Consider the following 57,399-nt stretch of genomic DNA (forward strand, 5'->3'; position numbering starts at 1 on the left):
GGTGGGGATGGTATCTACAATCGCCATTAAATCCAAATTCGCAAGTTGGGTTTGCTCCGCTTAATTCAAAATTTCATTCCTGTGCCAAAGCCCGCGCCCACGCCACCATCTGCGCAACGTGTTCGTCAAAATCGCTGATTCTGTGGTCGCCGCCTGCCAAAGCACACACGCACGCACCTTTTTCGCTATAAAATTCTTGGGTGGCGAATGCGTCCAAAAGCTCATCGCCAAGTCGTAAAAAGGTCTTGATTTTATTTGGGTTTTTTACTTGCAAGCGGTGCTTTTCTAGCCACGCCAAATCCCCAAAACGAATCTGCCAGCCGCCTGTGGTGGTATAAATCACCGCATCGTCCGCCAGTGTACCAGCGGCAAATTGCTTGGCGAAATTCTCATTCAAAAACCTACGAAAACTTAAATCAGGGCGAATGCTTGGATTTAAAAGCACGGCTGGCACGCCTGTGTCATCGCTGAGCAAATTGGCAAAATAGCCACCCAAAGACGACCCCATCAGCACGGTGTCGGCAGGATTTTCGCCAATAAGCGTACACAGCAGCGCCACCACATCATCAGGCGCACGGTTTAAATCAGGGCGAATGACTTCAATGTGTGGCGCATGATTTGCGCAATATTCACTGACGATTTGCGCCTTGATGGCGTTGCTGTCGCTGTCGAGTCCATGTAAATAAATCAATCGCACGGCTTATTCCTGTTTTTTATGCTATTTTTAAAGCACTATTTTAAAATGACGTTTTTTAAAATTACTGGTTTTGTTGGCAATCGTCTTATCTTTTATTGACAATCCTTACCGCCAACGCAAGCAAATTTATCGTAAAACTTGCCAAACGCCCAAAAACTCGCTACATTATGGCGTGTTTAGCATTGCTAATCTTAGTTTTTTAAGATTGGCGTGATTTTGGATTGGTGTCGTGTCGCAATTTGAGCTGTTTGATATTGACAACCCCTGCATTGGCGTGTGTCAAACCAACAAAAAAGGCTACTGCATTGGCTGCCTGCGCAAGCGGGACGAACGCCAACGCTGGCATTCGCTCAGCGACAACGAAAAACACAAAATCCTAACGCTCATCGCCCGCCGAAAACGCCGCCTGCAAGAATTACGTCATGAAAAACGTCAAATCTTGCTGTCATTACATATCCAGCCAGAACTACTGCCAGACGACTAGCATACCTAACAACAGCCAAAAATCCACCCAGCGTTATTAGCCGTCTCGTGTTTTTACGTCCAAAAGTTCAATTTCAAACAGCAAATCACTTTCTTTAGTTTTTGTCGTTCGCCAGTGCTTTAGCCTGCTCAACAGCAAAAGCATTCATGCGTGAACAAACTCGCTCATAAGACGCAATAAAATACTCTTTAAACGCACTATAATCCACAGGATTACTTTCATAATAAGAAATGACAGCTCGTGCATATTCTTCAGTGCTGCGTTCAGTAAACATCACTGGCATTTTATTGCCAGTCATCAAAGTGTATGCACACATATTGCGTGCGGTGCGCTTGTTGTGGTCATAAAAATATTGCAAGTATGCTAAATTTTGATGAATATAAACCGCTCTTTCAAAGACATTTTCAATACTATTATATTCTCTTTCGATCATCTGCAAGCCATCTTCAAGCTGCTGAGGAATGTCAGACGGCACATAATTCGTTGCTGTAATCAACACAGGTTCATTGCGCACTACACCACAATACGCTTTATCCATCATGCCTTCAGATGCCATTGTGTGCGCATTTTTAATGATGTAGGATAAAGGGCGTTGAGCATCGGTTTTACTGTACTGTGATTCACTCACAATATAATTAAAAGAACTTTGCATATTTTTTAGCATTAAGGCTTCGTTCAATTGTTTGTGCGCACCAGTTTGACCCAGCGTCAAAAGCAGCTCGGCTTCAACAGCACTGTAAGTGTTACCCTCCAACACCGCTGAAGTATGCGCAAAACTGATCGAAAAAGCTTCAATGTTTCTAGGCGACAGCAAATATTCGCTTTTTGATACACTGTTCAATGCTTCAAGGTAGATCAGTTCATCTTTTGTAAAGATGGGCTGGTATTTCAATTTATCTTGATTGTACGGTATTGGGCGACCATTCATATTCTACCCCCTGTTATGCACACTTTGCAATTGTAGCGCATATATGCAGGCACCGCCTGCATGAGCTGCACCACGAAAACCGCCAATCGCCCCTAGCGCACATTCAGCCAGAGCTGTCATTGGGCGATTGACACGTTGAAAAACGCATTGAAAAACGCCTTTTAAAATCAGTCGTCTCGTGTTTTTACGTCCAAAAGCTCAATTTCAAACAGCAAATCACTGTTTGGCGCAATCTTGCCCAACGTACGCTCGCCATAAGCCAAAGCCGCCGGCACAACAAGCCGTCTTTTACCGCCAACTTTCATCGGCGCAAATTCAGGCAACTCAAGCGACACGCCCCATTTTTCGCACAGTTTTGCGCCAATCTCACTGCCCAGCACGCCCAAATCCCAGCCCTTAATCACACGCCCTGTGCCAATCACGCACTCGAACGGCTGCCCACGGCTGTGCGATGAGTCAAACTCCGTGCCGTCCGTGAGCGTGCCGATGTAATGAGCGGTGATGAGCGCGCCACGTTCAGCCGCTTTGCCTGTGCCGATGGTGATGTCAATGATTTGAAAATCAGCCACAATGTTTCTCCGATGAACTCAAATCCGCAAATTCGCACGATTTGTTTAATCTGTCCAGCAAGCGCCGCTTCACGTCTTGCCATTCGTCCGCAGTGATGCTGTACATGACAGTATCAGCGATTGTGCCGTCTTGATACACACGATGCCCACGAATCACGCCGTCCTTTTTTGCGCCAAGTCGTTCGATGGCTCGTTGTGAGCGAATATTGGCTGGACTGGCACGAAAACCCACCGTCCGAAAGCCCAGCGTCTCAAAAGCAAGACGCAGCAGCAAAAACTTACAAGTGGTATTGACGTGCGTGCGCCAATAACTCTGTGCGTACCAAGTATAACCAATCTCAAGCCGCTGGCACGCAGGCAAAATGTCATGAAAACTGCTCGTGCCAATCGCGCGTCCTGTGCGCTCGTCAATCACCGCAAAGCCAAGCCTGTCAGCATGACAATTCTTGCACCAGCGCAAATCGTGGCACGTCCGCACCGTCTATTTGCACGGTTTCACAAAACATCGCCAAAGGACGCACCCACACGCCATACTCGCCATACAGCGCACGGTACACCACAAGCCATTCTTCGGTTTCTGAATGGCGTGCGGTGTGTAGCACTTGATACAGATTGCCTTTATAATGGCGGTAAATGCCTGATTTTATGGACATTTTTATATCCTAGTAAGCCTGTTTGTGTTGGCTCGGTTGGTGTAAATTATGTACGCCAGATTGGCACAAATCTTACAAATTAGACTGACAAAAGCAACCCAACAATTTTCAAGACAACCGACTGAATTTGTTGGGTTTTTCTTGCCCAATCTACGATTTTATCAATCTTATGCTTATACCACACTCACCCTTGCATACGCCTTTTTGCCCGCTTGAATCACCACGGTTTGTCCTTTTTCTAGGGCAAAACTTGCGTCCACCACGGCATTATCCACTTTTACCGCACCACGGCTGAGCATATCTTTGGCTTGGGCGCTGTTTTTGGCAAGGTTTGCTTGGTTTAGCACCTGCGTGATGAACAGCTTGTCCGCATCGCCAAGCGTCAGCGTTACTTCTGGCAAATCAATCGGCAGCTCGCCATCAGCAAGCACATTGCCTGCCGAGCGGTGCGCATTGGCGGCAGCTTCTTCGCCGTGGAAACGCTCAATCAGCTCATGAGCTAAGATTTTCTTTAATTCTTGTGGATTGCGTCCGTTTGCCATCTCATCAAGCAAAGCATTGACTTCGCTCATCGGCTTAAAGCTTAGCAGCTCAAAATAACGCGCAATCAGCGTATCAGGCATGGATAAAATCTTTTGATACATCACGCCAGCAGGCTCATCAATGCCGATGTAATTGCCCAAAGATTTGCTCATTTTATTCACGCCATCAAGCCCTTCTAGCAGCGGCATGGTGATGCACACTTGCGATTCTTTGCCGTAGCGAGATTGCAGCGTGCGCCCCATCAGCACGTTAAAGGTCTGGTCGGTGCCGCCAATTTCCACGTCTGCCTCCATCGCAATACTGTCATAGCCTTGCACCAAAGGATACAAAAATTCGTGAATGGCAATCGGCGTTTGGCTGGCATAACGCTTGGCAAAATCATCACGCTCAAGCATACGCGACACCGTCAGCTGGCTTGCCAAGGCGATCATATCGCCTGCGCTCATCTTAGAAAACCACTCAGAGTTAAAAACGATTTTTGTCTTGGCGGGGTCTAGGATTTTAAAAACTTGCTTGGCATACGTCTCGGCATTTGCCTTGACTTGCTCTTCAGACAGCGGCGGACGTGTGGCGTTTTTGCCCGATGGGTCGCCAATGCGCGCGGTATAATCGCCAATCAAAAACAGCACTTCATGCCCAAGCTCTTGGAACATACGCATTTTATTTAGCACCACCGTATGCCCAAAATGCAAATCTGGCGCAGTCGGATCCATGCCCAGCTTAATGCGCAAAGGGCGACCTAATGCCAATTTTTTTAGCAAATCTTCTTCAGAATACATCTCAACCACGCCACGTTTTAGTAGCTCTAGTTGCTCAGCTGGCGGTAAAAAATTTGACATAACAACCCCTAAAATGCTTGTTTTGAAAATTTATCGTAAAAACTTGTCATGAATTTGCTATAAAACGCACGCCAAACGCCCAAAACGGCAGCAGGCGGCATCAAGTAAGCACAGTCTAAACCCATTATTGTAGCAAAGTTTTGTACATTTTTGGCAATTTTCTCATGCTTTGTGCTAGGCGATGATTTTGCCAATGAACAAGCACAGCAATCACCCAAAACTTGCGCCAATGTGATAAAATCATCAATCAAACGTCATAGCGCAAATCGCCATTGACAAACCACAACCATATTTACAATTTGCAACCCACAATTTACCGACAATCCATCAAACCAACATGAACCACGCATGGCTACAAATTCTTGAACACATTGACTGGCTGGGCATTGGTGCGCTGATTCACCTTGCGCTGGCGATTGGCGTGGTGCTGCGCGTGCTGCAGTCGCAGCGTAATGCCAGCGTGGCGATTGCATGGCTGGCGATTTTGTTTGCGCTGCCATTCATTGGCATTTTGTTGTATCTTTTGCTGGGCGAGACCACGCTTGGGCGCAAATACCAATCACGCAACCAACAAATCCGTGCGTTATTGGGCGCGGTGGATTTCGCCCATGCCGACACGCCTTTGCCAAGCGCTTATCAAGGCGTGAGCCGTATTGGCACGGCTTGGACAGGATTTCACGCCTTTTATGCCGATAAAGCACGGCTGATTGACACGCCAGATGATATTTTTGATGCACTGATTGACGACATCAATAACGCCAACACCATGATTTTAATGGAGTTTTATATCATTCATGCCAAAGGTCGTGTGCTGGAAGTTTTAACGGCTTTAGAAAACGCCGCCCAGCGTGGCGTAGAGTGTCATATCCTAGCAGATGGTGTCGGCAGCGTGGAATTTTTCCAAAAACACGCCAAAACCCTAGCAAATACAGGCATTTATGTGCATGAATCCTTGCCTGTGGGTTTATTTAAAACGCTGTTTAAACGGGTGGATTTGCGCAATCATCGCAAGATTGTCGCCATTGATGATAAGGTGGGCTATACAGGCAGTTTTAACTTGGTTGATCCACGCTATTTCAAGCAGGACAAGGGTTTTGGGCAGTGGATTGATATGATGATGCGCTTAGAAGATCATCGCACCAATGGCGTGATTGCGGCGCTTTCGGCAATCGTGGCGACCGACATCGGCGCAGAAAACGATAAAAATCTGACCGTACTCACCGAAAGATTTCACGATTACACCAAAAAACTCTACCGCCTAGGCGAGATTGGCGCAGACGGCAAATTGACTGGTACGCCCAGCAAAACCGTACCCATCATGCGCATCGCCAGCAGTCTGCCTGCGGTGCGTGATGTGGTGGTGCAGCCGATTCCATCTGCGCCGCAGATGACCGCGCACGTCATTCACAGCACGCTCGTTAGCGTGATTCACCGCGCCAATCAGTCGGTATGGATTACCACGCCTTATTTTGTGCCTGATGATGCGCTGCTTTCTGCCTTGACTTGTGCTGCCAAGCGTGGCGTGGAAGTGGTGCTGATTGTGCCAAAAGTGGTGGATTCGTTTTTGGTGCGCCATGCGTCTTATGCGTTTTTTGAAGAATTGATTGAAGCGGGCGTGGTGATTGCGCAGTTTGGCGATGGGCTTTTGCACACCAAATCGGTGGTCATTGACGAAGAATACTGCCTGTTTGGCACGGTCAATATGGACATGCGCAGTTTTTATCTGAACATGGAATTTAGCCTTGCCATCTACACCAAGCCTTTGGTCATGCAGGTTTTGGGCTGCCAAAAAGCGTATTTTGAGCGCGCGGACGTGGTGGGTTTGGCAACATGGCAATCACGCAGCTGGGGGCAAAAACTTCTGGATAACAGCATTCGTTTGTTCGGGGCGTTGTTGTGATTTTGCGCCATTGGCTTTGTGGTAAATTGTGCGGACAAGCAGTTTTATCAGCCAAAAACTTGACAGCCACAATTTGTAAGTCAAAACGTACAAATAAAGACGCTTTTTGCGACTGGTGTGATGTGGTGTGGTTTGGCATAATACACTCACACAGCAAGGATAGGTAGATGGATTGACCGATAGGGATAGATGCTGTGCTAGCTCAAGATGAGCCAACTTCATGGATTGAAAATAAAAGGACGTATTCAAGGAACGACTAGAACTAAAAACCACAAATCGCAAGGTTTGTGGTTTTTGCTTTATTTAAAGAGAGTAAATGTGGTTGTAAATTGAACGGATAGCCGTAAGTTGGGTTGGGCTGGGTTAGCTAAGCGCAACCCAACGTTTAGAATAAGATTTGTCATTTCAAATGTTGGGTTTTCACTTCGTTCAACCCAACTTACATATCTTTTTAAAGTTAGTTTGTATAGAATTTACAAGCTAGCCGTTAAGTTGGGTTAGCTAAGCACAACCCAACATCTTAACACCAAACTTTAAAACCACTCACTCCACACAAGACATTCGCCATCACCGCACAAATTGGCTATAATAAGCCTTTTATCCCAATCAATCTTGCCAAGCCATGACTCACCCAAACCCAATCCACTGGTTTCGCCATTCTGCGCCTTATATCAACACCCACCGCGGTAAAATTTTCGTCATCATGTTTGGCGGTGAAGCGGTGGCGCACGCCAATTTTGAATCGCTGATTCATGATTTTGCGCTGCTGCACAGCTTGGGCATTCGGCTGGTTTTGGTGCATGGCGCGCGTCCGCAGATTGATGCCGCCTTACGCACCGCAGGCATTGACACCGCACCGATGGCAACGCACGGCACGCAGCACGTCCGTGTTACGCCAACTGCCGCCATGCCGCACATCTTGGCAGCGGTGGGTGCAATCCGCCTGCAGATTGAAGCGCACCTATCCACAGGGCTTGCCAATTCGCCCATGTTTGGCTCGCGCATCAGCGTGGTGAGTGGCAATTTCATCACCGCCAAGCCCTACGGCATTCATGACGGCATTGATTATCAGATGACAGGGCAAGTGCGCCGAGTGGACGCCGCCGCCATGCGCCACAATCTTGAGCGTGGGCATATCATCACGCTTGGCACGATGGGCGTGTCAGCCACAGGCGAAGCGTTTAATTTGCTTGCCGAAGATGTCGCCTTACAAGCCGCCATCGCCTTACAAGCCGACAAGCTGATTTTGCTGGGCGGCAGTGAGCTAAACGACACAGGCACGCTGATCAGAGAACTCACCACCGACAGCGCAAACCAACTACTACAGCGCACGCCTGCCGCCTTGACGGACGAGTTGGCACGATTTGTGCGCACCGCCATCAAAGCAAGCACCCATGTGGAGCGCACGCACCTTTTGCCTTACACCAAAGACGGCGCGCTGATTACCGAGCTTTTCACCTTAGATGGCGCAGGGACGATGATTACCAAAACCGCCTTTGACCAAATCCGCCCTGCCACCACTGATGACGTGGTGGGCTTGCTTGCCTTGCTAAAACCACTACAAGAACAAGGCATTCTCATTTGGCGCAGTCAAGCCCGCCTAGAAGAAGACATCGAGCATTACAGCGTGATTGAGCGAGACGGCGCCATCATCGGCTGCGTGGCACTGCACCCTTTGGACAGCACGGCGGCGGAGCTTGCCAGCCTTGCCATTCACCCTGCGTATCGCAGCGGCAGCCGTGGCGAAGATTTGCTGCGCTTTGTGCAAATGCGTGCCAAACAGCTGGGCGTGAGCAGACTTTTTGCACTGACCACACACACCGCGCATTGGTTTTTGGAGCATGGCTTTGCTGAAGTAGACTTCACCGCCTTGCCAGACACACGCCAAGAACGCTACCACAACGGCAGAAAGTCTAAGGTTTTGCTCAAGTATTTATAACTTTCACGACCGCTCATTTCATCGCCCTTCATCATCACAAACGCCTGATGGGTGCGTTTGTCTTGATGGGCGGTTTTGTCAAGCGCACCCAAACGAATTTGACAAACCTTCCAAGCCAAATAAAAACCACTTTTTTTCTGTAAAACTCTACCCCCCCCCCCGAAAATTTGTGATAAAATTAGACAAGATTTTGTAATCTGTTGTAACCAAAGCTAAACGTTTCTTATTTAGCCCGCTGGATTTGGCTGTCAAGACGGCAACGCAAACGCCCCAAGCCAAATTCCAAATTTCAACCCTTCATTTAAAGGATTAAACCATGAACCATATTTATCGTGTTGTGTTTAACCACTCGCTAGGCGTGTGGCAATCGGTGTCAGAATTTGCACGCGCCAAAGGAAAAAGCAAAAGCGTCAAGGCGGCTGTGGTGGTTGCAAGCGCACTGACGGCAGCTTCGGCAGGTGCTGCGACATATGATGACGGACAAGCGCATACGGTGAATGCCGCAATTACAGACAGTGAGCTTGTAATAAGCAATGGCAGCGCAGTAACCGTAAATCCGCCACACCCCATCGTCATCGGCAACAATCAAAACGGGAAAGCAACTGTAGATACCCAAAGTAAATTAACCGCCTACGAAATTAACATTGGCAATAAAGCCACGGGCAAAGGCAGCCTAACCATAAATAATGCAAGTGCTGAAGTAGAGAAAATCGTCATCGGTCAAGACGGTGCTGGCACGCTCAAGATTATCAACGATGCCTCGTTAGATATTGGTGAAATTGAACGTGGCGTAAATGCTAAGCAATCTGACGTACTGCTAGATGGCGGCTTTTTAAACGCTGCCAAAGATGGCGCAGTATGGTTTAAAAACTTCACCGCCAACGAGCCAATTAAAATTGGCAAACAAGGTGTAGGCATCGGCATAGAAGATATGTATCTTGATGGCAAATGGAATCCAATCAACGTTTCTATTGACCCAAATGCCGTAATCACAGGCAACGTCGGCACGATGAACTTACGCCTGCTTGGTGCGTTTAAAGATTCTGATGAATATGATCCAGCCTTGACCATGACTGGCGGCTTTATCAAATACGGAGGTACGCTAACTCTAGCAGGGGCCACTAAGCAGTGGAATGGCGATACGGTGATTTTGGACGGTACGCTAAAAGTGAATGGCGACTTTGTGCTCAATGACGGCGACAAGCTGGGCATTGGCTTGGGCTTTTCAGAAGACAATGAAACTGAAAAATACCTGCCTGACAGCTACGGCAAACTACACACCACAGGCAAAGCCGACATCGCCAAAGGCGGTCTAAAAGTCTATGCGCATGACGTGATAAACGCACTCATCACTGGCAATACCGACAAAGAATGGAAAAATGTCGTGCGTGCTGATGGCGGCCGTGTGGGCGAGTTTAAGTCTTTGACCGTGTACGATTTGGACGGCAATGTGGTACAAAATTCTCGCATTACCGCGGATTATACCGACAGCAATGCCGTGCATTTGGCATTGGGCAGCAAGTCTGCGCCGCAGCCAGAGCCAGCTCCACAACCTGAGCCGACACCTGAACCTGCGCCTGAGCCGACGCCTGAGCCTACTCCAATTCCTGCACCACAACCAGAGCCTGCTCCAGCTCCACAGCCTGAGCCGCAGCCAGCTCCACAGCCGCAGCCAGCTCCACCAGTGGAAACCAGCGTGCCAACGGACGCTCCTACTCACGAAGCTCCAGCATTTGAAGGTGGCGTTGTACCGGCAGATGCTCCTACGCATGAAGTGCCAGAATACAATACTTACGTCAATGCAGCAACTGCCCACGCAGCTGTCGCGCTGGGCGTGGCGGCAGCCTTGGACAGCGTACTTGGCAATGACGATAGCGATTTGGCAGAAGCATTGAAACTTGGTGGCAACGAGCGCAAAGCCGCTATTGGCGTACAGTCGCTGCCGCTGTTCAATGGCGAGATGGCACGCCTAATCGTTGATGGCAATGAGCGCGCCACCGCAGCGATTTATGACAAAGAAATCGAGCGCAAACGTGGCATTTGGGCGAAAATCCTAGGCGGTGAGCGCACGCTTGATGGCAATGCCGACCGTCTTGGCTTTAAGGCGAACGATTATGGCGTGATTGTCGGTGCGGACACCGTGCTTGGCAATGGCAACGTTGGCGTGGCGCTGGGACATACACGCACAGACGTGGACTCAAAAGGCTTGGCAAACCACACCGCCAAAGCAAACACCACCACCGCGCTGATTTATGGCGACTATGACACTGGCAGCACCACCGCCAGCGGACACATCGGTGCGTCCTTTGGTAATGTAGAAGGCGAGCGCCATATCACATGGACAGGCGCAAACACAGTCGCCAAGAGCGATTATGACACCAAAGGCATTTTGGCAGGCTTTGGGCTGTCGCACCGCATTGGCAGCACCGACAAGCACATCGCACCTTATGCCAAAGTCAGCTACCAAAAACTGACAAGCGATGCTTATCGTGAATCAGACGCTAGCTTGTTCAGCCTTGATGTCGCCAAGCAAGACTTTGAAAGCCTGAAATTTAGCGCAGGTGTGGCGGGCAAATTACCACTGACCGACAAACTTGGACTCACCGCCAAAATCGGTGGCGGCTATGACGCTGGCGATAACTTTGGCTACATCAGCGGCAGCTTTGTTGGCACGGACGGCTCAAATTTCACCACAGGACAGAAAGTCAGCCGTGAATTTGCCGAAGCGGGCGTGGGACTTGCCTACAAGCCAAGCCAAAATAGCCAGCTAAGTCTTGGCTATCAAGGCGGCTGGCGCAGCGGCTACCAAGAACATGGCGGCGCTGTGGTGTGGCAGATGAAGTTCTAACACCGCCAACACCCTAAAGCAAAACCCCAATCGTTGCGATTTTTATGATTGCTATGCGATTGGGGTTTTTACAGCCTTTGCATAACCCTTCCAATTTTCCGAACTTTTTCAGCCTTTCCAACTTTCCCACAAAAACAAAACCCAGCCGCACAGACTGGGTTTTGGACTGGATTTTGGACTGGGTTTTATGCCAGATTTTAGGCTTAAAAAGCGGCTTAAAAAGCGATTGTCAAATCACTTAATCTTTTGTACTTGACCGCCAGATTCGCCAGTTTCTAGGGCTTTTTTCATGTCTTCAGCCATTTGCGCTTGCGCTTTTTCGCTGGCGGCTTTCACTTGCTCTGGCGTCAATAGCTCTACGGTGAAAATCAGCACGCTGTTTGGCTCAATGGCTGGGTTGCCCGCTTCGCCATACGCCAAATCGCTCGGTACGAAAAATTCATACTTGCCGCCTTCTTTCATCAGCTGCAAACCTTCCGTCCAGCCCGGAATCACTTGATTTAGCGGGAATTGCGCTGGCATACCACGCTCATAAGACGAATCAAACACCGTGCCGTCAATGAGCTTGCCTTCATAATGCACAGTTACTGTGTCGGTGGCTTTTGGTGATTTGCCGCTGCCTTCGGTGATGACTTTATATTGCAAGCCTGAAGCGGTGGTTTTCACGCCTTCTTTTTTGGCGTTTTCAGCTAGGAATTTTTCGCCAGCGGCTTTGTTATTCGCTGCCTTTTCTTCCACTTCTTTCACCATTTCTTGCTCTTTGCGCTGCTGGTAAGTGTGCGCAATTTGCGTTTTTTCTTCGTCTGTCAAGGCGCTTTCTACGCCGTTAAAGCCGTCTGCCAAAGCCTTGGCGATGATGTCGGTGTTTAGCTCACCGTCCATCTCTTTTAGGTTTTTGCCAGCGTCATAGCCCAGCACATAGCTCACCTTGTCCATTTCGCTGCTTTTGTCGGTTACAACGGTAGATTTGGCAGGGGTTGCGTCTGCTTTGTTGGCGTTGCTGCACGCACTTAGTGCCAATGCCGCCGCCAATGCTGAAATGATGAGTGGAGATTTTTTCATAAGATACTCTTTTGATGGCGCAATCGGCAAACTCACCAAATCACGCCTTTGTTTAAGGTTACATCTGTTTAGGTTCAATCGCCAATTTCTTAGCCTTGCTTTATGGATTGCTTGGCTAAGTTAAAATTTGGCTAGAAAAACCCTATTATCATACCAAAAATTGCCCAATTTCGCCACGCATAAGCCGAAAATTTACTTGCTGTCTGTATAATTATTGTTAAGATTGTCAAGATATTTTAACGAGCGGTGCGCTTGTAGGCGTTTTAATGTTACAATTAGGGCAATAATCTTTGAAATGTTGCGCCATTGCCAATTTGTAGCCAACTTGCACGGTGCGCATTTCGCAAATTTTTAAACACACAAATTCACACACAAAATCGGAGAAATCCCGTGGATTCTACCTTCGCCTTTTTTAATCAAAGCCTTCAAGGGCCAGTCGGCTCTGTCATCGGCGCCATTTTAATTCTTATCGTGGGCTGGTTCATCGCCCTAATCTTGGCTTCATTGACTCGTAAAGGCTTAACAAAAGTAGGCTTGAACGAGCGCATGAACCAATCAACTGGCAAAAACTACAACCTAAGCGACTTGCTTGCCAAAATCGTTTTTTGGTTTGTGTTTGCCATCGGTCTTTCTGGCGCGCTAAACCAACTTCGTCTTGACTCTATTTCAGTACCATTTGCTAACATGATTAACCAAGTTTTATCATTCCTGCCAAATCTTTTGGCGGCGGTGGCTGTGGGCGTAATCGGCTGGGTGATTGCCACGGTGGCACGCACAGCGACTACCGCTGCCCTTGGCAAAACCACTTTGGACGAAAAGCTGGCAAATGACGCTGGCGTAAAACCAATGAGCGGCACGATTGCTGATGTGGTGTACTGGTTCATCTTGCTTGTGGTACTTACCATGGTGGTGGGTCGCCTAGGTCTTGATGGCTTGTTCACACCGCTGACTAACATGATTGACAAGACTTTTGCATTCTTGCCAAACATCGTGATGGCGGGTTTTGTGTTCTTTGTCGGCTTTGTGGTGGCAAAAGTGGTGCGCGGCATCGTTACTGGCGTGGTGTCTGGACTAAACGTTCAAGCCATCGCCCAAAAAGCGGGTCTAAGCGAGAAAAACAGCCTGCCGGGCATTGCTGGCTCTTTGGCGTTCTTGTTTGTCATCGTGCCTTTCACCATCGCAGCATTGGACGCTTTGAAAGTTGAGACCATCTCACGCCCAGCGACCAATATGCTAAACACCGTGATGGAAGCTGTGCCAAGCGTATTCACCGCGGCAGCGATTCTTATCATCACTTATTATGTGGTGCGCATGCTGTCAAACATCGTGGTAAGCCTACTAAACAACACCCAAATCAACGCCCTACCTGCCAAACTAGGCGTACAAAGCGCACTTGGCGAGAAAAGCATCTCAGAATTGGTGGGCTGTGCGATTGTATTTTTCGCCATGCTATTTGCCAGCATCGCTGCGGCAGACTTGCTGGGCTTTGAGCAAATCAGCGAAATCATCACCATGTTTGTAGAATTTGGCGGTCAAATCATTCTAGGCGCTGTGATTCTAACCATCGGTTTTTGGTTGGCAAACATCATCGCTGGTGTGGTTGAGCGTTCAGAACAAGGCAGCAAATTGCTGGCGAACATCGTACGTGTGCTAATCATGGGTTTGGTGCTGGCAATGGGTCTAAAAGCGATGGGCATCGCTGACAGCATCGTAAACCTAGCCTTCGGTCTGACGCTAGGCGCAGTAGCGGTAGCGGTAGCGTTGGCATTTGGTCTTGGCGGCCGTGAAGCAGCAGCTCGCTTGCTAAAACGCATTCAGGACAAAGCCGAAAGCGAAGCGGACGCAAAAGCTGCCCAAAACGCAGTAAACCGTCTGACGCACGACGAATAAATCGTCATTTAAGACACCAAAAAGCAGCTCTGATGGGCTGCTTTTTTGGTGGGTGGGTTTATGGGCTTGGATTAAAAAAACGATATGCAGGTTAAATTAAAGGACAGATTGTAAGTTGGATTGAGCAAAGCGAAAACCCAATAAATTCAAGAAGCGGTCTTTAAAAAAACGTTAGGTTAGGTTGGTTTAAGTTGCACTACCGCCAACCCAACTTACGACCGCTCCACCAACCAGCCCACGATTTACCACTAAACAAACCAATAAAAAACACCCAAGCCGTACAACTTGGGTGTTTTGTTTTGCGTTGATTATCTCAACACTTCAGCAATCGCATTTGCCACATATTCCACGTTTTTGTTATTCAAACCTGCGATACACATACGGCCGTTTTCCACCATATACACCGCAAATTCATCACGCAGACGCACCACTTGCTCCGCTGTCAAACCTGTAAAGCTAAACATACCACGCTGCTTGGTGAAATAGCTAAAATCACGCTCTGGCAGCTTAGCGCTTAGGGTGTCTTGCAGTTTTTGGCGCATATCACGAATGCGATCACGCATTTCATACACTTCGCCCACCCATTGCTCAAACAAAGCAGCGTCATTCATCACGGTGTCTACCACCGCATTGCCGTGCGCTGGTGGGCTTGAGTAAATGCGGCGTACAGTGAATTTTAGCTGACCATGCACACGCTCGGCTTCTTCTTTGGTTGGCGCAACCACTGACAAACCGCCCACACGCTCGCCATACAATGACAAGTTTTTAGAGAATGAATTTGACACAAATACCGACAAGCCCATCTCCACCGCGCGGCGAATGGCGTACGCATCACCGTCCATATCATCGCCAAAGCCTTGATAAGCAATGTCCATGAATGGAATCAGTTTTTTATCCTTGATGATGGTAAGCACGGTGTCCCACTGCTCGTTGCTTAGATCCACGCCTGTTGGGTTGTGGCAGCATGGGTGCAGCAGCACCACGTCGTTTTCGTTCAAGCCTTTGAAAAACTCGCACATTTCGTCAAATTTTACGCCAATAGTCGCAGCGTCATAGTACGGATACTTGCCCACTTCAATGCCAGCACCTTCAAAAATGCTGATGTGGTTGCCCCACGTTGGGTTTGACACATAGCATTTGGCATTTGGATACCATTCATGGATAAAATCTGCGCCCACTTTTAGCGCGCCTGAGCCGCCAAGCGTTGCGATGGTTGCCACACGTCCTGCTTTCACCGCTTCGTTGTCTTTGCCAAACAGCAAATCTTGGCAAGCCTTACGATACCCCGGCAAGCCGTCCATCGGCAAATAACCACGCGGACGTGGCGGATTGGCGATTTGGCTTTCGGCGCTCTTGACGCACTCAAGCACAGGCAGCTTGCCATCTTCGGTGTAGTACACGCCCACGCCCAAATTCACCTTAATGTCGGTGCGTGGGTCATTGGCAAATTTATCCATCAAACCCAAAATCGGGTCGCCAGCATAAGGGGTAACGTGTTCAAACATAGCAGTTCCTTAAAATTTCCCCAAAACAAGGGGTGAATGAAACGAAAGGTAAAAACAAGGGAAAGCTGTGAATGCAATTTGCAAACAATCGCTTTAGTATAACGCAATTTTATGCGTTTTTGTGGGGAAAATTTGGACAATTTGCACAAATTTTCGCACCAAATTTCATCGCCAATCAGCCATCAGACAAGATTTTGGCTGTCTTTTGGCTCACTGACCAAAAATTCGTGGGCGTTATTGATTAAAAATTCCTTGAACGCCAAGGCAGCAGGCGACAAAGAGCGGTTTTTATGCGTGTACAGTAAAAATTTACGCTCCACCACAGGATTGGCGATGGGTCGCATGGCAAGCCCGTACAAAGACACCCATTCGGCAGCGTACAAAAGACACAGCGTAACGCCAAGCCCCATGCGTGTCATGCCAAGCGCGGTGGATAAAAAGTTAATCTCAAAATCAGGATTAAAAATGCGGCTGGAAATGTGGCTTGGCAGCTCGTTTTGCAGGCTTTTGATAAAAGGCCCGTTCAGCGTAATCAGCCGCTCATCAAGCAAATCCGTCCAGTCAATCTCGGTCTTGCTGGCAAATGGGTGCGATGTCGGCAGCACCAAATAAAATGGCGAACTAAACAACACATCGGCACGCAAATCATCAGAATACGGACGCTCTGGCGCAATGCCAAGGTCAGCTTCTAGGTTTTCAATATGCTCCACGACATCGTCCACCGAGCAATCGGCAAGCGTAACTTGAATGTTCGGATGGATTTCACAAAATTTGGCGATGAACTTTGGCATGGTGGATGCCGACAGCTGCTGGCTCACCGCCAAGCGGACGTGGCCTTGGTGCAGTGATTTTAGGCTGCTCACCTTTTCGTTGAGCACCGCCATTTCATTCAGCACACGCCTTGCTTGTGGCAAAAGGCGCATACCAGCGTCCGACAAATGCAGCTTGCGCGTGGTGCGGTCAAACAACTTGACATCTAAATTCTGCTCCAGCTCTTTAATCAAGCCGCTGAGTGCCGACTGGGTCAAAAACAACGTTTCTGCCGCCTTGGTAAAGCTGTTTTGCTCGGCAACCAGCACAAAAGCTCGCAACTGGCGCAGCGTGGTGGTACTCACAATTATCAGTCCTAGTTATTACTCTATCAGATAATATTATATATCTTTCATCACCAATGCGCAATGTGCTTAAAAGCGGATTTGATGGATAAATTGGCGGATAAATTTGGCTGCCAAAACAGTGCGATTTTCGTTGATTTGTGGTGATTTGGTGGATTTTGACGTGCTAACAAAAAGCGAAGACAGTCCAGATGCCGCATACAATGACTTGGATAATTTTGTTATCATTTATCCATTACCAGCCCAGATGATTTTGAGAGTATTATTTGGATAGACGCGCAAATGTCTCTTATCAAAAAAGGTCGCAGCCTTGTAGATTTTTATTTTAAAGACTTTGACGTTAATGGCGAAGAAACCAATATTCGTTTTATTGAAAAATTAGAAAGTATTTTTGATGAAAATCTTGCGAGCTGGGACGAAAATAACCCAACATTCCCAATTTACAAATCATAATTTAGCCAAGCGATGACTGCATTACGCCCACAAAAAAGCCCTGCCATCGCAGAGCTTTTTAACCACCACGCCGCCTTATGGCGAAATGATGGTAAAGATGTACGCCGCCAAGTTCACAAGCAGCACGATGCCGTACAAGATATTCGTGCGCCCTTGATTCAATGACAGCATGACAATGAACGTGGACAGACCCAAAAGCACCATAGATTTGCCGTCCAAGCCCAGCACCAGCGGAATGTCGTACATCAAGCACACAATCACCACCGCAGGAATCGTCAAGCCGATACTGGCAAGTGCCGAACCCAGCGCAAGGTTTAGGCTGGTCTGAAAGCGGTTTTTCTTAGCGGCATTGAGTGCTGCCAAACCTTCAGGCAAGAGTACCACCGCCGCAATAATCACACCGACCAAGCTCTTTGGCGCGCCCATCGCAGCCACCGCCGCTTCAATGCTTGGTGATAACGCCTTGGCAAGCAGCACCACAATGCCTAGGCACAGCACCAAAAATAAAAAGCTTGCCGTGGTAACTTTTGCGCTCGGCGGCTCGGCATGGTGTTCCAAATCGTCATCAACCGCCAAAAAATAATCACGATGGCGCACCGTCTGTACCATGATGAATGAGCCGTACAGCACCAAAGACGCCAGTGCCACAAAAATCATCTGCGCTACACTATAAGTACCCGCTTCGGTAGATGTGGTGAAATTCGGCAAAATCAGCGTCATCACAAGGATGGAAACCAGCGTAATCAGTGCCGTAGAAGCCGACTTTTGCCCAAAAAACTGCTCACGGTGCTTCAGTCCGCCAATCATCAGCGAAATACCCAAAATACCGTTTAAAATCAGCATGATGGCAGCAAATACCGTATCTCTAGGCAAATAAGCGGCATTATCACCGCCTGCCACCATCAAAGAGATGATCAGCGCCACTTCAATGATGGTAATCGCCAATGCCAAGATGATCGTACCAAACGGCTCGCCCACCTTATGCGCCACCACTTCGGCATGATATACCGCCGACAGCACGCTGCCAATCAAAAACGCACCGCCTGCGATTTGTAGCAGCAGACTGCCTTTGATTCCCACAAAATACAACGCCCACGCAATCACTGGCAACGCCATTGACCACCACGGCAACCCAAAACGTGCATTACTCGCCATCTACACCCCTTATTTCATCAATCATTGCTCTGCCATCGCCAAAAACCCTTTAAAAACAATGCGTTAAAAGGAATTTTTGGCAAATCACAGAGCCAAAATCTACAAATTAAACTATCAAATTAAATAAAATTCATCAATTTTTAAGATTATATCAAAATTTTTAATGGTTGGGGGACGGATTTTGTAGGTATTTTATTACCAAGTCTTTGCTGGGGGGGTGTGCGCTGTTTTGTGCAAGTTTTTCATGCCGTCAAATTACCCTTTGTCAAGTAAGTCTGCTCAAAAAACCACGCCAAAATTCCACCAAAAACGCCCCAAATTCTCACCCAATTCGCCCAAAACAAAACCGCCACAAACGGGCGGTCTTGGATTTATCAGCAGACAATCAGCCTTTGTAGGCGTATTTTGGGTCTGCCGCAGCGGTGAACAGCACGTCCGTTGATGAGTTCAGTGCCGTTTCGGCAGAATCTTGCACCACGCCAATGATAAAGCCGATGGCAACCACTTGCATGGCGATGTCGTTTGGAATGTTAAACAAGCTACACGCCAGCGGAATCAGCAGCAGCGAGCCGCCTGCCACGCCAGACGCACCGCACGCCGACAAACTGCCCACAATCGCAAGCAACAACGCCGAACCAAAGCTGACATCAATGCCCAGCGTGTGCGCCGCCGCTAGGGTCAGCACGTTGATGGTGATTGCCGCGCCTGCCATGTTAATCGTTGCACCCAAAGGAATGGTAACCGAATACGTCTCTTCGTTCAGCCCAAGTTTGCGTGCTAGGTTCATGTTTACAGGAATGTTTGCCGCACTTGAACGGGTGAAAAATGCCGTTACGCCAGATTCACGCAAGCACGCCATCACCAACGGGTACGGATTTTTGCGTGTGATGGCAAAAACCAGTAGTGGATTGAACACCAATGCGATGAACAGCATTGCGCCCACCAGCACCAAAAGCAGCTTGCCGTAGCCTAGCAGCGCGCCAAAGCCCGTTTCTGCCACTGTAGACGCCACAAGTCCAAAAATACCAAATGGCGCAACCATAATCACCCATTTCACCACGCTGGTGATGGCATCGCTTAAATCACTCACCACTTGGCGTGTGGTCTCACCCACATGACGCAGCGCAAGGCCAATCAGCACCGCCCACGTCAAAATACCCATGTAGTTAGCGTTCACCAGCGACTGCACTGGGTTTGCCACCAAATTCATCAAAAGATTGGTCAAAACTTCACGCAAGCTCTGCGGCGCGCTCTGCTCCACACTTTCCACCGCAGACAAAGCCAGCTCCACAGGGAACAAAAAACTTGCCGCCACTGCCGTCAATGCCGCAGCAAACGTACCGAACAAATACAGCATCATCACAGGCTTAATGCGCAAGTCGCTGTTGCCTTTATAAGACGTAACCGCCGCCATCACCAGCACAAACACCAAAATCGGTGCTACCGCCTTTAGCGCGCCCACAAACAGCGAACCCAAAATGCCCACGCTCAAGCCTACAGACGGCGCAATGCCGCCCACCAGCGCGCCCAAAATCAGCGCAACAACAATCATCGGCACAAGCCCTGCTTTTAAATAAGCATTCACCAACGCACGCATGATAACTCCTAAATCTAAATTACAATAGCATTCAATGAATCGTTGAAAATTGCTGTACTATACCACTTTTTAGCAAGAAAGGCAGTAATTTGTTGCACTTTTATATCTGATTTCTTAAAAGTTATGAAAAATAAAACCCAAAGTTATCAATTAATTAGCAAAAATTGTGGGAAATTGGCGCAATTTGGCAAAATTTGGCTAAAACTTAACGAAATTTGGCAAAATTTTCCTAAATTTACTCAAACTTTCCCTAAATTTCAGCCAACATTTCACCAAAATTGTAATTCTTACGCACAAATTTAAAAATAAAATCTTAATAAAATCAAAACTTTATAAAATAATTGCGCTTAAATTTGCCTTCCTAAGTTTCAGCTAAGTTTTGGTGCGCATAATACACACCATCAAGGATATGCACTACCAAAAGCAATCTTTGACGATAACAACCTAAAATTTTGGAGCAATACCATGAAATTCTTAAAAGTTTTGGCACTCACTGCTGCCATCAGCACCGCCGCCTTTGGCAGCACCAGCGCCCTAGCCGCAGGTAACATCACCGCCAAACAAGCCGCAAGCATTGCCGCCAAGCACGTTGGCGGACGCACCACAGACGTGGATTTTGAGCGCAAACGCTCTGGCAACTACTACGAAGTGGAAGTCAAAAAAGCAAACGGTCAAGAGTATGACGTGCGCATTGACGCAAAAACTGGCAAAGTATTAAGCGTTCATCTAGACGATGATGACGATGACGACTGGGACGACTAATTTTACTTAAAAATCAAGCAATTAAATTCAATTTCACAAACCAATCATAAAAAGAGAACACTCATGAAACTACTAAAAACTTTGACCCTAACTGCCGCCCTAGCCGCTGCCAGCACCAGCACCCTAGCCGCAAGCCAAATCAGCGCAAGCCAAGCTGCGAGCATTGCCGCAAAACACATCGGTGGTCAAGCGACAGACGTGGATTTTGAGCGCAAACGCTCAGGCAACTACTACGAAGTGGAAGTGAAAAAGACAAACGGTCAAGAGTATGACGTACGCATTGACGCTACGACTGGCAAAGTGTTGCGCGCCCACGCAGACGATGACAACGCCAAGCGCAGCCACTTTAAAAGCGACAACGCTGAAAAACACGCCAAAGCCGACAAGCAAGGCAAATCAGCAAAAGCCGCCATCAGTGCTGAGCAAGCTGCTGACATCGCTGCCAAGCACGTTGGTGGTCGGGCAACGGACGTAGAGTTTGAGCGCAAACGTACTGGCAATTTTTATGACGTAGAAGTCAAAAAAGCAGACGGCACAGAATATAAAGTGCGTGTTCACGCCAAGACTGGCAAAGTGTTGCGCGCACAGCTGGACGACTGATTAGCCACTCATAAAAAAAGACCGCACAATAAAATAATCATAAAAACCGCACAATAATAAAGGGCGGTCTTTTTTTATCCAGCTTTTTGTCAAATTCTTATCTGCAAATTTACGTCCGCCAAGTTTATATCCGCCAAACTTACGTCCGTGAATTTACACATGAATTTACAAAAGCGGCTGCGGCGACACCAAAATGCCGTTATTATCCGCATAGACGTACGCACCATCGGCAATGCTCACACCGCCAAATTTTAGCGTAACGCCTGTCTCGCCTGCGCCTTTGCGTGTGGATTTTTGGGGAATGGCAGCCAGTGCCTGCACACCCAAATCAAGCGCAGCAATCGCGTCCACATCACGCACGCAGCCGTAAATAATCACGCCTGCCCAGCCGTTTTTCACCGCTGATTCGGCAATCATATCGCCCATCAAAGCGCAGCGCATACTCGCGCCGCCGTCCACCACCAGCACTTTGCCTGCGCCATCGGTGGCAAGCAGCTCTTTGACGCGTGAGTTGTCTTCAAAGCATTTGACCGTTACCGCTTGTCCGCCAAATGCCGCACGTCCGCCAAAACTGCGAAAAAACTTGCCGTCCAAACTTGGCGACATCACCTGAATGCCGCTGTTTTCGTTCGCATCAAGCAAATCACACGTTACAAAATCCACCATCACCGCCCCTTGTCAAATAATAAATAAAATCAATAACTTGAGCTAAATTTTACAATCAATCGTACAATCATCAATGCAAATCGGCAATTTCAATCAACCATTTAAACCGCCACAGCCGCAAGTCTTTGCCAAAATACCACGCCACAACTCGCTTGTCAAATGCACGTTTAGCCATGCGCCAGCCTTATACCCAAATCTTGCGCCCAAATCTTAGGCTTGCATTGACATATCTATAAATTTAGATACAATAAACGCATGACAACGATTGATATTTGTAAAACGCTGGGCAACGACTACCGCTACCAAATTTTGCTGTGGCTTAAAGACCCTGCCGCCCATTTTGGCGATGCACACCTAAAATGTGCCGAAACTGGCTTTGTCGGCGGCATTTGTGTGGGCTTGATTGCCGAAAAATCAGGGCTTGCGCAGTCGGTGGCGTCCAATTATTTGGCAAGCCTGAAGGCGGCTGGCTTGGCAGAAAGCAGGCGCATTGGCAAATGGACGTATTATCGCTATCACAAAGCAGGCGTTGAGCGGTTTTTGGCGAGCCTGCAAAGCGAATTGGGCGAAAATTGACAGCAAACTTCCCAAAACCGCCAAATCGCAAGCCATGCTAGAGCACAAATTTGGCGTGGATTTATGCAAATTGCCCAATTTTCAAGCTCAAGATTTGTGCTTTTGATTTGCGCCTTTATAGTTTCGCCCTAAAATTTAACGCTTCAAATTTCGCCTTGGTAATGCAAGTTAAACCAAATTTTAAAAATCCAACCTAAAATCCAACATTAAAATTTAACTTTAAAACACAATTCACCCTTGAAATTTTACCTTATCAAATCTATATTTTTAGATATATAAATACTTAAAAAGAGAGAACAACCATGACCGATGTATCCATTTTAAACCTAGCGCCGCTGCGTGAAGGCGAGAGCTTTCTTCAGGCGATTGATGATATGGTGGCGTTGGCGCAATTTGCCGAAACGCACGGCTACACACGCTATTGGATTGCCGAACACCACAATATGCCGTATGTGGCAAGCTCGGCGACCAGCCTTTTGATTCAAAAAGTGCTGGACAACACACGCACGATTCGTGTGGGCGCAGGCGGTGTCATGCTGCCCAATCATTCGCCTTTTGTCGTGGCGGAGCAGTACGGCACGCTGGCGACGCTGCACCCAAACCGTGTGGATCTTGGGCTGGGACGTGCGCCCGGCACTGACCCTGCCACCGCGCGCGCCATTCGCCGCCATCAAGACGATTTTGCGATGAGTTTTCCAAATGACATCAAAGACTTGCAGTTTTATTTTGGCGATGGCGATGACGACAAAGTGCGTGCCTATCCCGCCAAGGGGCTAAACGTACCGCTGTATATTCTAGGCTCTAGCACCGAAAGCGCTTATTTGGCGGCAGAACTTGGCTTGCCTTATGCTTTCGCTTCGCATTTTGCGCCGCGGTTTTTGACCCAAGCGGTAAAAATTTACCGACAAAATTTTCGCCCTTCTGCCGTGCTGGATAAGCCAAAAGTGATTGTCGGCATCAATGCCATCATCGCCGATACCGATGACGAAGCGAAGCTGCTTGCCAGCACCAGCGTACAGTTTTTCACCAATGTGGTAACAGGCGAGCGCTCTGGCATGAAGCCGCCTGTCGCAGACATTGAAAGCCGTATGCCGCCATACGTCATTGACATGGCAAAAAGCATGATGGCGGTGTCGCTCATCGGCTCGCCCAACACCGCCAAGGCGCAGCTTGCCGATTTGCAAGCCAAAGTACAAGCGGACGAGCTGATGGCGGTGAGCTACATTTATGACAAAGCGGCGCAAAGACACTCGTATCAGCTGCTTGCCGATGTGGTGAATGGCGATTGACGCACCGCCAGCCATAAAATGCAGCCGTAACATCGCAACGACAACCATCACAAAAGCCGCCCAAACGTAAATTTGGACGGCTTTTTTGGGAAATTTGATAAAGTTTTGGTGAATTTGAATAAGTTTTAATGAAAAGTTTGGTGTGATTTTTGATAAAACGGTGGCGAAATTTTGCCAAATTTTTATCAAAATTCCAGCCAAAACCCCGCCAAAAATCTCACCAAACCGCACATTTAAGCTCTTTCGCGTCTAAACGCCCCTTTGCCCTGTGCGACAAGCATCGCAAAGAAAATCCCCCACGCCGATTTGTTCGGATTGGGCTGTCTGCCTTGGCTGATCAGTTTCATTTGGTGCATATACCAATTCATCTCAACCATTGAGCCGAGCATTTTATCCAGTTTTGCCACGCCCAGTCTTGGTTGCGGTGTGGTTAGAGTTTGGTATGTGCCGCCAAAAATGCGGTTCGGTAAATCAGGCAACAAGGCAAAAGGTTTGGCAAGCCCGACCATATCCAAATCACCGCTTGCCACCGCCTCGCTCATTGCCGTCTGCGAACGAAAACCGCCTGTAATCACCAATGGCACGGTGCAAACCGACCGCACTTTTTGGGCATAATCCAAGAAATACGCCTCGCGTTTTTTGGTGCTTTCTTTCACGCCGTCCAGCATCGCAGGCGCTTCGTAGTTGCCGCCTGAAATTTCCACCAAATCAATGCCTTCTTTGACCAAACACTCCACCACCTGCACGCTTTCTTCTTCTGAAAAACCGCCTTTTTGGAAGTCTGCCGAATTGAGTTTGACGGCGATAATAAAATCAGACGAAGTTGCCGCACGCATCGCACGGTAAACTTCCACCAAAAACCGCATACGGTTTTCAAGGCTGCCGCCCCATTTGTCGTCCCGCACGTTGTGGATTGGCGATAAAAACTGGCTGATGAGATAGCCGTGTGCCGCGTGGATTTGCACGCCACTAAAGCCAGCTTTTTCAGCAACGTGTGCCGCTTTCGCAAAACGCTTGATTAAATCCAAAATCTCATTTTCGCTGAGCGCACGCGGTTTGTTGAAAAATCCCGCAACCGCACCGCCCAACGCCACGCTGCTCGGGGCAACCGGCACAGGCGACAAATCTTTTGGCGACTGCTTGCCGGGGTGGTTGATTTGCATTAGCAGCACAGTGTCGTTTGCCGTGCCTGCCTTCGCCCACGCTTTGAGCAAGTCCAAATCACGCTCGTCTTCAATCACCACATCGTCCGCCGAACCCAACGCGGTGTAATCCACCATCACATTGCCCGTTACCAGCACGCCCGCACCACCGTTTGCCCACGCACCGTAAAGCTCGGCATACGCCAAATCAGGGCGGTTGCCTTTGGTGATTTGCTCGCTCATCGCCCCTTTAAAAATACGGTTTTTAATGACTTTGCCGTTTTTTAGGCTAAGCGGTTGGTTAAGATTGTTCATTGTGTTACCTCATGTTAATAAGTTTAAAAATATAAACTTGTTTTGCGGTTAAAAATCCCGATTGCTCGGGATAGCCTTGTTTTAAACATCAGCAGGTAAAGCACTGTCCAAACAGCCGTCTGCAATAAACGCCGCCATCAAATGCTGAAAGTGCCTGCCTGCATTTTCCAGTGTTACCAAATAATAACGCTCCTTGCCGACCTGCTCCACACCGACCAAACCCGCCGCCAGCATCAGTTTTAAATGGTGCGACACCGCGGGGCGTGAAAGGTGGAGCTTTTCAGTTAAAGCATTGACATTAAGCCTGCCTTCGTCTTTGAGTATTTTTAAAATCAGCAGTCGGTTATCGTCCGCCAACGCACTAAATACAGGAACGGCTTCTTGCAACAGCTCAATGGTGGTTTTAGGCATTATCTGATTATATGTTTAAAAATTTAGACGTATTTTAGCGTGTAAGGAAAGGGAAGTCAAGAGGCGGAGCATAAATTTGAAATGCGTATGAGAGAGCGGTCAGATTTGGCGGAGTTTTTGCAAGGTTTGCCTAAAAACCGACCGCTTGTGAGTTGATGAAATGAAGAAATGCCGTCTGAAAAATATCAACGTTTTCAGACGGCATTGCTACTCTGCCTTCAACAAATCCACAATCTGCTCCCAGCTCTGCACAAGCTCGCTTTCGCTGATGTCCTGATTTTTTTGCAAAAAATACATCGCACCGTGCAAAAACAGTGTGGCGTAACTGTCGGCGTGATAATCCCAATTTTGATGGGGTGATTTTTGGCTGGCGTAGGCTAAAAAGTGGCTTTTGGTGAGTGTGTGCATTTCTTGATAAAAATCGTGTTTGGGTGTACGAACTTTAAATAACGCAAGCAGCAACCTGCGTTCTTGGTGGGTTAAATCCGCCGTTGAGCCGACAATCCTATCTTGTTCGGCATTAAACCGATTTTTTAATGCCGAACGATAAGTTTGCCTTACTTCTTCTATCATTTTTCCAAGCAAGTCATCTTTACTAAAATAGTAACGATAAAAAGTAGAACGGTTGATCATTGCCGTCTGCACAATATCTTGTGCTGTGATTTTTTCGTAAGGTTTTTGATAAAGCAATTCAATCAATGCATCTTGAATGGCTTTTTGTGTACGCTTGGCACGCAAATCATCAATTTGTATGGTCATTATTATGAAACACTTATAATAAATTTGTCTCATTTTAAGACAAATTTATAAATATGTATAGATTTCAATATATTAAAATAAAAATTGATGTTTGAAACATACGGAACATTTCACTAGAATAAAATCAAATCATTTATCGTTAAGGAATTATTTATGCTAAAACTCTATTCATTCGCAGGTTCAAAGGATTTACGCTCGTTTTCACCTTTTGCCTACAAAGCCGAAGCCTTGCTTGCTTTGTCTGGCGTGGCGTACGAACGTGAAGATGTGGGCGACTTTGCCACAATGCCCAAAGGAAAAGTACCAGTATTGCAAGCTGATGACCACCAAATCGCCGACAGTGAGCTGATTAAACAATATCTGTGCGAACATCACGGCTTGGCAGCGGACGACACGCTCACCGCCGAACAACAAGCCATTGCCCACGCATTGAGAGTAATGTTGGAAGAACGCACCTATTGGGCATTGGTATACAGCCGTTTTTGCGACCCTGAGGGCAAAGGCTTTGTGTTTGAAACAATGTTGGCAGGCGCACCGACAGAAGCCAAAGCGACTATCTATGAGCAGTTGCAGGAAAAAATCCGCAAGCAAACCTTTGAACACGGTATCGGACGACACGACACCGCACAAATCTATGCTTTTGCCATTGCCGATATTCAGGCAGTACTGACCTTTTTAGGCGACAAAGCATTTTTATTTGGCGACACACCAACCACCACAGATGCCACCTGTGTTGCCATTTTTGCCAACTTGCTTGCCAATCGTTTTGATTGTCCGTTGTCGCAATTTGTCCAAAACGAACCTAAAATTGCCCAATACGTCAAACGCTTTGAGCAAAAAGTATTTGGCGAATAACAACAAGCGGTCGGATTTGGCGAAGTTTTTGCAAAATCTGCTAAAAATCCGACCGCTTGTGAGCCGCTAAAATAAACAAAATGCCGTCTGAAAACTGGGTTAAAGGCTTTCAGACGGCAATACAGGCACTTTTGATTATCAAGCCAGAGCGTTTGCCAAACGCCTAAGTGAGCTTGACGTATCGCATCAGTACATCAGTTTTCCAAAATCAGTTGCCTTGCTGGGGCATGGTTTTGAAGCCTTTCCAACACCGCAAGCTGATGAAGCATGGACAACTTGCCAACGTTTTTTGCAAAAGCTGACGGATTGACAATCCCCAATTAAACCAGCACTGAAAACCCGCTAAGTAGCAGACTTTCGGCTTTCCATGCAAAGGCGGACGAGCTGCGGACGTTGCCCCATTGAGTCGGCAAACCTGTTGCAGTGTAGAGTTTCATTACTTCTCCCCAAATAAACCAAATGAGTTTTATTAAAAAAAGCAAGACCACAAGCCTTGCTTTTTATTATATAGATGGTGCTGATTACACCTGTTTTGAGTGGTTTGTACAGCTCACTTCCAATAATTATTCGCTTGAGCAACGGTTTGGTAGTGGATTGCCACCACTTGCGAAGCCAGCGTCAGGCTGTCGGCATTTTGCTCGTACACAGGGCGCAGTTTACTTCTGATGTCGGCATCAGGCTGGGTGTATTTCACGCCCATGCGCGCCAGTTTAATCGCCAGCTCAAAGCCTTCTTGTGGTGTGGCGGTAATCAATGAGTCAAGCCATTTTTCCATGATATTCTCCTTGTAATTGGCTGTTTTGTTGCGCTCTTGTGAGCATAAATGGCCGTTTGGCTTGCGGTTTGTGCTGTATGATTTGGACGCACAAACGCTGGCGCAAACTTAAGATGTATTTTATTTACATCTTAAAAGCCATTATAGAAGTTTGTTGAGTGATTTGCAATGATTTTATAAGTAATTGAAATTGAAAGATTAAACTAAGAAATCCACTTTTGGCAAGTCATCTTTTGCACGCCACCCAAACGCAACAAAGCCACAACCTTTGGGCTGTGGCTTGGGTGGGGGTGTGTCCCGCAGACTGTGGCTTTGTTGCTTCCCTATCCATTCCTTGAGTATCGTCCTTGATTGCAGCAAACTTCCCTAGGGTGTCTCCGTTCACCAATCCTTGCTGCTTGGGTGTATTATGTCAAAATCCACCATCTAAGAAAATTGGCAAATTTCGCCAATGCGTGTAAGCATTTTCTTACAATGTGGCACACGTTTTTGGTAAATTCCAATCGCCAGACGCTTATAAATATTCCAAAAGCTCATCGGCATTGCTGATGACGTCAGCGAGCGTGTAGCCGTCCAGCACTTTGATGAATGCCAGCATGGCTTCGCTGAACACGCCTTTAAGCTGGCAAACAGGCGAAATCACGCAGCTTTGGGCGATGACATCGTCTGCGGTGATGTCCACGCTTGGGATTGTGCTTGAGTTGCCAAGTTTGCTGGCAAGCGTTGGCGAGCCGTCTGGCGTGGGATCGGTGAGGCAATCTAAGATGTTAAAATCGCTTTCAGTGTGGCGGATCAGCTCGCCGATGTTGATGTTGCGTGGGTGCATGGACAGCCTGATGCCGCCGCCTTTGCCGCGCACGCTTTCAATGTAGCCAAGTTTGCCAAGCTGGTGCACGATTTTGGTAAGATGACTTTTGGAAATTTGGTAGCTGTCGGCGATGTCATTGATGTTGGCAAGCGCATTTGGGCTTGGCTTGACCGCCAAATAAATCAAGGTGCGCAAAGCGTAGTCGCTGTAGTTGGTAAGTCGCATGGTTTGTTGAGCTGACCTAAATAAAAAGATAAGTGTTCGCAATTATAGCAAACCGTTCTAAAAACGCAATGCCGTGCTTGTGTGAGTTTTGTATAGACATATTTCAAAGCGGTGTGCTAGGTTATGCTTTTGGGCAAGGCGGTGAAAATGGCGGTTTGAGTGCGTTTGCCGCCATTTTCTTGCTGTTTTTACCGCCAAAATATCACGGTTTCAAGCTAAAAACTGCAAATATAAAAAACCTTAAATATCAAGCGGTTGCCATTCTTTGCCTTTTAGCGGTGGCAAATATGCCAAGCCTTTTTGTTGGTATTGCCACAAAAGCGCAGGAATGCGGTAAATGTCGTTGCGCTCAGGGTCAATGCTGGTGGAGATTTGCTCGTATTTGCCTTGCTTTAGCAGCGTGGCGAAATTTGGGTTGATCATCACCGCTTTGCCCACCGCAACAAACTCTGCCCAGCCTGTCTGATAAGCCTTCGCCACATCATCAGCCGACAGCAGGCAGCCCACACCAATCAAAGGCAGCTTGCCTGCGATGCGCTCGTGAATCAGCGCCATACGTGTGCGCTCGGTGTCTGCGCCGCGGCGTGCTTTTTTGTAAAAATCCCACAAAGAAACGTGCAGATATTGCAAGTTTTGCACGCTCAATGCGTCCAATAAATCAAAAGTATCAGCCATCGTCAAGCCGTTTTCGCCTGCTTCTTCTGGGCTAAAACGATAGCCAACGATGAAGTCTGATTTTGCGTGTTTGTCTTTGATTTCATTGACTTTTTTGATGATTGACAAAGGAAAACGCAAGCGATTTTCTAAGCTGCCACCCCAATCGTCCGTGCGGCGGTTGGCTTGTGGTGAGAAAAATTGCTGAATCAGATAATTGTTTGCACCATGGATTTCCACACCGTCAAAACCAGCACGAATGGCAAGGTCAGTTGCTACGCCAAAGCCGTCAATCACCGCCAAAATCTCGTCCACGCTCATGGCGCGCGCTTTGTGTTTGCCGTCGTCCACGTCTGATGGCGCGATGACTTCGCCCACCAAGTCAGGCAAGGACTGATAGCCGCCGTGATGGATTTGCAAGATGGCTTTGGCGCCGCCTTGTTTAATGATGTTTGCGGTCTCGGTCAGGCTTGGCAAGTGCGCTTCGTCATAGGCGGCAGGCTGTCCGTGAAAGGCTTTGCCACTTGGGTGAACGAGCGTGGCGGCACTGATAAACATACCAAAATCTGCGCTGCGCCCTGCCAAAAAGGTGCACTCTTCGTCCGACAGCGTGCCGTCTGGATTAGAAGCGTAATGCGTCATCGGCGCGACCACCAGACGATTTGGCACGGATACACCATTATTTAGGGTCAGGGGGCTGAAAATGGGAGAAAGATTTGTCATGGATTGCTCTTTTGGTTTGTCAAGAAATGTGGCTATTGTACAAAAAATTGGTGTGTGTGGGCGTAGCTTTTGGTGGTAGAAATATTACACTTTTGTGCGTGGCGTTCAGATAAAGTGTGATTTACCACGATGCGGCTTGCCACAATGCAATCGCAATAAAACCACAGCAAAAACCGCCTGAAAAATCAGACGGCTTGCTTGGGTTTGACTTTTGCTTAACATTTGCAATACTTGATTTGTCAAATTGCACTAAGCGAAGTTGTGCCAATCAAGTTGATATTACAAATCAAACTAATTAACCACTTTCACGTGCAGCCTTACGTCTACATTGCCGCGGGTAGCGTTAGAATAAGGGCAGACTTCGTGGGCTTTTTGGATTAAGGTTTTCGCTTCGCTCTCGCTCAAGCCTTCCACCGTGATGGCAATGTCCACGTCCAGACCGAACGCACCGTCTGGTTTTTGACCGATGCCGACCGCCACGTTGGTAGATGATTTGGTAGGTTTTAAATTCAAACTTGGGGCGACGTGGTTCATCGCGCTGTCAAAGCAGGCGGCATAACCCATTGCAAAAAGTTGTTCTGGATTGGTACCGACTTTACCGCTGTTGTTCTGAAAGCCGACCAAGTCAAAGCCGATAGAGCCGTCATCAACCTGTGTGCGTCCGTCACGTCCGCCTGTGGCTGTTGCTGATGTGTGGTAAAAGATTTTCAAAAGATACTCCGATGAGTTGGTTAAGATGAGTTTTATTATAGTGTAAAATTAAATTGTGTACAATACATTTAGGCGGATTTTTTAGCGATTTATTTTCAACCTACTGTTTCTTCGACAATTTTTGAAACAAATCTTTAATAGCTTTCACTTCAGTTTGTCCAATCTCACCCAGTTCATCGGCAAGTTTGCTCGGAATATGGTAGGCTTCTTCTTGCAGGGCTTTGCCTGATTCGGTGAGCGAAATCAACACCGTGCGTTCGTCCGTCTGACTGCGTTCGCGTGTAATCATACCTTTGGCTTCAAGGCGTTTGAGCAGAGGCGTGAGCGTACCGCTGTCCAAAAGCAGCTTTTCACCGATACCGCCAACACTCATCTGACCGTGCTCCCACAACACCAGCAAAACCAAATACTGCGGATAAGTCAAATCCAATTCATCAAGCAAAGGGCGATAGGCGCTCGTGATGATTCGGGACAGGCTGTATAAAGGAAAACAAAGTTGATTGGAGAGTTTGAGATTGTCTTGCATAGGTTTTTGCCTGATAAAATAAAACAATATTTTAGTGAAAAATTGTATTGCAGGCAATTTAAAATGCCGTCTGTAAATTGACTGCGGATTTTACAGACGGCATTTTCACACCTATATCTCCCAATATGCCGTGTGCCCGTAAATCTCGGACAAAAAGTCTAGCACCGCGCGGACGTTGGTCGGGGTGTGACGGTGGTTGGGATAGACGGCGAGTATGTATTGGCGGTCGATGCGTTCGTTCAGCGTGTGCCCGCTCAAAAGCGGAACAAGGCTGCCTGTCTGTATGTCTTGATAAATCATCCAGTTGGGCAAAAGTGCGATGCCCAAGCCGTCACGGGCGGATTGCAGCAGGGTTTCGGCGTTGTTGGCGGTCAGTTTGACGGGCAGGTTCAGCTGCTGCCAATCGTCTTGCTGTTTGGCAAACCAATGGACGATGCCGTTTGTGCCTTTGTAAAACAGGCATTGGTGGCGGGCGAGTTCGGCAAGGTTGGCAGGCTTGCCGTAGCGGTCGGCGTATGCGGGCGAGCAGACGCAGTAGGTGCGGTGTTCGCCGATGATTTTGGTACGCAGGTTGTTGTCGTTCAACGGGCCGATGCGGAATGTGAGGTCAAACTGCTGCGGGTCGGCAAGGCTGTCGGTTTGGACAAGCTCGATTTGCAGCTTGGGATAACGCTCGTTTAGGGCGGCAAGGTAAGGGGCAATGTGTTTTTGGGCGAAAATGACGGCACTGTTGATACGCACCACTCCGCCGACTTCGCCTTTGAGCGACTGCATTTGCGTTTGCATTTCTTTTAGGGTGTGCAGGGTTTCTTGGGCGTAGCGGGCAAACAGTTGTCCGCTTTCGGTGGGCGAAATCGAGCGTGTGCTGCGGTAAAAAAGGGCTTGTCCGACGGCTTCCTCCAGCTGGTAAACGGTGCGTGAAATCAATGACGGCGAGACGTTTTGGCGGCGTGCGACGGCGGAGAAGCTGCCTTGTTCGTAAACCTGCAAAAACAGTTCGAGATTTTTGGCGTTGATGTGTTCGGATAAAGTCATTTGTGCAATATTTGAAAAAATGTTTTTCATATTATGTCATTTTTTGCAATAAAAATCCTGCATATAATATAAACCGATGAAAACATTGGGGGGAAAATGCAGTTTGTTTTAATTTTATTGGTGGTTTTGGGCGGTGCCGGCTTGTCGGTGGAAGCAGGTATTCTCGGCCCGTTGGGACAGGAAGTCGGCAAATTGTGGGCGACTTTCAGCATTTTCGGCGTGGGTGCGGCATTGACGTTTTTGCTGATGTTGTTTTTCGGTGCGCGTAATGCACCGTCTTTTTTCGACCAGCCTGCGTGGACGCTGACGGGCGGTATGCTGGGTGTGGCGTATGTGGTGGTGCTGGCACTTGCCGTGCCGATTATCGGGATTGCGGTGACGATGATTGGGATTTTGGCAGGACAGCTGCTTTCCAGTATGCTGATTGACCACTTTGGCTGGCTGGGTGTCGCACGCCGCAAGATTGACCGCCGCCGCGTGTCGGCATTGTGTTTTGCGTTGGCGGCTTTGGGCTTGATTTCGCTGGATATGGGGGCGGTGTGATGCTGGCTGTGATGATTTTGCTGTCGCTTTTGGGCGGTGCGGCGTTGAGCGTCCAATCGGCGGTAAACAGCGAATTGGGGCGTAATGTCGGCGTGTTCAAAAGTGCGTTTTTAACCTTTTCGCTCGGCGCGCTCGTCACCGCATTACTGATTGTGTATTTTGAACCCAATCACGGCAAAACCCTGCTGGACGTACCCAAATGGCAGCTGCTCGGTGCAATGCTGGGTGTGCCGTACATCGTGATTATGGTGCTGGCGGTGTGGCGTATCGGCTCAGCGGTGGCAACGGTGGCGGTGATTTTCGGGCAGCTTTTGATGGGAATGCTCATCGACCACTTCGGCTGGCTGGGCAATGCCGCCATCACGTTCTCTCCCTACCGCATTCTTGCCGTCGCCTGCTTGGGCGTGGCATTGTATTTTATTTATTCGGGGAGTGGGGATGGGTGAAGGGGATGCCGTCTGCAATGGATAAAGATTTTGCAGACGGCATTTTTATTTATTTGGCTTAAAAGAGCGGTCAAGTTTTGGGGAAACCTTGCAAAAACTCCGCCAAATCCGACCGCTTGAAATTTTTAAAAATCCCCCAACAGCTCCCCCAAAAAATCTGCCACCGCACGCACCCGCTCCAACTGGCGCACGTCTTCGTGCATCACCAAATAAAGCGGTATGGCATAATCAGGCAGGCTCTCCACCACTTTAAGCTCATCATGATTCAGACAGCAGTCAGGCAAAAACCCCACGCCAAGCTCTTGCATGATGGCGGATTTCATTACTGAAAAATCGTTGCACAAAAAACGTATCGGCTTATCGCCCAGTTTCTCCATCAGCCATGTCTGCTCGGTGTTGTTAAAATTTAAGCCTAAAAACTGCCAATCTTGTTCGGCGGTTTGGGTGAGATAATTTTTGTGGGCAACCCAATGGTAGGTTAGGTTCGTCAGCCGTCTTGCCACCAGATCGTCTTGTTTCGGTTCGCCCATACGCAGGGCAATGTCGGCTTGGCGGTGGTGCAGCTTGGAGACGCTGACATCACTCATCAGCACCAGACGGATATGGGCAAAACGGCGGTAAAACCCGTTAAGCCGTGGAGCGATGAAGCGTTGTGCCACAAGGGGCGGAGCGGACACCACCACCTCGCTCACCGCTTGGCGTTTGTCTTTGGCGAATTGGGCAAATTCACGGATACCAACCTGCAATTTTTTGGCTTCTCCGTATAAATCCCGCCCGTCATCGGTCAAAAGATAGCGTTTATTCATGCGGTTAAACAAGCGCAGCCCCAGCGTTTTTTCCAGCCGTTCAATCCGCCGTGCCACCGTAGCGTGTTCTACATTCAGCCGGTTGGCGGTAGCGGTCAGCGTTTCGTACTCCACCAATGACACAAAATAGCGCAAGTCGTTCCAGTCTAAATTCATCTTTTATTGGGAAAAAATTCACATTATTGTGAATTTTAACGCTGTTTTTGTGAAAAAACAACTGATAAAATGCGCCTATTCATTCATCAATCAGGAGTAAATTATGCCAGTATTTAACGCCCACATTGCCAAAGGGCAATTATCCAAAGACCAAAAACAAGCGTTGGCAGATGCATTTGTGCTTGCCATTCACGATGCCTTAAACGCCCCGATGGACGACCAGTTTGTCATCATTAACGAGCATTCTGACGATAATCTGTTTATCCATCCCACCTTTCCCAACATGAACCGCACCGACAAGCGGATGATTGTTACGGTTGATGTCAGCACCACCCGCACGCTGGACGAAAAGCGCAAATTGACCGATCTGGTTACCAAATATGCGGTGGAAAAAGCGGGTATCGGACAAGACGACATCGCTCTGCTGATTTACGCCTTACCACTTGAAAACATGAGCTTTGGCGGCGGCAAACTCATGCCTGACGATATGGAAGCGATGGCAAAAAGAACGCGTTAATTTATCAATATCAAATTTAGGACATGGTTTAAAAAGTGCGCTGACAAGAAAACCGTTCGTGGTGAGCCTGTCGAACCATGATGGTTTTCCGCCAGACCCCTCGACAAGCTCAGGGCGAACGGAACACCCAACCGGCTATTTTTAAACCGTTCTCAAAACTTCATTGGAGAAAATCATGAAAAAATTACTTTTAACCGCTTTATTAGGCATGGCATTGACAACAAGCGTTCACGCCCATTCACATCCAACGCCAACTTACACGCCGACCAAAAACGCCGTCCCCATGCAAAAAACGCAGGTGCCGGGGTATTACCGTGTGATGGTGGGCGACATTGAAGTTACCGCCCTGTATGACGGCTGGGGCAGTATGAAGAAGGCGATGTTTGCCAATTATTCCAAGTTTTCCGAGAGCGAGCTTGAAGCGATACTAAACCATGAATTTTCGCCACGCACCCCAAACGGCGGTATTGAAGGAGCGATCATTGCGTTTTTGATTAACACAGGCGACAACCTGATTTTGATAGACGCGGGCAAAGGCGAAACGCAAATTCCTGAATTTATTGAAAAAGGACTATTGGTTACAAGTCTTGAAGCGGCAGGTTACAAACCCGAACAAATTGACATCATCTTGCCGACACATATGCACGCCGACCATTTTGGCGGTGTCAGCAAAAACGGCAAAATGGTGTTTCCAAACGCCACCATTTACCTGCCAATTCAAGAAAAAGCCTTTTGGCTGGATACGCCGATGGCAAAAGTGCCTGATGCCGCCAAGCCCTTTGTGCAATGGGCGAGAGAAGCTGCCAAGCCGTATCAAAACAAAGGACGGATAAAATTTTACAACGCAGGCGATGAAGTCTTTCCCAACGTCAAATCCATTCCATTGTTTGGGCATACACTGGGACATAGCGGTTTTGAATTTGACTCCAAAGGCGAGCAGTTGTTGGTGTGGGGCGATTTAATGCACAATCACGCCATTCAGATGAGCCATCCGGAAGTGGCGGTGGAGTTTGATTTGAATGCCGATTCCGCCCGCCAAACCCGTTTGACAATGCTGCCAAAAATCGCCGAGCGTAAATTGCTGGTGGCAGGAGCGCATCTGCCCTTTCCGGGAATCGGGCATATCCGAGCCGAAAAAGACGGCGGTTATCGCTGGATACCCGTAGAATATCGGTTGATCGAGAAGTGATAAAAGCGGTTGGGTTTGGAAATTATAAAAACTCAACCGATTATTTTTTAAAATAAAAAGCCGTCTGAAAACTTAACTTTTAGACGGTATTTATTTTTCAGACAGCCTGAAATTTAAAAATAAAAGCGGTCGGATTTTGCAAAAATTTTGCATTTTCCGACCGCTTATCTTTTAAAACACTATTCTGCCCCCAAACCTTCTGCTGCCAGTTTTCTAAACCAATCCAAGCATTTATCTGTCTGTTTACGCTCGTGCCATAACATCAGATAATCCACGCTTGGCAACTTAGCAGGCGGGAAAAAGGTTGCCAACGTCGGATAAGCGGTCAAATCGTCCACCATACGCGACGATACCGCCAGCACCAAATCGCTGTCCGCCAACAATGACAACGCCGACCCCCAATGCGGTAAGGCAATCACGCTATGCCAATCCAAACCAAACTTATGCAGGTAATGGGCAATTTCTTCTCGGCTGTCAGCTTGCAAAGAAAGCGAAATATGGGGCAATTTTGCCCAATCTTTCAAATCAAGCGATTGATATTTCATCAGATTTTTCTTGTCCGTAACGCACACGAAACGCTCAACAAACAACACTTGCCGACACATCTGGGCGGGCACATTGCCAAACACGCCAAATGCCACATCAATCTCGCCATTTGCCAATTGTGCCAGCAAATGTTCACGGCTGGACGGCTGATTAATCACAAGGCGGATATTAGGGGCGGTATGGCGGAGCTTATGCACGATTGGGGGCAAAATGACACGGCTGGCGTAATCACTCATGGCAAGGCGAATATTTTGCTTGTGGGTACTCGGGTCAAAATCGGCACCACCAAGCAGATTATCCAAACCGTCCAGCAGTTCGCCCAGCGGTATGTACAGGCTCTGGGCGGTTGCAGTCAGCGTCATACGCCCGTTTTGCCGAAACAGCAAAGGGTCGTCAAAAAAAACACGCAGCTGGTTTAGAGCGTGGCTGATGGCAGGCTGGCTTTTGTGCAGCCGTTGGGCGGTGCGTGAGACGTGTTTTTCTTGCAATAACACATACAACACCAGCAATAGGTTTAAATCTAATTGGCGAAGTTTATTCATATTACGAATAACCTATATATTAATAAAAGATTAGTATTATTATAATAAATAACTTAAACTACTTCCATATCGTGATTTGGAGAAAAAAATGCAGACAAATTTTATTTTTGCCCTTTTGGTGGGCATGATTGTGCCACTGCAAGCCCCGCTAAATGCATTTGTGGCACGTTCGCTCGGTTCGCCATTATGGGCGACTTTGGTGTCTTTGTCGGTGAGCGTGATGGCGACCGTGCCACTGCTTATGCTGTTTCGAGTTTCCGCTCCCGAATTTGGCAATTTGGGTCATGTGCCTTGGTATGGTTGGCTTGGCGGGTTGTGCGGCGTGGTGTTTGTGGCAAGCTCGGTCATTCTTGCTCCAAAAATCGGCATTGCCAATTTTGCGGTTTTGGCGATTGCCGGACAGATAATCGGGGCGTTGGTGCTTGACCATTTCGGCTTCTTCGGCTTGACTGTAAAACCGATTAACTTATTTAAGGTGCTTGGTGTAGCCGTGATGGTAGGCGGAATTTTATTGGTTCAATATGGGAATAAGGCATCGTCATGAATTTATATGTGCTAAGTGCGTGTCCGTTTTGTCATCGTGTGCTGCTGGCTATGCTGTGGGCGGGGTGTAATGATATTGATGTAATATATGTTGATGATTTAAAAGATGAACAAGGTCGGTTGGTCTTGTCGGACGAACCGCTTTTTGGGGCAAAAACCATGCCTGAGCTATATCAAAAAGTCGGGCAAGTAGGGTCAAGCGTGCCTTTGTTGGTAGGTAAGGACGGTCGGTTTATCAGCAATTCATCAAAAGATATGGTGTTTGAATTTCTTCGCGGTCGGCGTGAATTTTGGGCGGGATTGTCTGATGATGAGATGAATGCCGTGCTGGACGACATCCACAACCAACTCAACCGTGCGGTGTATGGCGTGATACAGGCAGGCAGTCAAAACGAATACGAGCATCAAGTTAATGCGATTTTTGCTTATTTGGACGCGCTAGACAGTCGGCTTGCCCGACAAAGTTTTGTGCTGGGCGAAACATTAAGCCTTGCCGACTGGTTTGTTGTGCCGACACTTATGCGGTTTGATGCGGTGTATTATCGGGTGTTTGATTGTGCCAAAAAACGCCTTGCCGATTATCGGCATTTATCCGCCTATCTCAACAAAATACAGAATATGACAGGTGTGGCAAAGACGTTTGACTTAACCAAAACGATGACACATTATTATTTAAGCACCTTTGCCGTTCACGGTGTACAAACCCGTTTGCACCCCTTACCGTTTGTACCAGTGCTGGACTAGGTTGCGGCACGGTTAAGTGGCTAATGCCGTCTGTAAATTGATTAAAATGCAGACGGCATTTGTTCGTTTTAAGACTTGCAAGCAGCCACTTTGAACAAAAAAACACCGAAACGACTGCGCTCGGCTTAATGCCCCGCCATCACGCCGCCATCCACAGGCAATACCGTACCCGTGATGAATGACGCATCATCGCTTGCCAAAAACAGCATGGCTTCGGCAACGTCTTTTGGCTGACCATTACGACCAATCGGGTGGAAGTTGTTAAAAGTCGGCAAGGTTTCTTTGACCTGCTCTTCGCTCATAAACGTGCCGTAAATCGGCGTTTCAATCACCGCAGGGGCAACAGCATTGACGCGGATGTTTTCGCCTGCCAGCTCAATCGCCAAGTTTTTGGTCAAAGCGTGTACGCCTGCATTGGCGGCAGAATATGCCGAGCTTGGCGTAGCGGCAATCGCTTGCAACGCCCACAAAGAGCCGGTCTGCACAATCGCGCCGCCGCCGCGTTTTTGCATGGCTTTGGCGGCTTCTTGTGCCATAAAAAACTTGCCTTTTAAGATGATATCCACAAAATTGTCGTATTCGGCTTCGGTGAGTTCCAAAAACGGTTTCGGATTAAAAATCCCTGCGTTATTGATGAGAATGTCCACGCCGCCGAAGTTTTCAGTCGCTGCCAAAACCAAATCTTTAGCGGTCTCAGGTTTGGAAATGTCGCCTGCCACGGTGCGGACTTTTGCGCCTGTCGGGTCAATCACTTTGGCGGCATCCGCCAATTTACCCGCACTGCGACCGCCAATCACCACGCTCGCACCTTCTTGTACAAAACGACGTGCTGCCTCCAAGCCCATGCCTGACGCACCACCTGTAATGATGACGACTTTATTTTCAAAACGTTTGTTCATTGTTTGTACCTTCATTGTTAGTTGCTGGAAAACAGTACCGTACCGTTTTCGATGTGTATATTATGAAGGCATTGAAATCATTAAACAAATGAGATAAACTTACCAACACAAAAAGAAAATCTTTATCGGATTTGAGGTATTTCATGTTCATAGATAATGAAGAAATCAGGCGGGTACACGGTTTGACAGAAGAACAAACCAAATTGGCAAAGTCCTTTATCAAAGGAGCAGTTTACTGCTGGCTTAAAAACAGAACCGATGAGCCTTTTTCGGTTCGTGATTTGTTCGGCGGTGTCAATACCGATTGGCAAGATACGCCTTTGCATGATGTATGGCATAAACACATTAAAGAAGGTAAAAGCAATGACGAAGCCCATGATTTGGCAAGAACGGATGTCGGATGGCTGCTTAAAACGGTTTTAGATGAAGACAAATATCGGCAATTTTCTTCTCAAAAACGCGAATTAACAAAATTCTATACTTGGGAAAATCGGCAAGATTTTGAAGAATGAAACCCCTCTCCCCCTACCTAAAAGCCCTAAAAGCCTTTGAAAGTGCGGCGCGGCTGGGCAGTTTTAGTGAAGCAGGCAAAGAGCTGTTTGTAACGTCGGCTGCAGTCGGACAACTGGTCAAGCAACTGGAAACCCAGCTTGGCACGCCGCTGTTTCACCGCCATCAGCACGGCAAAACCCGCCTTGCGCTCACCGAACCTGCCAAGCAAGCCCTGCCAGACATTCAGGCAGGCTTTGCCCGTTTGGGAAAAGGACTGGATAAACTCATCACCACCGATGACGTTTTGACCGTTGCCACAAGTCCTGCCTTCGCTTCTAAATGGCTACTGCCACGCATTCACGAGTTTTATCAAGCCCACCCAAACATCGATGTGCGCCTAGACACCAACACAAAGCCGCTGGATTTTGATCGCCACGGCATTGATGTGGCGGTGCGTTATGGCGTGGGCGATTGGGCGGATTTGACGGCAACTCGGCTGTTTGATGAGACGGTATTTGCGGTCTGCTCGCCTGCATTTTTGGCAAAATATGAGCCGAAAACACTTGCTGATTTGGCGCGTGTGCCGATGATTTACGACACATCACTCGCCTTACACCCTAAATTTATGACGTGGGAAAAATGGCTGGCGGCATTGGAAGCGGACGTTGCCCTGCCGATGGGACTGCAAATCAACAACTCCGCCCAAGTGCTGCAAATGGCGATGGACGGACATGGCGTGGCGTTGGCAAGAAGCGCACTTGCCGATGACGACATCAAATCAGGGCGACTGGTGCCGCTGTTTGATGTGCGTATACCGTCTTTGATGAGCTATTATCTGCTGCACCGCCCCACGCCTGCTCCGAAAGTAGAGCATTTTGCCAACTGGCTGTGCCAAATCATCGCACAAAGCCACTGAAAAACAGAAAAAACCGAAAAACTGAAAAAACCGCCAAACGCTTTATCAAAGCCACAAAAAAGCCGAACCATTTACCAGTTCGGCTTTTTATTTGCGTAAAGATTGGTCAAATTGACGAAATTTAGCGAAAATCGGTGAAAATTGCTAAAATTTAGTAACCACCCCTAAATTCACACTTTCTAAATTCACACTCCCAAATTCACGCTCAATGCAGCGCAATAAAACGCCAATCCACGTTCAATTTAGCACAAATATCAGCGTCCAATCGCCTTACGATATGCCGCCACCGCCTCTTCATGCTCGGCAAGCGTGCGACTAAACGTATGTCCGCCCTTGCCTGTCGCCACAAAAAAGATGACATCGGTGTCTTCTGGGTGCAGCGCCGCTTCAATGGCAGCCTTAGACGGCAGCGCAATCGGCGTAGGCGGCAAGCCATCAATTTGATAAGTGTTATACTCGGTTTTTTCGCGGATATTTGAGCGGTAAATTTTGCCATTATAACGGTCAAACAGCCCGTAAATGATGGTCGGGTCAGTTTGTAGGCGCATGCCTTGATTTAGCCGATTGACAAACACCGCCGACACCGTGCCACGCTCATCGGCAAGCCCTGTTTCTTTTTCAATGATGCTTGCCATAATCAAGGCTTCATAAGGCGTTTTGTACGGCAAATTTTCACTGCGCGCCTCCCACGCCGCTTCAAGCACCGCTTGCTGGTCGTCATACAGCTTTTGTAAAATCTGACGATCGCTCACACCATGATGGAAAAAGTAAGTATTTGGCGCAAATAAGCCTTCCAAATTGCCATTTGGCGAGCTGATTCCCAAAGCCTTGCTCACCGCTTCGTTGTCCTTGGCGGTGTCCACCCAGCTGTAGCCGTCATTTTCGTCCGTCTGCGGCGACAGCACTTCTAGCACCACACCATCGGTATTTTTTAGCATACGGTACAAATCACGCACCGTCTTACCTTCAATAATACGCACCGAAATCATCTCGGCATCTGAACCTTGCGACAAAATCTCCACCATCTCACGCAAGCTGGCGTTGGCTGGGATTTCATACGCCCCTGCTTGTAAATCGTCCTTTGCCGCCCATTTTAAGTACGCTTTGGTGAGCGTCTCGGAGCTAAATACAGACGTTTGCCAAGGCTTTTTCACCAGCAGCCCATAAAAAGTGTCGCCCTTATGCACGGTGATGGTCTGCTCATCGTGCTTGGTCGGCGCAAAAATCGTGGTATACACCACAAATAAGCCAGCCGCAATCACCAAAAGCGCACTCAGCGACAAAAAGCCCAGCCATTTTTTGCCAGATGAAGGCTTTTGCTTGGGCGCACGTCCGCTGTTTCTTGGCGTGGCGCTGGGTTTTTTGCGCTTGGCGGGCGTGGAATTAGAAGATTTTGGGGATTTTGTCATAAAAACAATCTATTAAAACAATCTAAAATGTAAATTAACAAAACGCCAAACCGCAGTCAAATCAATTCACCGCACGGCAAGTAAATTGCACAGTAAATCAAGCGACCAAAGTTTGCACTAAAACTTATAAAGCAGTATTGTAGCAAAGTATCGTAAAAATTAAGTAAGTTTTCAGATGGTATTTTGTAACTTGCCGATTTTTTGCCAGTTTTGCGCTGGGTTTTGCCAAGTTAAGCCAGCTTGAACCAATTTAAGCCAATGACCAGCCTAATTTTTCGCCCCATTGCCAAAAACGCACCGCTTGGCTGTGTTTTGATGGCAAGCTGGGCAAAATTTTTGTACAATAACGCCAAACAAAACGCCAACACTGGACACACCATGACCACACCAAAAACTCGCACACTGCGCTACATCTCACTTGGCGTGCTGATTGCGCTTGGCATTGCGCTGTTTGCCACCTTTCGCCCTGCCACGCACGAGACCGTCGTCCAAGACGATGGCGAGCCGCCGCAATTCACGCCTGTGGTGTACGACACCCAAAACTGGACGATGAGCAAGCCTGCGCCAAACGATTACACCGCCGCCAAAAGCGTGCTGGGCGCAAATGCCGTGCAAGAATCTGCGCTGGATTTTGCGGGCAATTTGGCGCAAAAATACCGCTACAACGCAGCGTCCGAGCCGCCTTTGTATGTGATTGAATCGGACAGCTTGTTTGAGCTGGTGTGGTATTTTGCCGCCGCCACCGACCAAGACCACGACAAAAACGCAAGCATCACCGCCGCCAAAAAAGCCTACCAAGCCGCAAGCATCTTACTGGGCGAGCGTGGCGCGGCACTGGTGGCACAAATGCTTGATGGCAAACCTTCTCAAGGCGCAATCATTCAAGGCACGGCTGTCCAAAGTGCAACGTGCGAAAACTACACTTGCCGTTTGGTGATTGAAAAATAAGTGCGTGATTTTTTCATCTTATCATTAAGCCAAACCAGTAGGTTGGGTTGAGCTAGCGAAAACCCAACATGATTTAAAATCGGTTTTTAAACGTTGGGTTACGCTTTGCCCACCCAACTTACGAACCTAATCCAACCTACGAGCTTTACCAGCCCACGGTTCAAATCACAAAAACCCAACTCACAAACAACCCACCACCAACTCAACCAAACCATCATGACCACACATTGCGCCCCACCAACTTCGCCAAGCTACTATCATTTCAGCGATGGCAAACTTACGTCCAGCACCGCCAATCCTGCGCCGATGGATCTGCGTGCGTTTGCCTATGGCGATGGCTTTTTTAGCACGCTTGGCGTGGTAAATGGGCGCATTTTGTGGCGTGAATTGCATCTTGAGCGGCTTTTGGTGGGCGTGGCACGTTTTGAATTTACCTTTGATTGTGCGGCTGTCATGCGCACGCTTGACACACTGGCGGCGCAAACTCAAGAAGGTATGCTCAAAATCATCATCGCAAGAAATCCCCAAGCGGTGCGTGGCTACGGTTTTATTGATGGGCAAGCCTGCGCATGGATTAAAGCTGTGCCTGCGCCTTTGTACGCGCCTGACAGCGTGGCTTGGCTAAATATGGCATGGGAAAATTTAGGCGAGCAAAACTGCGCCATTCCTGTGCAAATCACCAATACCAAATTCACCGCTCAATCCGCTGATAATTTGACAACCATTTGTCAAAATCCACCAAAGCACACCCAACTTGATAAACACACACCCATCACCACCACAAACCAAGCCATCTGCCTAAGCGAGCCTGTAGGTCTGCGCACGCCACGCTTGGCAGGGGTAAAACTCATCGGCTGCGCTGAGCAAGTTTTTTTACACCAAACACTGCTCCGCCAGCAGCAAACCACGCCAAATTTAGCAGAAGGCTTGGTGAAAAATTTGGCTGGCGAATGGGTGAGCGGCACGTCCGCCAACGTCTTTTATCAGCTACACTCAGGCAAATGGCACACACCGCCCACCGACCGCTCTGGCGTGGACGGCACACTGCGCCGCTTGCTTTTGGCACAAAACAAAGTGAGCGAACGCACGCTTTTTGATGATGATTTGGCGCATTTGACAGGGCTGTTTTTCACCAATGCGGTCAAGGGCATCGTACCGATTGGCACGCTGATTTTGGCGGACAATCAAGGCACAATCACCCTGCCGCCACTGGATTTGTCTTGGCTGTAAGGCTTATAGCGCACATAAATTTGACTGACGGATATTTTGTCAATATTTTGTAACTTATCATGCCGTTAAAATGGTTTTTTGATATAATAACATTTGAATCAATTTGGCTGTAAAACAAAACAGCAAGCCGCAGATGGTATAAATAGCACCGACAAGGCAAGCCAGCGATGTATCGGGCTAAATTGACATTATCTCAAATCACCATACCCAAAACTTTTTATTGACACAGGACGGACATTATGTGCGGTATCGTAGGTGCAATTCGTACCAATAATAACGTAGTGGATTTTTTGACCGATGGCTTGCAGCGTCTAGAATATCGCGGCTATGATTCAGCAGGGATTGCAGTGCAGACAGGCAGCGAAATCACCCGTGTGCGCCGTGTGGGACGTGTGGCATTGATGGCACAAGCCGCCAAAGACGAAGGCGTGTTTGGACACATCGGCATCGGTCATACTCGCTGGGCAACCCACGGCGGCGTTACCGAACCAAACGCTCACCCACACATCTCGGGTGGCTTAATTGCGGTGGTGCATAACGGCATCATTGAAAACTTTGAAAGCGAACGCACCCGCTTAGAAGAGCTGGGCTACACCTTTGATTCGCAAACCGACACCGAAGTCATCGCCCACAGCGTCCATCACGAATACACCCAAGGCAAAAGCCTATACCAAGCCGTACAAGCCGCTTGCGCACGCTTTCATGGTGCGTATGCCATCGCTGTGATTGCCAATGACGACCCAACGCAAATGGTCGTGGCACGCATGGGCTGTCCGCTGCTTGTGGCGTTTGGCGATGACGAAACTTTCATCGCATCAGACGTATCGGCAGTCATCGCTTTTACTCGTAAAGTTACTTACCTAGAAGATGGCGACATTGCGCTATTGACCAGCGCTGGCATTCAGACATTGCTTGACAAAGACGGCAACGAAGCCAAGCGTGCCGTGCACACATCAGAGCTGTCTTTGGCATCGCTTGAGCTTGGGCTGCACAGCCATTTCATGCAAAAAGAAATTTACGAGCAGCCAAAAGCCATCGCTGACACGGCTGAGATTTTCCTTGATGGCGGCTTTATTGCCGAGAACTTCGGCGATGACGCACCTGCCATTTTTAAAACCATCAACAGCATTAAAATCCTAGCCTGCGGTACGTCTTATTATGCCGCCTTGACGGGCAAATACTGGCTAGAATCCATCGCCAAAATCCGCTGTGATGTAGAAATCGCCAGCGAATACCGCTACCGCGATGTGATTGCCGATGACAAAGAGCTTGTCATCACCATCAGCCAATCAGGCGAAACCCTAGACACCATGGAAGCGCTTAAATATGCCGTGGCGCAAGGACACACGCACAGCCTATCCATCTGTAACGTGATGGAATCTGCGCTGCCACGCTCAAGCAGTCTTGCCATTTACACGCGCGCAGGGGCGGAAATTGGCGTTGCCAGCACCAAAGCGTTCACCACACAGCTTGTGATTTTGTTTGGCTTGGCGGTTACGCTTGGGCGTGTGCGTGGACACGTCAGCGAAGCGGATTTGGAGCGTTATGCCGATGATTTGCGCCAGCTTCCGGGCAGCATTCAGCACGCACTAAACCTAGAGCCGCAGCTTGGCGTGTGGGCGCAAAAATTCGCCGCCAAGCCATCAGCGCTGTTCTTGGGGCGTGGCATTCACTACCCAATCGCCCTAGAAGGCGCGCTCAAACTCAAAGAGCTGACTTACATTCACGCTGAAGCCTATCCAGCAGGTGAGCTAAAGCACGGGCCTTTGGCGCTGGTAGATGAAAATATGCCTGTGGTGGTCATCGCACCAAACGACAGCCTGCTTGACAAGGTCAAAGCCAATATGCAAGAAGTGGGGGCGCGTGGTGGTGAGCTGTTTGTACTGACCGACCTTGACAGCGACTTCACCGACACCGAAGGCGTACACGTCATTCGCACGCCACGCCACATCGGTGTGCTGTCGCCCATCGTACACACCATCGCCGTGCAGCTGCTAAGCTACCATGTGGCGCTGGTGCGTGGCACAGACGTGGATAAACCACGCAACCTAGCAAAATCTGTTACTGTGGAATGATGACTGTCAGGCGTGATTGGCGCACGCAAGCCGCTTACTAGCACTTGGTCTAGCGGCTTATTCTAGCAGCTTATTCTAGCGGCTTAGCCACTTAGCAACTTGACAAAAACACACTCAAACCAACAAACGCCTGTCTGTGATGGGCGTTTTGTCTGTATGCGGTTTACTGTAAATGCGTGGCTGCCGTATTGTGTCGTTTAATTTAAAAAGTGTGCAAAGCCACACCGACCATGCCCTTGTGCCGCCCTTATGCCAAGATTTACGCCCCTTTATGCCAAAGTATCACAATAAGTTGCATGATTTTCTTTGCCATTGGCGCGTGTTGTCTTTATAATACAGCATAAGACACCAATTAAACATATATTTATAATGAATGTTTTGGCAGCTGCGTAACTATTAAGATTTGCTAAGATTTACGAAATTGCCAAAGCCAACCACACACCAATCAAAGAGTTTTTATTATGACAACCGCTTCTTTCACCACGCCTGCTTGGTTCCGTGCCGATTTGGTGGCAGGTATGCAGCGCGGCATTGAAAAAGAAGGCTTGCGTATGCAGCCAGACGGACATTTTGCCAAGACTTTTCACCCTGCCAAACTTGGCTCAAAACTTACGCACCCTTATATCACCACCGATTATTCTGAAAATCTTTTGGAGCTGATTACCGAGCCGAAAGACACCATCAAAGATGCGCTGGATATGCTGCGCCAACTGCACGTTTTGGTGCATCGTGGGCTTGAAAATGGCGAGATGATGTGGCCGCTGTCCATGCCTTGTATGCTGTCGGATTCGGACGAAGACATTCCGCTGGCAGACTACGGCACGTCTAATGTTGGACGACTAAAAACCTTGTACCGCTCTGGGCTTGGCGTGCGTTATGGACGCAAAATGCAGACCATCGCAGGCTTGCATTATAATTTATCCATCGGTGATGATTTGTTCGCCGCATGGGCAAAAGCCGAAAATCGCAGCGATTTTGCCAATTTTAAAAACGAAAAATACCTAGGGCTGATTCGCAATTTTAAACGCCTAACCCCTTTGGTTTTGTACCTTTTGGGCGCAAGTCCGAGCGTGTGTGGCTGTTTTTTGACGGGGCGTACGCACTCGCTTGTGCCGCTGATTGAAGGCGACTGCAAAACGCTGCACCAGCCTTACAGCACTAGCCTACGCATGGGCAAACTTGGCTACACCAACAGCGTCCAAGAAGACCTTGACATTCGTTATAACGATTTAAACGAATACATCAAAGGCTTGCGCCGCGCGATTGGCACGCCATTTGCCGATTTTACCGCCATCGGTGTGGATGATGAAAACGGCAATCCTGTGCAAATCAACGACCACATTTTGCAAATTGAAAACGAATTTTATAGCCCAATTCGCCCAAAACAAGTTACCAAAGCAGGCGAAACACCGACCGAAGCCCTAGAAAAACGTGGCATTGCTTATGTGGAGTTTCGTGCGATTGACCTAGACCCGTACAGCGACATCGGCATCACCACCGCCACAGCGTGCTTCTTAGAAGTGCTGGCGTTGTATTGCTTGCTGTCGGATTCGCCAGATTTATTGCCCCAAGAAGATAAACTTTTGGCAGCGAACACCGAAATCGTGGTCAATCATGGGCGCAAAAACGACACCACCATCACCACACTGCAAGGCGAAAAACCGCTGGGTGCGTGGATTGTTGAGAAGCTGGACGAAATGCAAGCGATTGCCGATGCCTTTGATGAGCATCACGGCGGCAACGAATACCGCACCGCCCTAAGCGCCATGCAAGGCAAGGCAACCAACCCAAATTTCACGCTGTCAGCGCAAATTGAAGCGGACAGCCGCCGCCTAGGTGGCACTTGGAAACTGGGGCAGCTGCTTGCCAAAAAACATCAAAGCGAGCTGCTCACCCACGCCATCAGCAACGAAGACGCAGCACGTTTTCAGGATTTGGCGGTGCAATCTTTCGCCGACCAACAAAAGCTTGAGCGAGAAGACAGTGAAAGTTTTTATGATTATGTGCAGCAATACCGCTAAGTTTAGGTAAAACCATGAAATCTCTGAATTTTCGTGCGCTGTGCGCCCTACTGGTGGTGATTTGCGTGGTGGCAAGCGCCGTGGCGATTTTATATTTTCAAAAGCATTTGGGGCTTGCGCCTTGTCCTTTGTGCATTTTTCAGCGCATTGGCGTGTGGACGATGGGGGCGTTTGCCCTGCTTGGCACACTCATCAACCCCAAAAAAGCGTGGGCAAAAATCACGCTGTGGTTTGGCATGATGGCAGGGGTTTTGTGGGGCGGCGGCGTGGCGGCACGCCATGTTTGGCTGCAGCATTTACCGCCAGATCAAGTGCCTGCGTGCGGCCCGGGGCTAAATTATTGGGTGGAGACGCTGCCTGTCATGCAGGTTTTTCAAGAAGTACTCAAAGGCTCTGGTGAATGTGCGGTGATTGATTGGCAGATGTTTGGGTTGAGCATTCCTGCGCTGACGCTGATCATGTTTTTGGTGTGCTTTGCACTGCTGGTTGTTGGTGTGAAGTGGTTGAAATCTGATGTTTGATAAACTCACCATCAAAAACCGATTTTAAAAAGTTTAGCGCATTAACCATCAAGCCGTCAAACCGTAAGTTGGGCTGAGTGAAACAAAAACCCAACATAATTTAAAATCCGTGTTTGGGCGTTGGCTGCGCTTCATCGGTTAGACTTACAAGTCTAACAAACCTTTTGACTGACCCAAACCAACCTTCTTTAGCAAATCCTTTTTCAAAAAACACGCACCATCAATGCGTGTTTTTTATTGGCAAAAACGAACAATGTGCTGTCGGTGCGCTTAGCGCAAGCACAGACGCACGCCATCAAATCGGCTGCGTGCGTGCCACAAGCCACGCTTTTGCTGCACCACTCACCAAATCAATGAGCGCATCATGCACTTTTTGATGATAAGCGTTTAGCCAGTGTTTTTCAGTATCGGTCAGCAGCTCAAAACTCAATAAACGTGTGTCAATCGGACATAAAGTCAAATCTTCAAATTTTAAAAACTCGCCAAATTCGCTGCTCGCTGCTGGCACGCACGCCAGCAAATTTTCAATGCGCACACCCCACTTGCCCGTACGATACAGCCCCGGCTCATTGCTGGTAATCATGCCAGCGTACATCTGAGTGTCGGTGGTGGTAGCGGCAGAGTGCATGATACGCTGCGGGCCTTCATGCACGTTCATAAAATAGCCCACGCCATGCCCCGTGCCATGCCCATAATCCAGCCCGTATTGCCACATGGCGGCGCGCGCCAGCACATCAAGCTTGGGCGAGGCAAAACCCACAGGAAAATGCGCCATGGCAAGGGCGATGTGCGCTTTTAGCACGCAGGTTACATCACGCTTTTGTGCTTCGCTCACCTGCCCTATGCCTGCCATGCGTGTGATGTCGGTCGTGCCGTTTTCATACTGCGCACCAGAATCAATGAGCAGCAAGCCATCGCCGTCCAAATACCCAAAACGCTCAGGCGTGGCACGATAATGGATAATCGCCCCATGCGCATTAAAGCCTGCGATGGTGTCAAAACTTGCGCTGACGTAATGCGGCTGGCGGCTTCGTGCCAAGGTGAGCATGGCGTCAATGTCCAGCTCAGAAATGCGCTCGCCTGCGGCAAGTTTGGCTTCAAGCTCGGCAAAAAACTCACACAAAGCCGCTCCGTCTTGGCGCATGGCAGCACGCACGCAGTCCAAATCTTTATCTGATTTTACACCTTTTAGCAGCGTGCTTGGGTTGGTTTGGCGAATCTCAACAGCATCTTTTGCGTGCTGCACCACGCCTTGCGCCACTTTGGCAGCGTCAATCAAGAGTCGCCCACGCACGCACGCCATCGCCTGATGAATGTCGTCATAATCCGCCACGCCAATGCCATGATTTGTCAGATATTTGGTGGTGGTGTCGTCCAGTTTGTCCAAATCCACAAATAAAGTCGCCTGCTGTGCGTCAATCAACAAATGCGCCAAAAACACAGGATTAAACGGCACGTCCGAGCCACGCAAATTGGTCAGCCAGCCGATGTCATCAAGACTTGAAATCAAGTGAAATTCTGCGCCTGCCTGCGCCATTGCCGCGCGGACTTTGGCAAGTTTACTGGCGGTGCTTTCATTGACAAACTGCGGATTGTGCGGATAAATGGCGTTTTTGGGCAGACTTGGTCTGTCTTGCCACGCCAAAGCTGTGATGTCCTGATCCAGCACCAGCTTGGCGTTATTCTCGGCAAGTTGTTGCGCCAACTTCTCACACTCCGCCACACTTGCCACCATGCCATCAACCGCCACCGTCATACCGTCTGCGGCGTGCTTGGCAAGATAAGCGATGTGATTGTGATTAGCGGTGAGTTTTTGCAGCTCAATGCCTGTGCCGCCAAGCTCAATATCCGCCTGCTCCCAATAGCGCGAATCCGCCCACAAATGCGCAAAATCCGCCCCCACCACAAGCGTCCCCATTGAGCCTGTAAAGCCTGAAAAATACTCACGCGCCTGATAGTGCGCAGGAATGTATTCGGACAAATGCGGATCTGCTGTGGGAATAATCAGCACGTCAATACCGTGCGCTGTCATGGCTTGGCGCAGCGCTTGCAGGCGGCTGACAATCGGATTTGCGGTTGGATTTACAACTGGCTTCATAAAATCTCGCTTATGACTTAACTGTGTTATTTGGCTTTCATTGTACCCAATGCCACCGCGCTCGGCAATACAAAAGCCAAACAATCCCGCCAATCTTTGAAAAAATTCCCCCACTGCCCAAAATTTGCTATAATTCACCAAATTTCTTTCACACTTTATAAAGCGAATCATCATGCACATTCACATTTTAGGCATTTGCGGTACTTTCATGGGTTCTATGGCGCTGATTGCCCGCGATTTGGGGCATACCGTTACAGGCTCAGACACCGCCATCTATCCGCCCATGAGTACCCAGCTTGCCAATGCTGGCATTGAAATCATGGAAGGCTACAAAGCCGAACACCTAGACCCTGCGCCTGATTTGGTGGTGGTGGGCAATGCCTGCAAGCGTGGCATGGAAGCGGTAGAATACATGCTGAATGAGCGCCTGCCTTATACGTCTGGCCCTGAATTTTTGTACGACATCGTACTAAAAGACCGTCATGTGCTGGCGGTGGCTGGCACACACGGCAAAACCACGACCACCACCATGCTGGCGTGGATTTTACAATACGCAGGCATTGACACAGGCTTTTTGATTGGTGGTGTGCCGCTGGTCAATACCGATGACGCACGCCTGCAAGCCGCCTTTGCGCACAGCTCGCATTTGGGCGAAAAATATTTCGTCATTGAAGCGGACGAATACGACTCGGCATTTTTTGATAAGCGCTCAAAATTTGTGCATTATCGCCCCACCACAGCAATTTTGAACAACTTAGAATACGACCACGCCGACATTTTCCCTGACCTTGCCGCCATTCAAACGCAGTTTCACCACATGATTCGCACCATTTCAGCCAATGGGCAAATCATCATGCCAAACCACACGCCAAGCCTAGAAGCCACGCTAGAAAAAGGTGTGTGGACACCCGTGTGGCGCACAAGTGTCGGCACAAGCAGCGATGCCGACAGCGAAAATACCGACTGGTACGCCCAATTACAAAGCGCGGACGGCAGCGTGTTTCACGTGAAACACATCACAGACGATGGCACGCAGACGGGTGCAGTTACTTGGCAGATGAGCGGCGTGCATAACGTCAATAACGCCCTAGTCGCCATTGCTGCAGCGGTGAGCGTGGGTGTGAGCGTGGAAAAAGCGTGCGAAGCGTTGTCAAACTTTGCAGGCATTAAGCGCCGCATGGAGCTGATTGGCGATGTCAATGACATCTTAGTGTTTGACGATTTCGCCCACCACCCAACCGCCATCACCACCACGCTGGACGGCGCTAAGAAAAAGCTGGTTGGGCGCAGAATTTGGGCGGTGATTGAGCCGCGCAGTAACACCATGAAACTTGGCAGCCACAAAGCAAGTCTTGCGCCATCGGCAAGTTTGGCGGATTTTGTGCTGTGGTATGAGCCGAGCAATCTGACATGGGGCTTGGCAGAAGCCATCGGCAACGCAGCAAATCAAAGCGTACTGGGCAGCGTGGAAGCCATCTTAGACCACCTAAAAACCCACGCCCAAGCAGGCGACGCCATCATCATCATGTCTAATGGCGGCTTTGAAGGCATTCATGGACGCTTGGTGGACGTGCTGCAATCATGATTGAAAAATCACGACTTGAAAAAATTGTGAGTTAAGAAAATCATGAGTTGATTTCACCAAATCAAAAGCCCAATCCTAATAAGATTGGGCTTTTTATCGTCTGGAAAATTGCCATCACAGCGCAAATTCACGCCCTTCAAAGCGTTCAAATTGCGCGCGCTCGTCATCGCTCCACGCCTGCTTTTCGCCAGCGTCATTGGCTCGCACCATCACCGCTTCGCCCATCGCCACTAGGCATTGTTGAGCATGGCTAAAAAATACATATTCTAAAACCACACTCGTTGTGCCAAGTTTTTTGGTACGCACACCAATGAGTAGCGTGTCAGGATAGACCACAGGACGCTTGTATTGACAGCTGCTTGCCGCCAAGATGGTGGAGATGTCTGTGCGTGTTTGAATCGCGCCCATCGCTCGTAAATAACTGATTCGTGCTGATTCGGCATAGCGATAATATGCCACGTTGTTTAAATGATTAAAAGGATCCATATCCCCCCAAGTAACAGGCTGTACATGGACGGCTGGAAACTCTCTTAGCGCTTCTGGGCGCTCATCATTTATTAAGATTGGCTTAAAAATACCTTTGACTTCCTGCATGGCAAATCCTTATGACTGGCAACTTAGGCTTTTGGCGTGTAGCCTGCTGGTTTTTCGTAATCGCCATTGTCCAAAAACAGCTCGCGCTGCTCGGCGATGAACTGCTTGGCGGCTTTATCCACCATGCTTAGGTGTTTTTCGTTAATCAGCATGGTTTGCAGCTCAATCCACTCGCCCCACGCCTTTGCCGACACGGTGTTTTGGATTTCTTCGCCTTTGGCATTTGGAAATGGCGGATTTGGCAATTTTGGCAATTCTTGCTGATATTTACGGCAAAAAACCAAATTCGCTTTTGGGTTGAAAATCTCTGTCATGGTCGTACTCTTTTTGTTGTCAATGTTTTCATGCGTTTAAAATGACGGCAGCGTTTTGCATACGCTTGCCAAACGCCCTATTATAAACACAAAACCAAGCCGCTTGACAAGTTTTTTGCCGATGGCGTGGGTTTTACTCGCCCCAAACTTATCAAAAATTTAAAAAACCGTGATGATTTGGCAAGCTCACCGCAAAGGGCTTTTAGGTTGTGAACAAATTTTTAAACCACGAAGGGTTTTTGCCACAAAGTTTTTTAAATCACAAAAGATTTTTTGTTTTTTGGTGTAGTTTTCGTTCGCCTTAAGCTTGTCGAAGGGTCGAACATGGCAAAGGTTTAAACCAAAAAAATCAAAAAAGACGGCTAACTCAGCCGCCTTTTGTTATGATAATTTGTCATGACAAATTTATCACGATGGCAAATCAATAGCCTTGAACACGCACACGTCCACGCTCAATCGCCGCTTCTACCGCTTGCGGTGCGGTGCCACCGATGTGGTTGCGGGCGTTTAGCGAGCCTTCTAGCGTCAAGCATTCAAAGACGTCATCGCCAATCAGCGCACTAAAGCCTTGCAGTTCTGCCAAGCTCAAATCGCTCAAATCCACGCCTTTTTGTACCGCCAATGCCACTGCCGAACCCACCACTTCGTGCGCATCACGAAACGGCAAGCCTTTTTTCACCAAATAATCCGCCAAATCGGTGGCGGTGGCGTAGCCTTTTAAGGTGGCGGCACGCATATTTTCGCTGTTTGGCGTGATGTTTGGCAGCATATCAGCAAACGCAATCAAGCTGCCAGACAGCGTATCCACGCAATCAAACAGCGGCTCTTTGTCTTCTTGATTGTCCTTATTATAAGCCAGCGGCTGATTTTTCATCAGGCTAAGCAAGGTGTTCAGCTGTCCAAACACGCGCGCCGCCTTGCCACGCACCAACTCTGGCACATCAGGATTTTTCTTTTGTGGCATGATGGACGAGCCTGTGCAGAAGCGGTCAGGAATGTGAATAAAGCCAAACTGCGCACTCATCCACAAAATCAGCTCTTCGCTCATGCGTGATAGGTGCATCATCAGAATGCTTGCTGCGGCGGTAAATTCGATGGCAAAATCACGGTCAGACACTGCGTCCAGCGAATTTTGGCAAATGCCTTCAAAGCCAAGCAATTTTGCGGTGATGGTGCGGTCAATCGGATAAGTCGTGCCAGCCAGCGCAGCCGAACCCAGCGGCATTTGATTGACACGGCGGCGCGCATCCACCAAGCGATCATAATCACGGCTAAGCATTTCAAACCACGCCATCACATGATGGGCAAAGCTCACAGGCTGTGCGGTTTGCAGGTGCGTAAAGCCCGGCATGATGGTGCGTGTGTGATTTGCCGCCAAATCCAAAAGCCCTGCTTGCAGCTTGGCAATCAGCGCCAAAATCTTGTCCGTTTCATCACGCAGCCACAGACGAATGTCGGTCGCCACTTGGTCATTACGGCTGCGCCCTGTGTGCAGCTTTTTGCCGACATCACCAATCAGCGCAGTCAGGCGTGCTTCGATGTTCATATGCACATCTTCTAACGCCACCGACCACACAAACTCGCCACGCTCAATCTCGCCTTTGACGGCATTTAGCCCATCAACGATTTGGCGGCTTTCGTCTGGCGTGATGATGCCGCACTCGCCAAGCATGGTGGCGTGGGCGATTGAGCCTTGAATGTCTTGGTGCGCCATGCGTTTGTCAAAATTGACCGAAGCGGTAAATTCCGCCACAAAAGCGTCTGTCGCTTCGCTAAAACGCCCGCCCCACATGGATTGACCTGCTGTCTGTGTCATGCGTAAGTTTCCTGCTGTTTTGGTGTGTTTGGTTTTGGTTGTGCGGCTTGTTTGGCTAAGTTTTACTGACTTGGCAAATTTCACCATAACTGACTTGGCAAATTCACCCAAAATCGCCACGACAACCAAATGAAAGCCAAATTATACCACAGACCACGCACAATTTTGGCGATTGGCTTGTTTATTGCACAAAAAACCTTTTATAATAACCAAAAATCACAACCTAAATTTTGAGAACACCATGACCCAACCTACCAAACTCACCATCGCCACACGCCAAAGCCCTTTGGCATTATGGCAAGCCAATTTCATCAAAAACGCCCTAGAAACGCTGTATCCTGCCATGCAAGTGGAGCTGCTTGAGATGGTAACGCGTGGCGATAAAATCCTAGACACACCGCTTGCCAAAATCGGCGGTAAAGGCTTATTTGTCAAGGAATTAGAAACCGCCCTGTACGAAAAACGTGCCGACATTGCCGTGCACTCGTTAAAAGATGTGCCGATGGTGCTGCCAGAAGGCTTGACGCTGGGCGCATATTGCGAACGCCACGCACCGACAGACGCTTTTGTGTCAAATGATTTTAGCTCGCTGGACGAATTGCCAAAAGGCGCGGTACTTGGCACGTCCAGCCTGCGCCGTGAATGCCAAATCCGTGCCGCACGCCCAGATTTGACCATCAAATCCTTGCGTGGTAACGTTGGCACACGCCTAGCCAAGCTGGACGCAGGCGAATACGATGCCATCATCTTGGCGACCAGCGGTCTTAGCCGTCTTGGGCTGCAATCTCGCATTCGCCACGAAATCAGCGATGAAATCAGCCTGCCAGCGGTTGGGCAAGGCGCACTTGCCATTGAATGTCGCGCCGATGACGCAGCCGTGCTGTCTTTGCTTGCGCCGCTTAATCACACGCCAACACGTCTGTGCGTGATTGCCGAACGTGCCATGAACCGCACGCTTGAAGGCGGCTGCCAAGTGCCGATTGCAGGCTTTGCCACCATCGCAGACGGCACTTTATCGCTGCGTGGGCGAGTTGGCTCGCCAGATGGCGCACAGCTTTTGTTGGCAAATGCTGCCGCTGCACTTGGCGATGACGCTAAGGCTAACGAAGCCGCCGCCGAAGCCCTAGGCGAGCAAGTGGCGAAAGATTTGCTGTCGCAAGGTGCAGATAAAATTTTGCAAGCGGTGTACCAGCAAGGCAGCGCAAGCAAATAACCAAGCAAGGCGTTTTTAAATAAGAAGGATTAAAAAACCGTGATGGTTTGGCAAGCTCGCCACGAACGGTTTTTTAATCCGCCTGCCACAAACAATTTTTCCGACTTGGCATACTTTTTTAAATTAAACGACCGCCAAAACAACAAAAACACGCTTAACAACACAAAGCATCAGCCACATGAAGCCGACATCGCAGCCGCTGTTCATCAACACACGCCCCAGCCATC

Annotated in this window: 56 protein-coding genes (1 of these 56 only partly in view); 27 read left to right on the plus strand and 29 right to left on the minus strand. The window is 48.6% G+C overall.

Annotated features, from left to right (window positions below):
- Nucleotides 1-73: 73 nt before the first annotated feature.
- A complete protein-coding gene (locus tag B0181_RS00455; RefSeq protein WP_078275533.1) occupies nt 74-697 on the minus strand; it encodes a YqiA/YcfP family alpha/beta fold hydrolase in 624 nt (207 codons plus the stop codon).
- A 229-nt stretch (nt 698-926) separates the two neighbouring features.
- Here B0181_RS00455 and B0181_RS00460 point away from each other — a divergent pair, with 229 nt between their 5' ends.
- Nucleotides 927-1,181: a DUF1289 domain-containing protein gene (locus B0181_RS00460; protein WP_078275534.1), complete on the plus strand. Its 255-nt coding sequence runs from the start codon at nt 927-929 to the stop codon at nt 1,179-1,181.
- 94 nt (nt 1,182-1,275) lie between these two features.
- Here B0181_RS00460 and B0181_RS00465 read toward each other — a convergent pair whose 3' ends face one another.
- From B0181_RS00465 to tyrS, 5 genes are all read right to left on the minus strand, one after another.
- Nucleotides 1,276-2,109, minus strand: coding sequence for a Fic family protein (locus B0181_RS00465; protein ID WP_078275535.1), 834 nt, complete (start codon nt 2,107-2,109; stop codon nt 1,276-1,278).
- Nucleotides 2,110-2,276: 167 nt separating this feature from the next.
- Nucleotides 2,277-2,681, minus strand: a complete 405-nt coding sequence (locus B0181_RS00470) for an FKBP-type peptidyl-prolyl cis-trans isomerase (RefSeq protein WP_078275536.1) — start codon at nt 2,679-2,681, stop codon at nt 2,277-2,279.
- Nucleotides 2,671-3,138: a GNAT family N-acetyltransferase gene (locus B0181_RS00475; protein ID WP_346221993.1), complete on the minus strand. Its 468-nt coding sequence runs from the start codon at nt 3,136-3,138 to the stop codon at nt 2,671-2,673. The genes B0181_RS00470 and B0181_RS00475 overlap by 11 nt, the downstream gene beginning before the upstream one ends.
- Complete coding sequence (locus B0181_RS00480; protein ID WP_078275538.1) at nt 3,110-3,331, minus strand: DUF1653 domain-containing protein; 222 nt, start codon at nt 3,329-3,331, stop codon at nt 3,110-3,112. The genes B0181_RS00475 and B0181_RS00480 overlap by 29 nt, the downstream gene beginning before the upstream one ends.
- A gap of 173 nt (nt 3,332-3,504) precedes the next feature.
- Entirely contained in the window at nt 3,505-4,713 is a 1,209-nt protein-coding gene (gene tyrS / locus B0181_RS00485) for a tyrosine--tRNA ligase (protein ID WP_078275539.1), read from the minus strand.
- A 337-nt stretch (nt 4,714-5,050) separates the two neighbouring features.
- Here tyrS and B0181_RS00495 point away from each other — a divergent pair, with 337 nt between their 5' ends.
- The 3 genes from B0181_RS00495 to B0181_RS12415 all read left to right on the plus strand — a co-directional run bounded on the left by B0181_RS00495 (nt 5,051) and on the right by B0181_RS12415 (nt 11,400).
- Entirely contained in the window at nt 5,051-6,613 is a 1,563-nt protein-coding gene (locus B0181_RS00495) for a phospholipase D-like domain-containing protein (RefSeq protein ID WP_078275541.1), read from the plus strand.
- A gap of 622 nt (nt 6,614-7,235) precedes the next feature.
- On the plus strand, nt 7,236-8,552 hold the full coding sequence (gene argA / locus B0181_RS00500) for an amino-acid N-acetyltransferase (RefSeq protein ID WP_078275542.1): 1,317 nt from the start codon (nt 7,236-7,238) through the stop codon (nt 8,550-8,552).
- A gap of 316 nt (nt 8,553-8,868) precedes the next feature.
- Nucleotides 8,869-11,400, plus strand: a complete 2,532-nt coding sequence (locus B0181_RS12415) for an SIALI-17 repeat-containing surface protein (protein WP_078275543.1) — start codon at nt 8,869-8,871, stop codon at nt 11,398-11,400.
- Nucleotides 11,401-11,634: 234 nt separating this feature from the next.
- Here B0181_RS12415 and bamJ read toward each other — a convergent pair whose 3' ends face one another.
- Nucleotides 11,635-12,462 (minus strand): BamJ family beta-barrel-assembly machinery protein, encoded by an 828-nt coding sequence (gene bamJ / locus B0181_RS00515; protein WP_078275545.1) that lies wholly within the window; start codon nt 12,460-12,462, stop codon nt 11,635-11,637.
- 390 nt (nt 12,463-12,852) lie between these two features.
- Here bamJ and B0181_RS00520 point away from each other — a divergent pair, with 390 nt between their 5' ends.
- Nucleotides 12,853-14,352 (plus strand): mechanosensitive ion channel, encoded by a 1,500-nt coding sequence (locus tag B0181_RS00520; protein ID WP_078275546.1) that lies wholly within the window; start codon nt 12,853-12,855, stop codon nt 14,350-14,352.
- Between the two features lie 308 nt (nt 14,353-14,660).
- Here B0181_RS00520 and B0181_RS00525 read toward each other — a convergent pair whose 3' ends face one another.
- Nucleotides 14,661-15,857, minus strand: coding sequence for an amino acid aminotransferase (locus tag B0181_RS00525; protein WP_078275547.1), 1,197 nt, complete (start codon nt 15,855-15,857; stop codon nt 14,661-14,663).
- Between the two features lie 182 nt (nt 15,858-16,039).
- Nucleotides 16,040-16,972: a LysR family transcriptional regulator gene (locus B0181_RS00530; RefSeq protein WP_078275548.1), complete on the minus strand. Its 933-nt coding sequence runs from the start codon at nt 16,970-16,972 to the stop codon at nt 16,040-16,042.
- Between the two features lie 282 nt (nt 16,973-17,254).
- On the opposite strand from B0181_RS00530, the gene B0181_RS12000 reads away from it, so the two are divergent.
- The gene (locus B0181_RS12000; RefSeq protein WP_158078914.1) at nt 17,255-17,425 is read left to right on the plus strand and encodes a hypothetical protein; all 171 of its coding nucleotides are present in this window, start codon (nt 17,255-17,257) and stop codon (nt 17,423-17,425) included.
- Between the two features lie 75 nt (nt 17,426-17,500).
- Here the strand turns inward: B0181_RS12000 and B0181_RS00535 are convergent, their stop codons facing one another.
- Together B0181_RS00535 and sstT are read right to left on the minus strand one after the other, a co-directional pair.
- The gene (locus B0181_RS00535; RefSeq protein ID WP_078275549.1) at nt 17,501-18,580 is read right to left on the minus strand and encodes a calcium:cation antiporter; all 1,080 of its coding nucleotides are present in this window, start codon (nt 18,578-18,580) and stop codon (nt 17,501-17,503) included.
- 385 nt (nt 18,581-18,965) lie between these two features.
- On the minus strand, nt 18,966-20,177 hold the full coding sequence (sstT, locus tag B0181_RS00540; RefSeq protein WP_078275550.1) for a serine/threonine transporter SstT: 1,212 nt from the start codon (nt 20,175-20,177) through the stop codon (nt 18,966-18,968).
- Between the two features lie 465 nt (nt 20,178-20,642).
- Between sstT and B0181_RS00550 the strand changes: the two genes are divergently transcribed.
- Both B0181_RS00550 and B0181_RS00555 read left to right on the plus strand, forming a co-directional pair.
- Complete coding sequence (locus B0181_RS00550; RefSeq protein ID WP_078275552.1) at nt 20,643-20,939, plus strand: PepSY domain-containing protein; 297 nt, start codon at nt 20,643-20,645, stop codon at nt 20,937-20,939.
- Between the two features lie 63 nt (nt 20,940-21,002).
- A complete protein-coding gene (locus tag B0181_RS00555; RefSeq protein ID WP_078275553.1) occupies nt 21,003-21,539 on the plus strand; it encodes a PepSY domain-containing protein in 537 nt (178 codons plus the stop codon).
- 165 nt (nt 21,540-21,704) lie between these two features.
- On the opposite strand, the gene rraA is transcribed toward B0181_RS00555, so the two are convergent.
- On the minus strand, nt 21,705-22,205 hold the full coding sequence (gene rraA, locus B0181_RS00560; protein WP_078275554.1) for a ribonuclease E activity regulator RraA: 501 nt from the start codon (nt 22,203-22,205) through the stop codon (nt 21,705-21,707).
- 255 nt (nt 22,206-22,460) lie between these two features.
- Here rraA and B0181_RS00565 point away from each other — a divergent pair, with 255 nt between their 5' ends.
- Nucleotides 22,461-22,781: an ArsR/SmtB family transcription factor gene (locus B0181_RS00565; protein WP_078275555.1), complete on the plus strand. Its 321-nt coding sequence runs from the start codon at nt 22,461-22,463 to the stop codon at nt 22,779-22,781.
- A 302-nt stretch (nt 22,782-23,083) separates the two neighbouring features.
- The gene (locus B0181_RS00570) at nt 23,084-24,070 is read left to right on the plus strand and encodes an LLM class flavin-dependent oxidoreductase (protein ID WP_078275556.1); all 987 of its coding nucleotides are present in this window, start codon (nt 23,084-23,086) and stop codon (nt 24,068-24,070) included.
- Nucleotides 24,071-24,303: 233 nt separating this feature from the next.
- On the opposite strand, the gene B0181_RS00575 is transcribed toward B0181_RS00570, so the two are convergent.
- From B0181_RS00575 to B0181_RS00585, 3 genes are all read right to left on the minus strand, one after another.
- The gene (locus tag B0181_RS00575) at nt 24,304-25,527 is read right to left on the minus strand and encodes an NADH:flavin oxidoreductase/NADH oxidase family protein (protein ID WP_078275557.1); all 1,224 of its coding nucleotides are present in this window, start codon (nt 25,525-25,527) and stop codon (nt 24,304-24,306) included.
- Between the two features lie 81 nt (nt 25,528-25,608).
- Nucleotides 25,609-25,938 carry an ArsR/SmtB family transcription factor gene (locus B0181_RS00580; protein ID WP_078275558.1) on the minus strand — a complete coding sequence of 110 codons (330 nt, stop codon included), beginning with the start codon at nt 25,936-25,938 and terminating at the stop codon, nt 25,609-25,611.
- A gap of 207 nt (nt 25,939-26,145) precedes the next feature.
- The gene (locus B0181_RS00585; protein ID WP_158078915.1) at nt 26,146-26,697 is read right to left on the minus strand and encodes a TetR/AcrR family transcriptional regulator; all 552 of its coding nucleotides are present in this window, start codon (nt 26,695-26,697) and stop codon (nt 26,146-26,148) included.
- A gap of 153 nt (nt 26,698-26,850) precedes the next feature.
- Between B0181_RS00585 and B0181_RS00590 the strand changes: the two genes are divergently transcribed.
- Nucleotides 26,851-27,552 carry a glutathione S-transferase family protein gene (locus B0181_RS00590; RefSeq protein WP_078275560.1) on the plus strand — a complete coding sequence of 234 codons (702 nt, stop codon included), beginning with the start codon at nt 26,851-26,853 and terminating at the stop codon, nt 27,550-27,552.
- Nucleotides 27,553-28,102: 550 nt separating this feature from the next.
- Here B0181_RS00590 and B0181_RS00595 read toward each other — a convergent pair.
- From B0181_RS00595 to B0181_RS00620, 6 genes are all read right to left on the minus strand, one after another.
- Nucleotides 28,103-28,327 carry a hexameric tyrosine-coordinated heme protein gene (locus B0181_RS00595; protein WP_172462099.1) on the minus strand — a complete coding sequence of 75 codons (225 nt, stop codon included), beginning with the start codon at nt 28,325-28,327 and terminating at the stop codon, nt 28,103-28,105.
- Between the two features lie 514 nt (nt 28,328-28,841).
- Nucleotides 28,842-29,360: an RrF2 family transcriptional regulator gene (locus B0181_RS00600; protein WP_078275562.1), complete on the minus strand. Its 519-nt coding sequence runs from the start codon at nt 29,358-29,360 to the stop codon at nt 28,842-28,844.
- A 240-nt stretch (nt 29,361-29,600) separates the two neighbouring features.
- A complete protein-coding gene (locus tag B0181_RS00605) occupies nt 29,601-30,737 on the minus strand; it encodes an NADH-dependent flavin oxidoreductase (RefSeq protein ID WP_078275563.1) in 1,137 nt (378 codons plus the stop codon).
- 291 nt (nt 30,738-31,028) lie between these two features.
- On the minus strand, nt 31,029-31,448 hold the full coding sequence (locus tag B0181_RS00610; RefSeq protein WP_078275564.1) for an organic hydroperoxide resistance protein: 420 nt from the start codon (nt 31,446-31,448) through the stop codon (nt 31,029-31,031).
- 100 nt (nt 31,449-31,548) lie between these two features.
- On the minus strand, nt 31,549-31,974 hold the full coding sequence (locus B0181_RS00615; protein WP_078275565.1) for a MarR family winged helix-turn-helix transcriptional regulator: 426 nt from the start codon (nt 31,972-31,974) through the stop codon (nt 31,549-31,551).
- A gap of 111 nt (nt 31,975-32,085) precedes the next feature.
- Entirely contained in the window at nt 32,086-33,039 is a 954-nt protein-coding gene (locus B0181_RS00620) for a LysR family transcriptional regulator (protein WP_078275566.1), read from the minus strand.
- A 66-nt stretch (nt 33,040-33,105) separates the two neighbouring features.
- On the opposite strand from B0181_RS00620, the gene B0181_RS00625 reads away from it, so the two are divergent.
- Nucleotides 33,106-33,552: a DMT family transporter gene (locus B0181_RS00625; protein ID WP_078275567.1), complete on the plus strand. Its 447-nt coding sequence runs from the start codon at nt 33,106-33,108 to the stop codon at nt 33,550-33,552.
- A complete protein-coding gene (locus tag B0181_RS00630; protein ID WP_078275568.1) occupies nt 33,552-33,998 on the plus strand; it encodes a DMT family transporter in 447 nt (148 codons plus the stop codon). Before B0181_RS00625 ends, B0181_RS00630 begins: the two co-directional genes overlap by 1 nt.
- A 125-nt stretch (nt 33,999-34,123) precedes the next feature.
- Here B0181_RS00630 and B0181_RS00635 read toward each other — a convergent pair whose 3' ends face one another.
- Complete coding sequence (locus B0181_RS00635; protein WP_078275569.1) at nt 34,124-34,960, minus strand: LysR family transcriptional regulator; 837 nt, start codon at nt 34,958-34,960, stop codon at nt 34,124-34,126.
- 103 nt (nt 34,961-35,063) lie between these two features.
- On the opposite strand from B0181_RS00635, the gene B0181_RS00640 reads away from it, so the two are divergent.
- Complete coding sequence (locus B0181_RS00640) at nt 35,064-35,477, plus strand: tautomerase family protein (RefSeq protein WP_078275570.1); 414 nt, start codon at nt 35,064-35,066, stop codon at nt 35,475-35,477.
- A 175-nt stretch (nt 35,478-35,652) separates the two neighbouring features.
- Complete coding sequence (locus B0181_RS00645) at nt 35,653-36,666, plus strand: MBL fold metallo-hydrolase (RefSeq protein ID WP_078275571.1); 1,014 nt, start codon at nt 35,653-35,655, stop codon at nt 36,664-36,666.
- Nucleotides 36,667-36,845: 179 nt separating this feature from the next.
- Here the strand turns inward: B0181_RS00645 and B0181_RS00650 are convergent, their stop codons facing one another.
- Nucleotides 36,846-37,754 carry a LysR family transcriptional regulator gene (locus tag B0181_RS00650; RefSeq protein WP_078275572.1) on the minus strand — a complete coding sequence of 303 codons (909 nt, stop codon included), beginning with the start codon at nt 37,752-37,754 and terminating at the stop codon, nt 36,846-36,848.
- Between the two features lie 88 nt (nt 37,755-37,842).
- Between B0181_RS00650 and B0181_RS00655 the strand changes: the two genes are divergently transcribed.
- On the plus strand, nt 37,843-38,298 hold the full coding sequence (locus B0181_RS00655; protein ID WP_078275573.1) for a DMT family transporter: 456 nt from the start codon (nt 37,843-37,845) through the stop codon (nt 38,296-38,298).
- On the plus strand, nt 38,295-39,041 hold the full coding sequence (locus B0181_RS00660; RefSeq protein ID WP_078275574.1) for a glutathione S-transferase C-terminal domain-containing protein: 747 nt from the start codon (nt 38,295-38,297) through the stop codon (nt 39,039-39,041). The genes B0181_RS00655 and B0181_RS00660 overlap by 4 nt, the downstream gene beginning before the upstream one ends.
- Before the next feature lie 125 nt (nt 39,042-39,166).
- Here the strand turns inward: B0181_RS00660 and B0181_RS00665 are convergent, their stop codons facing one another.
- Complete coding sequence (locus B0181_RS00665; RefSeq protein WP_078275575.1) at nt 39,167-39,940, minus strand: SDR family NAD(P)-dependent oxidoreductase; 774 nt, start codon at nt 39,938-39,940, stop codon at nt 39,167-39,169.
- Nucleotides 39,941-40,122: 182 nt separating this feature from the next.
- Between B0181_RS00665 and B0181_RS00670 the strand changes: the two genes are divergently transcribed.
- Nucleotides 40,123-40,452: a hypothetical protein gene (locus B0181_RS00670; RefSeq protein WP_211276061.1), complete on the plus strand. Its 330-nt coding sequence runs from the start codon at nt 40,123-40,125 to the stop codon at nt 40,450-40,452.
- Nucleotides 40,449-41,348 (plus strand): LysR substrate-binding domain-containing protein, encoded by a 900-nt coding sequence (locus B0181_RS00675; protein WP_078275577.1) that lies wholly within the window; start codon nt 40,449-40,451, stop codon nt 41,346-41,348. The genes B0181_RS00670 and B0181_RS00675 overlap by 4 nt, the downstream gene beginning before the upstream one ends.
- Before the next feature lie 254 nt (nt 41,349-41,602).
- Here the strand turns inward: B0181_RS00675 and mltG are convergent, their stop codons facing one another.
- Nucleotides 41,603-42,757, minus strand: coding sequence for an endolytic transglycosylase MltG (gene mltG / locus B0181_RS00680; protein WP_078275578.1), 1,155 nt, complete (start codon nt 42,755-42,757; stop codon nt 41,603-41,605).
- 258 nt (nt 42,758-43,015) lie between these two features.
- Here mltG and B0181_RS00685 point away from each other — a divergent pair, with 258 nt between their 5' ends.
- The 5 genes from B0181_RS00685 (at nt 43,016) to B0181_RS00705 (ending at nt 49,552) form a co-directional block, all read left to right on the plus strand.
- Nucleotides 43,016-43,705 carry a hypothetical protein gene (locus tag B0181_RS00685; protein ID WP_078275579.1) on the plus strand — a complete coding sequence of 230 codons (690 nt, stop codon included), beginning with the start codon at nt 43,016-43,018 and terminating at the stop codon, nt 43,703-43,705.
- A gap of 216 nt (nt 43,706-43,921) precedes the next feature.
- Nucleotides 43,922-44,935: an aminotransferase class IV gene (locus tag B0181_RS00690; RefSeq protein ID WP_078275580.1), complete on the plus strand. Its 1,014-nt coding sequence runs from the start codon at nt 43,922-43,924 to the stop codon at nt 44,933-44,935.
- A gap of 239 nt (nt 44,936-45,174) precedes the next feature.
- Complete coding sequence (gene glmS / locus B0181_RS00695) at nt 45,175-47,010, plus strand: glutamine--fructose-6-phosphate transaminase (isomerizing) (protein WP_078275581.1); 1,836 nt, start codon at nt 45,175-45,177, stop codon at nt 47,008-47,010.
- Nucleotides 47,011-47,471: 461 nt separating this feature from the next.
- Entirely contained in the window at nt 47,472-49,031 is a 1,560-nt protein-coding gene (gene gshA / locus B0181_RS00700; RefSeq protein ID WP_078275582.1) for a glutamate--cysteine ligase, read from the plus strand.
- Nucleotides 49,032-49,045: 14 nt separating this feature from the next.
- Nucleotides 49,046-49,552 (plus strand): disulfide bond formation protein B, encoded by a 507-nt coding sequence (locus B0181_RS00705; protein WP_078275583.1) that lies wholly within the window; start codon nt 49,046-49,048, stop codon nt 49,550-49,552.
- Nucleotides 49,553-49,847: 295 nt separating this feature from the next.
- On the opposite strand, the gene B0181_RS00710 is transcribed toward B0181_RS00705, so the two are convergent.
- Nucleotides 49,848-51,650, minus strand: a complete 1,803-nt coding sequence (locus B0181_RS00710) for an aminopeptidase P family protein (RefSeq protein ID WP_078275602.1) — start codon at nt 51,648-51,650, stop codon at nt 49,848-49,850.
- A gap of 172 nt (nt 51,651-51,822) precedes the next feature.
- Here B0181_RS00710 and mpl point away from each other — a divergent pair, with 172 nt between their 5' ends.
- Nucleotides 51,823-53,235, plus strand: a complete 1,413-nt coding sequence (gene mpl / locus B0181_RS00715; RefSeq protein ID WP_078275584.1) for a UDP-N-acetylmuramate:L-alanyl-gamma-D-glutamyl-meso-diaminopimelate ligase — start codon at nt 51,823-51,825, stop codon at nt 53,233-53,235.
- A gap of 114 nt (nt 53,236-53,349) precedes the next feature.
- On the opposite strand, the gene B0181_RS00720 is transcribed toward mpl, so the two are convergent.
- The 3 genes from B0181_RS00720 to argH form a co-directional block, all read right to left on the minus strand.
- Complete coding sequence (locus B0181_RS00720; RefSeq protein ID WP_078275585.1) at nt 53,350-53,829, minus strand: acyl-CoA thioesterase; 480 nt, start codon at nt 53,827-53,829, stop codon at nt 53,350-53,352.
- 23 nt (nt 53,830-53,852) lie between these two features.
- Entirely contained in the window at nt 53,853-54,143 is a 291-nt protein-coding gene (locus B0181_RS00725) for an oxidative damage protection protein (RefSeq protein ID WP_078275586.1), read from the minus strand.
- A gap of 421 nt (nt 54,144-54,564) precedes the next feature.
- Nucleotides 54,565-55,935, minus strand: coding sequence for an argininosuccinate lyase (argH, locus tag B0181_RS00730; protein ID WP_115338108.1), 1,371 nt, complete (start codon nt 55,933-55,935; stop codon nt 54,565-54,567).
- Nucleotides 55,936-56,200: 265 nt separating this feature from the next.
- On the opposite strand from argH, the gene hemC reads away from it, so the two are divergent.
- Together hemC and B0181_RS00740 are read left to right on the plus strand one after the other, a co-directional pair.
- Nucleotides 56,201-57,172: a hydroxymethylbilane synthase gene (gene hemC / locus B0181_RS00735; RefSeq protein ID WP_078275587.1), complete on the plus strand. Its 972-nt coding sequence runs from the start codon at nt 56,201-56,203 to the stop codon at nt 57,170-57,172.
- Between the two features lie 178 nt (nt 57,173-57,350).
- On the plus strand, nt 57,351-57,399 hold the 5' portion of the coding sequence (locus B0181_RS00740; RefSeq protein ID WP_078275588.1) for a uroporphyrinogen-III synthase. It continues 737 nt past the right edge of the window; 49 of the gene's 786 nt are visible here — the first part of the coding sequence; its start codon is at nt 57,351-57,353; its stop codon lies beyond the right edge, outside the window.

It is taken from the genome of Moraxella caviae, from assembly GCF_002014985.1.
GTDB classification, from domain to species: Bacteria; Pseudomonadota; Gammaproteobacteria; order Pseudomonadales; family Moraxellaceae; genus Moraxella; species Moraxella caviae.

Bases quoted from the DNA above. Each gene is read 5' to 3' on its own strand.
- B0181_RS00565 (WP_078275555.1), top strand. From the start codon at position 22,461: ATGACAACGATTGATATTTGTAAAACGCTGGGCAACGACTACCGCTAC.
- mltG (WP_078275578.1), bottom strand. From the start codon at position 42,757: ATGACAAAATCCCCAAAATCTTCTAATTCCACGCCCGCCAAGCGCAAA.
- rraA (WP_078275554.1), bottom strand. From the start codon at position 22,205: ATGGTGGATTTTGTAACGTGTGATTTGCTTGATGCGAACGAAAACAGC.
- argA (WP_078275542.1), top strand. From the start codon at position 7,236: ATGACTCACCCAAACCCAATCCACTGGTTTCGCCATTCTGCGCCTTAT.
- B0181_RS00620 (WP_078275566.1), bottom strand. From the start codon at position 33,039: ATGAAAAACATTTTTTCAAATATTGCACAAATGACTTTATCCGAACAC.
- B0181_RS00655 (WP_078275573.1), top strand. From the start codon at position 37,843: ATGCAGACAAATTTTATTTTTGCCCTTTTGGTGGGCATGATTGTGCCA.
- B0181_RS00595 (WP_172462099.1), bottom strand. From the start codon at position 28,327: ATGGAAAAATGGCTTGACTCATTGATTACCGCCACACCACAAGAAGGC.
- B0181_RS00615 (WP_078275565.1), bottom strand. From the start codon at position 31,974: ATGCAAGACAATCTCAAACTCTCCAATCAACTTTGTTTTCCTTTATAC.
- B0181_RS00575 (WP_078275557.1), bottom strand. From the start codon at position 25,527: ATGAACAATCTTAACCAACCGCTTAGCCTAAAAAACGGCAAAGTCATT.
- B0181_RS00625 (WP_078275567.1), top strand. From the start codon at position 33,106: ATGCAGTTTGTTTTAATTTTATTGGTGGTTTTGGGCGGTGCCGGCTTG.
- B0181_RS00580 (WP_078275558.1), bottom strand. From the start codon at position 25,938: ATGCCTAAAACCACCATTGAGCTGTTGCAAGAAGCCGTTCCTGTATTT.
- B0181_RS00630 (WP_078275568.1), top strand. From the start codon at position 33,552: ATGCTGGCTGTGATGATTTTGCTGTCGCTTTTGGGCGGTGCGGCGTTG.
- B0181_RS00690 (WP_078275580.1), top strand. From the start codon at position 43,922: ATGACCACACATTGCGCCCCACCAACTTCGCCAAGCTACTATCATTTC.
- B0181_RS00600 (WP_078275562.1), bottom strand. From the start codon at position 29,360: ATGCGACTTACCAACTACAGCGACTACGCTTTGCGCACCTTGATTTAT.
- B0181_RS00635 (WP_078275569.1), bottom strand. From the start codon at position 34,960: ATGAATTTAGACTGGAACGACTTGCGCTATTTTGTGTCATTGGTGGAG.
- B0181_RS00705 (WP_078275583.1), top strand. From the start codon at position 49,046: ATGAAATCTCTGAATTTTCGTGCGCTGTGCGCCCTACTGGTGGTGATT.
- B0181_RS00710 (WP_078275602.1), bottom strand. From the start codon at position 51,650: ATGAAGCCAGTTGTAAATCCAACCGCAAATCCGATTGTCAGCCGCCTG.
- B0181_RS00535 (WP_078275549.1), bottom strand. From the start codon at position 18,580: ATGGCGAGTAATGCACGTTTTGGGTTGCCGTGGTGGTCAATGGCGTTG.
- B0181_RS00525 (WP_078275547.1), bottom strand. From the start codon at position 15,857: ATGTTTGAACACGTTACCCCTTATGCTGGCGACCCGATTTTGGGTTTG.
- glmS (WP_078275581.1), top strand. From the start codon at position 45,175: ATGTGCGGTATCGTAGGTGCAATTCGTACCAATAATAACGTAGTGGAT.
- B0181_RS00685 (WP_078275579.1), top strand. From the start codon at position 43,016: ATGACCAGCCTAATTTTTCGCCCCATTGCCAAAAACGCACCGCTTGGC.
- B0181_RS00480 (WP_078275538.1), bottom strand. From the start codon at position 3,331: ATGTCCATAAAATCAGGCATTTACCGCCATTATAAAGGCAATCTGTAT.
- B0181_RS00720 (WP_078275585.1), bottom strand. From the start codon at position 53,829: ATGCAGGAAGTCAAAGGTATTTTTAAGCCAATCTTAATAAATGATGAG.
- B0181_RS00665 (WP_078275575.1), bottom strand. From the start codon at position 39,940: ATGAACAAACGTTTTGAAAATAAAGTCGTCATCATTACAGGTGGTGCG.
- B0181_RS00650 (WP_078275572.1), bottom strand. From the start codon at position 37,754: ATGAATAAACTTCGCCAATTAGATTTAAACCTATTGCTGGTGTTGTAT.
- B0181_RS00550 (WP_078275552.1), top strand. From the start codon at position 20,643: ATGAAATTCTTAAAAGTTTTGGCACTCACTGCTGCCATCAGCACCGCC.
- bamJ (WP_078275545.1), bottom strand. From the start codon at position 12,462: ATGAAAAAATCTCCACTCATCATTTCAGCATTGGCGGCGGCATTGGCA.
- B0181_RS00675 (WP_078275577.1), top strand. From the start codon at position 40,449: ATGAAACCCCTCTCCCCCTACCTAAAAGCCCTAAAAGCCTTTGAAAGT.
- B0181_RS00605 (WP_078275563.1), bottom strand. From the start codon at position 30,737: ATGACAAATCTTTCTCCCATTTTCAGCCCCCTGACCCTAAATAATGGT.
- B0181_RS00640 (WP_078275570.1), top strand. From the start codon at position 35,064: ATGCCAGTATTTAACGCCCACATTGCCAAAGGGCAATTATCCAAAGAC.
- B0181_RS12415 (WP_078275543.1), top strand. From the start codon at position 8,869: ATGAACCATATTTATCGTGTTGTGTTTAACCACTCGCTAGGCGTGTGG.
- B0181_RS12000 (WP_158078914.1), top strand. From the start codon at position 17,255: ATGTCTCTTATCAAAAAAGGTCGCAGCCTTGTAGATTTTTATTTTAAA.
- B0181_RS00585 (WP_158078915.1), bottom strand. From the start codon at position 26,697: ATGACCATACAAATTGATGATTTGCGTGCCAAGCGTACACAAAAAGCC.
- B0181_RS00590 (WP_078275560.1), top strand. From the start codon at position 26,851: ATGCTAAAACTCTATTCATTCGCAGGTTCAAAGGATTTACGCTCGTTT.
- B0181_RS00725 (WP_078275586.1), bottom strand. From the start codon at position 54,143: ATGACAGAGATTTTCAACCCAAAAGCGAATTTGGTTTTTTGCCGTAAA.
- B0181_RS00555 (WP_078275553.1), top strand. From the start codon at position 21,003: ATGAAACTACTAAAAACTTTGACCCTAACTGCCGCCCTAGCCGCTGCC.
- hemC (WP_078275587.1), top strand. From the start codon at position 56,201: ATGACCCAACCTACCAAACTCACCATCGCCACACGCCAAAGCCCTTTG.
- argH (WP_115338108.1), bottom strand. From the start codon at position 55,935: ATGTGGGGCGGGCGTTTTAGCGAAGCGACAGACGCTTTTGTGGCGGAA.
- sstT (WP_078275550.1), bottom strand. From the start codon at position 20,177: ATGCGTGCGTTGGTGAATGCTTATTTAAAAGCAGGGCTTGTGCCGATG.
- B0181_RS00495 (WP_078275541.1), top strand. From the start codon at position 5,051: ATGAACCACGCATGGCTACAAATTCTTGAACACATTGACTGGCTGGGC.
- mpl (WP_078275584.1), top strand. From the start codon at position 51,823: ATGCACATTCACATTTTAGGCATTTGCGGTACTTTCATGGGTTCTATG.
- B0181_RS00645 (WP_078275571.1), top strand. From the start codon at position 35,653: ATGAAAAAATTACTTTTAACCGCTTTATTAGGCATGGCATTGACAACA.
- B0181_RS00660 (WP_078275574.1), top strand. From the start codon at position 38,295: ATGAATTTATATGTGCTAAGTGCGTGTCCGTTTTGTCATCGTGTGCTG.
- gshA (WP_078275582.1), top strand. From the start codon at position 47,472: ATGACAACCGCTTCTTTCACCACGCCTGCTTGGTTCCGTGCCGATTTG.
- B0181_RS00465 (WP_078275535.1), bottom strand. From the start codon at position 2,109: ATGAATGGTCGCCCAATACCGTACAATCAAGATAAATTGAAATACCAG.
- B0181_RS00570 (WP_078275556.1), top strand. From the start codon at position 23,084: ATGACCGATGTATCCATTTTAAACCTAGCGCCGCTGCGTGAAGGCGAG.
- tyrS (WP_078275539.1), bottom strand. From the start codon at position 4,713: ATGTCAAATTTTTTACCGCCAGCTGAGCAACTAGAGCTACTAAAACGT.